This window comes from Paraburkholderia polaris (genome assembly GCF_012927345.1).
GTDB lineage: Bacteria > Pseudomonadota > Gammaproteobacteria > Burkholderiales > Burkholderiaceae > Paraburkholderia > Paraburkholderia polaris.
On record NZ_JABBGJ010000039.1, the window covers coordinates 57672 to 109304 of the forward strand.

Annotated in this window: 50 protein-coding genes, 1 tRNA gene and 1 pseudogene (1 of these 52 cut by a window edge); 28 read left to right on the forward strand and 24 right to left on the reverse strand. The window is 60.9% G+C overall.

Features of this window, described 5'->3' with window-relative positions; translation table 11 throughout:
- The 9 genes and pseudogenes from tssG to HHL24_RS31210 form a co-directional block, all read right to left on the reverse strand.
- On the reverse strand, nucleotides 1-78 hold the 5' portion of the coding sequence (gene tssG / locus HHL24_RS31170; RefSeq protein ID WP_169489169.1) for a type VI secretion system baseplate subunit TssG. It extends 1020 nt beyond the left edge of the window; only the first 78 of its 1098 coding nucleotides appear in the window; its start codon is at nucleotides 76-78; its stop codon lies off the left edge, out of view.
- Nucleotides 75-1984, reverse strand: a pseudogene (tssF, locus tag HHL24_RS31175) (type VI secretion system baseplate subunit TssF). Before tssF ends, tssG begins: the two are co-directional and overlap by 4 nt.
- Nucleotides 1984-2523 carry a type VI secretion system baseplate subunit TssE gene (gene tssE, locus HHL24_RS31180; RefSeq protein WP_329606771.1) on the reverse strand — a complete coding sequence of 180 codons (540 nt, stop codon included), beginning with the start codon at nucleotides 2521-2523 and terminating at the stop codon, nucleotides 1984-1986. Before tssE ends, tssF begins: the two are co-directional and overlap by 1 nt.
- A 96-nt stretch (nucleotides 2524-2619) precedes the next feature.
- Complete coding sequence (locus HHL24_RS31185) at nucleotides 2620-3102, reverse strand: Hcp family type VI secretion system effector (RefSeq protein WP_169489170.1); 483 nt, start codon at nucleotides 3100-3102, stop codon at nucleotides 2620-2622.
- Nucleotides 3103-3162: 60 nt separating this feature from the next.
- Complete coding sequence (gene tssC / locus HHL24_RS31190) at nucleotides 3163-4623, reverse strand: type VI secretion system contractile sheath large subunit (RefSeq protein WP_230417638.1); 1461 nt, start codon at nucleotides 4621-4623, stop codon at nucleotides 3163-3165.
- A 123-nt stretch (nucleotides 4624-4746) separates the two neighbouring features.
- Nucleotides 4747-5307: a type VI secretion system contractile sheath small subunit gene (gene tssB / locus HHL24_RS31195; protein WP_169489172.1), complete on the reverse strand. Its 561-nt coding sequence runs from the start codon at nucleotides 5305-5307 to the stop codon at nucleotides 4747-4749.
- 51 nt (nucleotides 5308-5358) lie between these two features.
- Nucleotides 5359-6408, reverse strand: coding sequence for a type VI secretion system protein TssA (gene tssA, locus HHL24_RS31200; RefSeq protein WP_169489173.1), 1050 nt, complete (start codon nucleotides 6406-6408; stop codon nucleotides 5359-5361).
- Nucleotides 6409-7333: 925 nt separating this feature from the next.
- A tRNA-Pro gene (locus tag HHL24_RS31205) sits at nucleotides 7334-7410 on the reverse strand.
- 39 nt (nucleotides 7411-7449) lie between these two features.
- Nucleotides 7450-8442: a polyprenyl synthetase family protein gene (locus tag HHL24_RS31210; protein WP_169489174.1), complete on the reverse strand. Its 993-nt coding sequence runs from the start codon at nucleotides 8440-8442 to the stop codon at nucleotides 7450-7452.
- 239 nt (nucleotides 8443-8681) lie between these two features.
- Here HHL24_RS31210 and rplU point away from each other — a divergent pair, with 239 nt between their 5' ends.
- The 4 genes from rplU (at nucleotide 8682) to proB (ending at nucleotide 11826) form a co-directional block, all read left to right on the forward strand.
- The gene (gene rplU / locus HHL24_RS31215; RefSeq protein WP_169489175.1) at nucleotides 8682-8993 is read left to right on the forward strand and encodes a 50S ribosomal protein L21; all 312 of its coding nucleotides are present in this window, start codon (nucleotides 8682-8684) and stop codon (nucleotides 8991-8993) included.
- Nucleotides 8994-9018: 25 nt separating this feature from the next.
- Nucleotides 9019-9282, forward strand: a complete 264-nt coding sequence (rpmA, locus tag HHL24_RS31220; protein ID WP_007180330.1) for a 50S ribosomal protein L27 — start codon at nucleotides 9019-9021, stop codon at nucleotides 9280-9282.
- 230 nt (nucleotides 9283-9512) lie between these two features.
- Nucleotides 9513-10634 (forward strand): Obg family GTPase CgtA, encoded by a 1122-nt coding sequence (gene cgtA / locus HHL24_RS31225; protein WP_169489176.1) that lies wholly within the window; start codon nucleotides 9513-9515, stop codon nucleotides 10632-10634.
- Between the two features lie 73 nt (nucleotides 10635-10707).
- Nucleotides 10708-11826, forward strand: a complete 1119-nt coding sequence (gene proB, locus HHL24_RS31230; protein WP_074282149.1) for a glutamate 5-kinase — start codon at nucleotides 10708-10710, stop codon at nucleotides 11824-11826.
- A gap of 113 nt (nucleotides 11827-11939) precedes the next feature.
- Here the strand turns inward: proB and HHL24_RS31235 are convergent, their stop codons facing one another.
- The gene (locus HHL24_RS31235) at nucleotides 11940-12491 is read right to left on the reverse strand and encodes a CNP1-like family protein (RefSeq protein WP_159000790.1); all 552 of its coding nucleotides are present in this window, start codon (nucleotides 12489-12491) and stop codon (nucleotides 11940-11942) included.
- Nucleotides 12492-12568: 77 nt separating this feature from the next.
- Nucleotides 12569-13312: an RNA pyrophosphohydrolase gene (locus tag HHL24_RS31240; protein ID WP_169489177.1), complete on the reverse strand. Its 744-nt coding sequence runs from the start codon at nucleotides 13310-13312 to the stop codon at nucleotides 12569-12571.
- A gap of 369 nt (nucleotides 13313-13681) precedes the next feature.
- Here HHL24_RS31240 and HHL24_RS31245 point away from each other — a divergent pair, with 369 nt between their 5' ends.
- Nucleotides 13682-15418: a proline--tRNA ligase gene (locus tag HHL24_RS31245; RefSeq protein ID WP_169489178.1), complete on the forward strand. Its 1737-nt coding sequence runs from the start codon at nucleotides 13682-13684 to the stop codon at nucleotides 15416-15418.
- A 12-nt stretch (nucleotides 15419-15430) separates the two neighbouring features.
- On the forward strand, nucleotides 15431-16030 hold the full coding sequence (locus HHL24_RS31250) for a MarC family protein (protein WP_120347511.1): 600 nt from the start codon (nucleotides 15431-15433) through the stop codon (nucleotides 16028-16030).
- Between the two features lie 135 nt (nucleotides 16031-16165).
- Here the strand turns inward: HHL24_RS31250 and HHL24_RS31255 are convergent, their stop codons facing one another.
- Together HHL24_RS31255 and ffh are read right to left on the reverse strand one after the other, a co-directional pair.
- Nucleotides 16166-16717, reverse strand: a complete 552-nt coding sequence (locus HHL24_RS31255; RefSeq protein ID WP_169489179.1) for a hypoxanthine-guanine phosphoribosyltransferase — start codon at nucleotides 16715-16717, stop codon at nucleotides 16166-16168.
- A gap of 166 nt (nucleotides 16718-16883) precedes the next feature.
- Nucleotides 16884-18251, reverse strand: a complete 1368-nt coding sequence (ffh, locus tag HHL24_RS31260) for a signal recognition particle protein (RefSeq protein WP_169489180.1) — start codon at nucleotides 18249-18251, stop codon at nucleotides 16884-16886.
- A gap of 81 nt (nucleotides 18252-18332) precedes the next feature.
- On the opposite strand from ffh, the gene HHL24_RS31265 reads away from it, so the two are divergent.
- The 7 genes from HHL24_RS31265 to HHL24_RS31295 all read left to right on the forward strand — a co-directional run bounded on the left by HHL24_RS31265 (nucleotide 18333) and on the right by HHL24_RS31295 (nucleotide 26775).
- Complete coding sequence (locus tag HHL24_RS31265) at nucleotides 18333-19259, forward strand: cytochrome C assembly family protein (protein WP_169489181.1); 927 nt, start codon at nucleotides 18333-18335, stop codon at nucleotides 19257-19259.
- 10 nt (nucleotides 19260-19269) lie between these two features.
- Nucleotides 19270-19593 (forward strand): PP0621 family protein, encoded by a 324-nt coding sequence (locus HHL24_RS31270; protein WP_169489182.1) that lies wholly within the window; start codon nucleotides 19270-19272, stop codon nucleotides 19591-19593.
- Nucleotides 19590-20186: a 1,6-anhydro-N-acetylmuramyl-L-alanine amidase AmpD gene (gene ampD, locus HHL24_RS31275; RefSeq protein ID WP_169489183.1), complete on the forward strand. Its 597-nt coding sequence runs from the start codon at nucleotides 19590-19592 to the stop codon at nucleotides 20184-20186. Before HHL24_RS31270 ends, ampD begins: the two co-directional genes overlap by 4 nt.
- Nucleotides 20187-20762: 576 nt before the next feature.
- A complete protein-coding gene (locus HHL24_RS31280) occupies nucleotides 20763-23768 on the forward strand; it encodes a ribonucleoside-diphosphate reductase subunit alpha (protein ID WP_169489184.1) in 3006 nt (1001 codons plus the stop codon).
- A gap of 711 nt (nucleotides 23769-24479) precedes the next feature.
- The gene (locus HHL24_RS31285; protein WP_074282160.1) at nucleotides 24480-25712 is read left to right on the forward strand and encodes a ribonucleotide-diphosphate reductase subunit beta; all 1233 of its coding nucleotides are present in this window, start codon (nucleotides 24480-24482) and stop codon (nucleotides 25710-25712) included.
- 85 nt (nucleotides 25713-25797) lie between these two features.
- Nucleotides 25798-26124 carry a hypothetical protein gene (locus tag HHL24_RS31290; protein ID WP_169489185.1) on the forward strand — a complete coding sequence of 109 codons (327 nt, stop codon included), beginning with the start codon at nucleotides 25798-25800 and terminating at the stop codon, nucleotides 26122-26124.
- Between the two features lie 30 nt (nucleotides 26125-26154).
- Nucleotides 26155-26775 (forward strand): histone H1-like repetitive region-containing protein, encoded by a 621-nt coding sequence (locus HHL24_RS31295; RefSeq protein ID WP_169489214.1) that lies wholly within the window; start codon nucleotides 26155-26157, stop codon nucleotides 26773-26775.
- Between the two features lie 273 nt (nucleotides 26776-27048).
- On the opposite strand, the gene HHL24_RS31300 is transcribed toward HHL24_RS31295, so the two are convergent.
- The 10 genes from HHL24_RS31300 to HHL24_RS31345 all read right to left on the reverse strand — a co-directional run bounded on the left by HHL24_RS31300 (nucleotide 27049) and on the right by HHL24_RS31345 (nucleotide 35410).
- Nucleotides 27049-27525, reverse strand: coding sequence for an outer membrane lipoprotein (locus tag HHL24_RS31300; RefSeq protein ID WP_169489186.1), 477 nt, complete (start codon nucleotides 27523-27525; stop codon nucleotides 27049-27051).
- A 24-nt stretch (nucleotides 27526-27549) separates the two neighbouring features.
- Complete coding sequence (locus HHL24_RS31305; RefSeq protein ID WP_169489187.1) at nucleotides 27550-28488, reverse strand: carbohydrate kinase family protein; 939 nt, start codon at nucleotides 28486-28488, stop codon at nucleotides 27550-27552.
- A 97-nt stretch (nucleotides 28489-28585) separates the two neighbouring features.
- On the reverse strand, nucleotides 28586-29086 hold the full coding sequence (tpx, locus tag HHL24_RS31310) for a thiol peroxidase (protein WP_169489188.1): 501 nt from the start codon (nucleotides 29084-29086) through the stop codon (nucleotides 28586-28588).
- A gap of 73 nt (nucleotides 29087-29159) precedes the next feature.
- Nucleotides 29160-30551, reverse strand: coding sequence for a zinc-ribbon and DUF3426 domain-containing protein (locus tag HHL24_RS31315; RefSeq protein ID WP_169489189.1), 1392 nt, complete (start codon nucleotides 30549-30551; stop codon nucleotides 29160-29162).
- A gap of 48 nt (nucleotides 30552-30599) precedes the next feature.
- Entirely contained in the window at nucleotides 30600-31502 is a 903-nt protein-coding gene (gene prmA / locus HHL24_RS31320; RefSeq protein WP_169489190.1) for a 50S ribosomal protein L11 methyltransferase, read from the reverse strand.
- Between the two features lie 3 nt (nucleotides 31503-31505).
- Complete coding sequence (gene accC / locus HHL24_RS31325) at nucleotides 31506-32873, reverse strand: acetyl-CoA carboxylase biotin carboxylase subunit (protein WP_169489191.1); 1368 nt, start codon at nucleotides 32871-32873, stop codon at nucleotides 31506-31508.
- A gap of 129 nt (nucleotides 32874-33002) precedes the next feature.
- On the reverse strand, nucleotides 33003-33470 hold the full coding sequence (gene accB / locus HHL24_RS31330) for an acetyl-CoA carboxylase biotin carboxyl carrier protein (RefSeq protein ID WP_169489192.1): 468 nt from the start codon (nucleotides 33468-33470) through the stop codon (nucleotides 33003-33005).
- Between the two features lie 76 nt (nucleotides 33471-33546).
- Nucleotides 33547-34002: a type II 3-dehydroquinate dehydratase gene (gene aroQ / locus HHL24_RS31335; protein WP_169489193.1), complete on the reverse strand. Its 456-nt coding sequence runs from the start codon at nucleotides 34000-34002 to the stop codon at nucleotides 33547-33549.
- A 194-nt stretch (nucleotides 34003-34196) separates the two neighbouring features.
- On the reverse strand, nucleotides 34197-34745 hold the full coding sequence (locus tag HHL24_RS31340; RefSeq protein WP_169489194.1) for a TlpA family protein disulfide reductase: 549 nt from the start codon (nucleotides 34743-34745) through the stop codon (nucleotides 34197-34199).
- Nucleotides 34746-34756: 11 nt separating this feature from the next.
- On the reverse strand, nucleotides 34757-35410 hold the full coding sequence (locus HHL24_RS31345) for a hypothetical protein (protein ID WP_063497370.1): 654 nt from the start codon (nucleotides 35408-35410) through the stop codon (nucleotides 34757-34759).
- Between the two features lie 214 nt (nucleotides 35411-35624).
- Between HHL24_RS31345 and mpl the strand changes: the two genes are divergently transcribed.
- The 13 genes from mpl to HHL24_RS31410 all read left to right on the forward strand — a co-directional run bounded on the left by mpl (nucleotide 35625) and on the right by HHL24_RS31410 (nucleotide 49797).
- The gene (gene mpl / locus HHL24_RS31350; protein WP_169489195.1) at nucleotides 35625-37019 is read left to right on the forward strand and encodes a UDP-N-acetylmuramate:L-alanyl-gamma-D-glutamyl-meso-diaminopimelate ligase; all 1395 of its coding nucleotides are present in this window, start codon (nucleotides 35625-35627) and stop codon (nucleotides 37017-37019) included.
- Nucleotides 37016-37618 carry a YqiA/YcfP family alpha/beta fold hydrolase gene (locus HHL24_RS31355; RefSeq protein ID WP_169489196.1) on the forward strand — a complete coding sequence of 201 codons (603 nt, stop codon included), beginning with the start codon at nucleotides 37016-37018 and terminating at the stop codon, nucleotides 37616-37618. The genes mpl and HHL24_RS31355 overlap by 4 nt, the downstream gene beginning before the upstream one ends.
- A 177-nt stretch (nucleotides 37619-37795) precedes the next feature.
- Nucleotides 37796-39910, forward strand: a complete 2115-nt coding sequence (locus HHL24_RS31360) for a ribonuclease catalytic domain-containing protein (RefSeq protein WP_169489197.1) — start codon at nucleotides 37796-37798, stop codon at nucleotides 39908-39910.
- On the forward strand, nucleotides 39907-40770 hold the full coding sequence (gene aroE, locus HHL24_RS31365; RefSeq protein WP_169489198.1) for a shikimate dehydrogenase: 864 nt from the start codon (nucleotides 39907-39909) through the stop codon (nucleotides 40768-40770). The genes HHL24_RS31360 and aroE overlap by 4 nt, the downstream gene beginning before the upstream one ends.
- Nucleotides 40771-40827: 57 nt before the next feature.
- Complete coding sequence (mtgA, locus tag HHL24_RS31370) at nucleotides 40828-41550, forward strand: monofunctional biosynthetic peptidoglycan transglycosylase (RefSeq protein ID WP_169489199.1); 723 nt, start codon at nucleotides 40828-40830, stop codon at nucleotides 41548-41550.
- 1025 nt (nucleotides 41551-42575) lie between these two features.
- Complete coding sequence (locus HHL24_RS31375) at nucleotides 42576-44612, forward strand: hypothetical protein (protein WP_169489200.1); 2037 nt, start codon at nucleotides 42576-42578, stop codon at nucleotides 44610-44612.
- 68 nt (nucleotides 44613-44680) lie between these two features.
- A complete protein-coding gene (locus HHL24_RS31380) occupies nucleotides 44681-44929 on the forward strand; it encodes a hypothetical protein (RefSeq protein ID WP_169489201.1) in 249 nt (82 codons plus the stop codon).
- Between the two features lie 46 nt (nucleotides 44930-44975).
- The gene (locus tag HHL24_RS31385) at nucleotides 44976-45182 is read left to right on the forward strand and encodes a hypothetical protein (RefSeq protein ID WP_169489202.1); all 207 of its coding nucleotides are present in this window, start codon (nucleotides 44976-44978) and stop codon (nucleotides 45180-45182) included.
- A 22-nt stretch (nucleotides 45183-45204) separates the two neighbouring features.
- A complete protein-coding gene (locus HHL24_RS31390) occupies nucleotides 45205-45816 on the forward strand; it encodes a Pvc16 family protein (RefSeq protein ID WP_169489203.1) in 612 nt (203 codons plus the stop codon).
- Between the two features lie 407 nt (nucleotides 45817-46223).
- Entirely contained in the window at nucleotides 46224-47201 is a 978-nt protein-coding gene (locus tag HHL24_RS31395; protein ID WP_169489204.1) for an IclR family transcriptional regulator, read from the forward strand.
- Nucleotides 47198-48271, forward strand: coding sequence for a 2-dehydro-3-deoxygalactonokinase (locus tag HHL24_RS31400; RefSeq protein WP_169489205.1), 1074 nt, complete (start codon nucleotides 47198-47200; stop codon nucleotides 48269-48271). The genes HHL24_RS31395 and HHL24_RS31400 overlap by 4 nt, the downstream gene beginning before the upstream one ends.
- 36 nt (nucleotides 48272-48307) lie before the next feature.
- Nucleotides 48308-48988 (forward strand): 2-dehydro-3-deoxy-6-phosphogalactonate aldolase, encoded by a 681-nt coding sequence (locus HHL24_RS31405; protein ID WP_169489206.1) that lies wholly within the window; start codon nucleotides 48308-48310, stop codon nucleotides 48986-48988.
- The gene (locus HHL24_RS31410) at nucleotides 48985-49797 is read left to right on the forward strand and encodes an SDR family oxidoreductase (RefSeq protein WP_169489207.1); all 813 of its coding nucleotides are present in this window, start codon (nucleotides 48985-48987) and stop codon (nucleotides 49795-49797) included. The genes HHL24_RS31405 and HHL24_RS31410 overlap by 4 nt, the downstream gene beginning before the upstream one ends.
- Here HHL24_RS31410 and HHL24_RS31415 read toward each other — a convergent pair.
- Complete coding sequence (locus tag HHL24_RS31415) at nucleotides 49788-49988, reverse strand: hypothetical protein (protein WP_169489208.1); 201 nt, start codon at nucleotides 49986-49988, stop codon at nucleotides 49788-49790. The two genes, HHL24_RS31410 and HHL24_RS31415, sit on opposite strands and share 10 nt — an antisense overlap.
- Before the next feature lie 90 nt (nucleotides 49989-50078).
- Between HHL24_RS31415 and HHL24_RS31420 the strand changes: the two genes are divergently transcribed.
- Entirely contained in the window at nucleotides 50079-51077 is a 999-nt protein-coding gene (locus tag HHL24_RS31420; RefSeq protein ID WP_169489209.1) for an arabinose ABC transporter substrate-binding protein, read from the forward strand.
- A gap of 269 nt (nucleotides 51078-51346) precedes the next feature.
- Nucleotides 51347-51633, forward strand: a 287-nt coding sequence (locus HHL24_RS31425) for an ATP-binding cassette domain-containing protein (RefSeq protein WP_169489210.1), incomplete at its 3' end; no start/stop codon positions are given.

The window sequence follows — 51633 nt, forward strand, 5'->3', positions numbered from 1 at the left end:
GGCAACGCATTGCCAGAAATGCGCGAGCATAGAACTGGCGTGCGGCACATGCGACGATGGGGCGATTGCGTTGCTCATGCTGTGGGGCGGCTTCCGACGCGAGGTGGCCAACGTTTCACTTGTCCACGTTGCAGCGTGGCTACCGCGAGTTCGCTAAAGCTATTCAATGACACGTGACGTGCAAAAAATTGCTCCAGCACCGCGCCGAATAGATACGTGCTCGCGCCCGCAAACGAGGTTTCGTCGAGCATCAGCGACACCGCCACACCGCGGCCGAACATCGGCGGTCCCGCCTGAGGCAACTGACGGCAGACCGGCTCAACTCGAACGCTGCGTACACCGTCAATTTGCGGCCGCACAGCTGCGTCGGCTGCGCCCGCATAGAGTTCGAGCAATTCGCGCAAGGCCTGCGCCCCCTGCACACTGTCAAGATCGGTCAGCGTGAGGTAGTCGAGCCCGAGATGCTTGACGAGTCGCCATGTGATTTCGTTTTCCGCAAGGGGCGGCTGCGGCGGCGTGGGCCGCCGCAGCGCCTGGATGGCGGCGACCGGGGCCGAGGTGCGCAGACTGAAATCGCTAGTGCTGCCGGTTGGCATCAGCAGTGCGAGATCGCGGTTGGTACACATGGCGTCGACGGACAGGTGCCGCAAGTCGTCGGAAAACGGCGCTTCGTGCTGATCCACCAACGATATGAATACTTCGCTGCCGGCATAGGCCGGCCTCGTACTGCTGCGCGCTGCGCGGCTTGCAGCATGGTCGCGTGGGGCGACGAGCCGCGCTTCGCGCCGTATCGAAAAATAGCGGCCGCGATCGGCGTGGTCGTGGGAGAGACCGCCGTAGAAAGGATGGAACTCACAGTGCCCGCCGTCAGACTGGCGATGGCCCCCGTCACTTTCTCGACGCCGTAAATTTCGTAGTCCAGCGGCCGTGTGCGGTCGACTACGACATGATGCTCATACCGCTGATTCGTGATGGCGATGCGGTCGGTCCGCTTCGGGAACAGGTTGATCGCCGGCGTGCAAAACAACGCGAGGCTGCGCAGATCGACCGACCGTTCGAGCTCGGGCGACGCTTGGTCGAGCAGAACGGTCAGCGAGAACGTGGTGCCGTCGATGTTTTGCAGCGCGCGTTGCAGTGAACCGATGCTGAAAAACAGAAAACGTTGTGGAAAGGCGAAATACTCGTGCAGCAGCCGGTACCCCTGGAACGAACGCGAACCGTACGGCAGCAACGCCTGGGCAGCATCCAACCCTTCCTGGCGGATGGCCTCGCCGTCGAGCAGCGAGCAGGCGCTACCAGTGTGACTTGTGTTGCCCGAAACCGAAGGTCCGTGGCAGATGACACCGAGATGATGACCTAGCACCTGCTCCAGCAGCGGCAGTGCCTGATTGTCCGGACCGCTGAGAAAAAACGTCAAGGAATCGAGCGGCAACTCGCGCAGATTGCCGACGCCGCTGGCTTCCAGTTGAATATGCAGCGCGCCGCGCACGCGGCTTGTCAGTTGGCCGTGCGGCAACGGCAGATCGGCGGGGACACCGCCCAGTTTGACTTCGGTGATACGCAGCGGCCACAACGTGACATCGTGCGCGGTGCTGAATTCACAGGCGGTCTGCTCGCCTGGCGCCAGATTGCCGCGCAGCGGCGTGCCGGCCGGCAGCGTATAGCCGGACAGCAGACTGCCTTCGCGCAAGTTCGGCTGCACGGCGACGATCGTCATTGACGGCAGCGGAGCGAGGTAGTTCGGATAGACCACGTCGAGCAGGCGCTGGGAGAAACGCGGAAACTCGGCGTCCATTTTTAACTGGATGCGCGCGGTCAGAAAGCTGAAACCTTCAAGGAGCCGCTCGACATACGGATCGCTCACCTCGATGCCGCGCATGCCCAGGTGTCCGGCGGCCTGCGGGAATTCGGCCGCAAATTCGGCGCCGAGCTCGCGCAGATACGCAAGTTCGCGGTTGTAGTAGTCGAGCAGGCGGGCGTCCATTACATGGCTTCCTGCGAACGGAGCACAACATGGCCGCTCTCGATGTCGATGTCCGAGCGAAACTGGAAGGCTTGAGGCGCTGTGGCCGGACACAACTGGCCGGTGATTTCCAGTGACAGGATGGCGTGCGACTGAGCGTGCACGTTGCACCGCACCTCCACGCTTTCAGCGAGAATGCGCGGCTCGAACTGCACGACCGCCTCACGGATTGCGCGCTCCATACCGTCCTGGTCAAGCGCCGAAGCGCGACCGCCTGCCCATGCGCGCATGCCGAAATTCAACACGGATCTGCGCACGTGCGGGTACGCGGCGAGATCGTCGGTCGCTTCAAGGCTCGCGCAGTTCAATAGCCAGCTCAGGTCGCGCAGCACGGCGTCGCGCAGATCAGCGCGCGACGGGGCGAACGCGACCCCGCCGTCGACCTGTGGCGGCCGTCGCTCCGTCAGCCGATCCAGCAGGCTGGGACGCGCCTCGACGTGCGCACGAGCGCGGATCGGTGCGCGATCTCGCGTTGAGATGGAAGGAAGGGTGGGACTCACAAAAGAGACTCTCGTTGGCTAACTGGCTAACTAAGTGGCGTGCGGACGGAAGCGTTTGCCGCCGCATCCGCACGGCGCACCGGTTGAGGGAAGAGGCTAGACCTCGCGGTTTTCCTTGATGTCCCAGGCAAGTACGCTTTCTCCGCCCTTCGTGCCCTGGTCCGTCTGTTCCCAATACTGTTTTTGCACCTTTGCCGCCTGGAACGAGTATGTGATTCGCACTGCCTCGGACCCTTTTTCCGCGCCTTGCTGTACGGCCGTCACCAACACTTCGGACAAGGTGATGCGCAGATACTCGATTTGCGAGCCGCCGGCTTTGCACACGGAGATCTCGACCTTGGGGAGGTGCTTGCCGTTGGCGCAGTATTTGAGAATGGCGGGCGCCGCCTTGTCCAGGAAGGTTTCGACCTGCAAGTCGTTGAAACTGACTTTGCCGATGCCGCCACCGCTTCCGGTCGCCATGCTGCCGGGCTGCGTTGCGCCCCAGCCATAGGACTGGATGTCGATCCATCCCTTGTGATTGGCGTCTTTGGACTCGCCGGTTACGTTGTCCACCCGCATGTACATATCAACTGACATTCCCTACCTCCTGGTTCCTACTGATTGAAACGACTTCAACGATCGAAGCGAAAGCACGGCTCAATCGCCATGCTTGAGCGCGGGTAACTGCGAAACGAGACGCAGGGATACCGTTAGCCCTTCTAATTGATAGTGCGGTCGCAAAAAGAATTTCGCGCTGTAATAGCCCGGGTTGCCGTCGATGTCTTCCACAACCACGGACGCCGCCGCAAGCGGCTTTCGCGCCTTGGTGTCCTGCGATGAATTGACCGGATCGCTGTCGACGTAATGCATGATCCAGTTGTTGAGCCACGATTCCATCTCGCTGCGCTCCTTGAATGACCCTACCTTGTCGCGCACGATGCACTTCAAATAGTGCGCAAAGCGGCAACACGCGAACAGGTAGGGCAAGCGTGCCGCGAGTCGCGCGTTGTCCGTGGCCGTGGCGTCGTGATACTCCGCCGGCCGCTGCAATGATTGGGCGCCGATGAACGCCGCAAGACTGGAATTCTTGTGATGGACGAAAGGCATGAAGCCATTGCGTGCGAGTTCCGCTTCGCGGCGGTCGCTGATCGCAATTTCAGTGGGACACTTCATGTCGACGCCACCGTCGTCGGTTGGAAACGAGTGGGTGGGCAGGTCCTCCACCGCGCCGCCGGATTCGACGCCGCGAATCGACGTACACCAACCATACAGCTTGAATGAACGGTTGATGTTGGTCGCCATTGCATAGGCCGAATTGATCCATGCGTAGCGCTCGTGGTTGGCACCGTCGGTGTCTTCTTCGAAGTTGAAGGCGTCGACCGGATTCGTGCGAACGCCATAGGGCAGGCGAGCCAGAAAGCGCGGCATCGTAAGGCCCAGATAGCGCGAGTCTTCCATCTCGCGAAGGTGGCGCCAGCCAACGTACTCGCTATTCAGAAAAATCTTGCTGAGGTCGCGCGGGTTCGATAGCTCCTGCCACGACTCCATTTGCATGACCGCGGGCGATGCGCCGGTAATGAATGGACAATGCGCGGCGGCCGCGATCTTTGCCATTTCGCCGAGCGTCTCGATGTCCTGTGGACTGTGATCGAAGTAGTAGTCTCCGACCAGGCAGCCGAGCGGTTCCCCGCCGAATTGGCCGTACTCTTCTTCGTAGATCTTCTTGAAAATCGGGCTTTGATCCCAGGCGACGCCCTTATAGCGCTTGAGCACGCGGCTCAACTCCGTTTTCGTCACCGGCAGGCAACGGATTTTCAGGAGTTCGTCCGTCTCGGTGTTGTTGACCAGATAGTGCAGCCCGCGCCACGACGACTCGATCTGCTGAAAATCCTCATGATGGATGATGGCGTTGATCTGCTCCGAGAGCTTGCGGTCAATCTCGGCGATCACGGCCTGGATTGTTTGGTAGGCGTCGTCCGACATGACCACCGCGTTCTCAAGCGCCTGCAGGGCGAGCGTTTTCATCGCGCCGTCGATCGCTTGCTGCGCCTGTTCGGTACGCGGATTGAGCTCCCTGATCAGAGAGGCGGAAAAGCGGTCAGCCGAGAGCACAGGCATGAGCTGTTGCGGCAAGGGGGATTCCGTATGATTCATTGCGGTCTTTTCAACGGTCTTGAGATGAAGGTGTGTCTCGCGCCATGCATGTCGGCATGCACGGCGCGAGGCACGTCGCTGTGCACGTTACGCGCGCTCGACACCGGCGGTTCCGGCGGCGTCCCCGGCATCCGGCGAACCGGAGGCGTCCACCAGCGCCTTGAGCAGTGAGGGGCTTTTCAGCGCCTGGGTAATCAGTTCCTCCGCGCCGCTCTTGCCGTCCATGTACGACAGCAGATTCGACAGTTGCGAACGCGCTTGCAGCAACTGGTTGAGCGCGGGGACCTGGGTCGCGATGGCGTCCGGTGAGAAATCCCCAAGGCTTTCAAAGCTGAGATCCACCGCTAGCAGCCCTTGCCCGGAGATGCTGTTCGGGACATGCATGGTGACCCGCGGCCGAATCGATTTCAGGCGGCCGTCAAAGTTGTCGATGTCGACTTCGAAGAATTTGCGCTGTTCGAGATCGGGCTGCGGCTGCGTCGATTTGCCTACGAGATCGGCGACCACTCCCATCACGAACGGTATTTCCACCTTCCGCTCGCTGCCGTAAGTCTCGACGTCGTACTCGATCTGAACCCGCGGCGCACGATTACGTGCGATGAATTTTTGCCCCGTTGCTTTTGCTCTTGACGCGTTTGAGTTGCCCATTTGAAGTCCTCCGCTGATTTGATTGATGTGCTAGCCACGAGGCGCGCCGGCTTAATCGCGCAGGTTGTCTGACGTGCTCTGCGCGTGGCCGGCCAGAACATCCACCTGAGGCAATGCAGCGGGCGCCATGTCACGGACGATGTCGTAGAAGTTCATCCGCATCAGGCGTTGGGCGCGGCGGATCAGTAGCGGCGCCGGATGACTCGGCTCCGCCTGCTCCAAATACAGGCACGCATCCTCCAGCGCGAGCATGACGGACTCGCGCGAGCCAATTGGCGCCCGCTCGCCAGGCCCGCGACAATCATTTGCGACGATGGACCGGGCTTGTTCCACGAGCGGCCTAGTGCCACCCGCAGCCTGCGGAGCGTGCTCGCGTGACGCAAGAATCGCCCGCTGCACCGTCTCTAACGGGGTCTCCACCGCGCTTGCGGACGGAACCCAGGAGATGTCGAGCCTGGTGGCGATCTGCTGGCGGATTCGGTCGATCGAATCGAGCAGTTGCGGAACAGCGGTCAGTTGGGTTTGCTCGGCGGCGAGCGCCGCACATAGCGCCGCTTTCTGAATACCGCCGGACGAGGGGTGGTTTTTCGCCGCGGCCGTGGGATTGCTTTCGAGAATCGCCGCAGCCTCGCGCAACGATAGACCACCGGATGCCAGGCGCAGCAAGATGGCGTCGCGAGCGGCGCGTCCAGCGCCCTTCGGGTCGGTCAACGCCGCGATGGCGTTGACACGGACCAGCGGATCGAACTCGCCGGCGATCCGCAACTGTGGATGGACGTCCTCCCATTGCTGCTCTAGCGTTTCAGCGGCGAGCGCCAGACCTTTTGCGTAACCGGGCAAACCGTCGATCTCCGTCCATGCCTGCGTCAACAGAGCGATGATCCGCAAATCGACGCTGCGTCCAAGCAGCTCGACGGCCAGTGTTTCGACGTGCCGCCAGTCGGGGGCCACGGCGGGAATCAGGGCGTCGCCGAATTGCTGCTCGCGGACGCCCGTCGCCGCTTGCTGCAATGCCGTGAATGCGACGTCATATTCCAGATCGACGCCGCAAGGCTGCTCCGGACTCATGGAGCCGATTTGATCGATTGAAAAAGCATTCATCAAATGGATGCGCCGGAGCGATGCGTTAATTGATATACCTCTCAATTCAATTGATATTGAATTCGAGGGTTGGGTTTGATTCTTAGTGAATTTGGATTTTTCTAAAATCGTCTTAATCCGCGTCGATTTATTTAAGAAAAATTCGGATTTTTCTCGGAGTGGGTCAGGTGCGCTCAGCGTGCTTGTGCTCTTGCTCGGCCTTATGCACGCCCTCTATCCTCGGGCGTTTCGCCGGCGGAGTGCGTTGGTGAATTATGTCTATCATAAGGATGCCTACGTATATGGCGGAATTGTTTCTTGGATGCGATCTTATTCCGGTTCTATCGTAATGGCAAGTCGGCTTTCCGGGATTTTAAACTCGATTGGGCTAAAATATATTGAGATTGAGAGGGGTGTGACTTGGTGTTGATGTAAAACGCTTTGAGATCAATGGGGATGCATTGCAATCTCAGAATAAAATTTATCTTTGTAAAAAATATTAAAGGAGCAATGCGATAGAGAATTGATTTAACTACGCATTGCTTGGGCCGGAGTTTGCGGGCATGGGGCCCGCACGAGCGCGCTCGGTTCCGTTCCAGTGAATCGATCGGGTGGTATTTGGCTTTTTGTGTGGGCTGCGCGTGTGCCTGGCGTGTGCCTGGAGTGTGCCTGGTTCGCGCTTGGTGGTGAGGTTGGGTGAACTGCTTGCTTGCCGCTGCGAGGATCGCGCAGTGCGTGGGGCCAACTAAGCCTGGTTGGGTTTTGCCGGCGAGTCGCCGGACGGCAGGGATCGTGAATTCCCGGGTGAGCGCAGAACGCCGCAGTATCGCTCGACGACTTGATGGATGGGTTCACGCACCCGACAGCGCAAAAAATCGCGACCCAAAACAAAAAACCGCCAAGCAAGCTGGGCGGTTTTTCGAGCCTTGAACTAACAAGGCAAATCTGGTCGGGGTGAGAGGATTCGAACCTCCGGCCTCTACGTCCCGAACGTAGCGCTCTACCAGGCTAAGCTACACCCCGATCTGGTACTGCTGGACTCTTACGGTGTTTCAGTCTCGTTCAAGACTGTCTTGCCGTCGAGTAAGAACATAATTCTAGCAGGCTATCTTTGAAAATGGAATCGGGAAATGAAGAAATTGCTGCAGCTGCAGCCAGAGCTTCCTGCTTCGCACACTCAAGCGTGTGATCCAGCGCGCCGGAACGCGTGATCGCTTCGAAAATCGTGTCGAAACGGTCCGTGCCGCCTTGCTCGATGGCTTCCCGCGCGAGGGCCGACTGCTCCGGCGTACCACGTTCGATCAGATAAATCAGCGGGAGCGTGGGTTTGCCTTCGCGCAGATCGTCGCCGGCGTTCTTGCCCATCGATTCGGCCGTGCCCGTGTAGTCGAGCCAGTCGTCCATGATCTGGAACGCGGTGCCGATGCGGCGGCCGAATTCCGCCGCCGCGGCTTCAATTTTTGCATCCGAACCGGCCAGCACCGCGCCGAGTTGGGCGGCGGCTTCGAACAGCTTGGCGGTTTTGTAGCGGATCACCTGCATGTAGCGCGTTTCGTCCACGTCGGCGTCATGCATATTCAACAACTGCAGCACTTCGCCCTCGGAGATGATGTTGGTCGCCTCCGACAGGATTTCCATCACACGCATCTTGCCCACGCCGACCATCATCTGGAACGAGCGCGAGTACAGGAAGTCGCCGACGAGGACGCTCGCGGCGTTGCCGAACAGCGCGTTGGCGGTCTGGCGGCCGCGCCGCAGGTCGGATTCGTCGACCACGTCGTCGTGCAGCAGCGTGGCCGTGTGGATGAATTCCACCACCGCGGCCAGCTCGTGCCGGTGCCCGGTGGTTTCGCCCAGCGCGCCCGCCACCAGCAGCAGCAGCGCGGGCCGCAGCCGTTTGCCCCCGGCGCTGATGATGTACTCGGATATCTGATTGATCAGCATCACGTCGGACGCCAGACGGTGCCGTATGACGCGATTGACCTGCTGCATGTCTTCGGCGATCGGAGCGAGCAGGCTGGCGGCGTTGGAGGAGGGGGTGGCAGTCGACGACATGATGGCTGAATAGGGTAGTGCCGCGAATTATAAGGCGAATCGCGACAGTTCCGGGACGCAGGCTGCGGCACGGCGAGACGAGGACAGCGGCAGGACCGCGTGCCGGGGCTGGACGGCAAGGCGCCGGGCGATGCGCGCGGCGACACTCAATGAGTTTTGACCGAGCAGCTAACTCTATGTATAATCACGGGTTTCCGCGCGCGGTGCGTGGGAAAAATGAACACAGAGTGAGGTTCTCAATGTACGCGGTCATAAAAACCGGTGGCAAGCAGTATAAAGTTGCCGTCGGCGAAAAACTTAAAGTAGAACAGATACCGGCAGACATTGACGCTGAAATCACGCTCGACCAGGTTCTCGCAGTGGGCGAAGGCGAATCGATTAAGTTCGGTACGCCGCTGGTCAGTGGGGCTTCCGTCAAGGCTACCGTCGTGTCGCAAGGTCGTCACGCAAAAGTGACCATCTTCAAGATGCGTCGCCGGAAGCACTACCAGAAGCATGGCGGCCACCGCCAGAACTATACCGAACTGCGCATCGACGCGATCACTGCGTAAGCGCAACGGTTAAGGAGCAAATCAAATGGCACACAAAAAGGCAGGCGGATCATCCCGCAACGGCCGCGACTCTGAATCGAAGCGCCTTGGCGTTAAGGTTTACGGCGGCCAGGCTATCAACGCTGGCGGCATCATCGTTCGCCAACGCGGCACGCGTATGCACCCGGGCGAAAACGTCGGTATCGGCAAGGATCACACCTTGTTCGCGCTGACGGACGGCCACGTCAATTTCTCGACGAAGGGCGCAGCGAAGAAGCACATGGTCAACGTCGTCCCGGCAGCAGTCTGAGTTTAATCAGGCACGGGCTTCAGGACCGGAAAAAGGCCCCGCGAAGTTCGCGGGGCCTTTTTTATTGCAGCGCTTTTTGTCCGAAGAGTGGGTGGATTGAATTGCCAGGTCGGCGTGGTTAGCCAATCGGCTGATTGCTCATCGCACGGCGGGCGCGGCAAAATAGCATCATCTGAAAGCATCAACCCAGCAGCACCCATCTAGCAGCACACCACGGGACGGAGTTACGCATGAAGTTCATTGACGAAGCGAGGATTGAAGTCATCGCCGGCGACGGAGGGGATGGCAGCGCGTCGATGCGCCGCGAGAAATTCGTTCCGTTCGGCGGCCCGGATGGCGGCGACGGCGGGCGGGGCGGCAGCGTGATCGCGGTTGCAGACCGCAACATCAACACGCTGATCGACTACCGCTACGCGAAAAAACATTTGGCGCGCAACGGCGAAAACGGCCGCGGCGCGGACTGCTACGGCAAGGGCGGCGACGACATCACGCTGCGCATGCCGGTCGGCACGACCATTTCCGATATGGAAACCGGCGAGCTGATCGCCGACTTGACCGAGCACAACCAGAGCGTGCAGATCGCGCAAGGCGGTGCGGGTGGTCTCGGTAACCTGCATTTCAAATCCAGCACGAACCGCGCGCCGCGTCAGAAAACCGACGGCAAGCCCGGCGAGCGCCGCATGGTGCGCCTCGAACTGAAGGTGCTGGCCGACGTCGGTCTGCTCGGCATGCCGAATGCCGGCAAGTCGACCTTTATCTCGTCGGTGTCGAACGCGCGGCCGAAGATCGCGGATTACCCGTTCACGACGCTCGCGCCGAATCTCGGCGTGGTGCGTGTCGGGCCGAGCCGCAGCTTCGTGATCGCCGACATTCCTGGTTTGATCGAAGGTGCGGCGGAAGGGGCGGGCCTTGGGCACCAGTTCCTGCGTCACCTGCAGCGTACCGGTCTGCTGCTGCATATCGTCGACCTCGCACCGTTCGACGAGGCGGTCGATCCGGTGGCGGAAGCCAAGGCGATTGTCAACGAATTGCGCAAGTACGACGAGTTGCTCTATGAGAAGCCGCGCTGGCTCGTGCTCAACAAGCTCGATATGGTGCCCGAAGATGAGCGCGAAGCACGGGTGTCGGCCTTCCTTGAAGGCTTCGGCTGGGACGGCCCGGTGTTCGAAATCTCGGCGCTGACCGGCCAAGGCTGCGAAAGTCTTTGCTACGCGATATATGACCACATCGCCGCGCATTCGGATGCGCAGCGGGCGGCCGAAGCCGAAGATCTTGCTGCTGACGTGCGTTTCCGCGAAAAGCCGGAAGCACCCGCTGCCGCGGCGGACGACTCCGGCGTCGACCCGCAGTAATAACAAGCTTGAGCGCCGGCGCCTGTAAGGGCCGCCTGCATGCATCACGCGTCATCTTGGGAGACCGCGCACAATGCGTTCCGTCATCGCAGATTCACGGCGATTGGTAGTGAAAGTCGGCTCGAGCCTCGTCACGAATGACGGGCGCGGCCTCGATCATGCTGCGATCGGCCGCTGGGCCGCTCAGATTGCCGCACTGCGCGCGCAAGGCAAGGAAGTGGTGCTGGTCAGTTCGGGCGCCATTGCCGAAGGGATGCAGCGGCTCGGCTGGACCAAGCGGCCACGCGAAATCGACGAATTGCAGGCGGCCGCGGCTGTCGGTCAAATGGGCCTCGCGCAAGTGTACGAAAGCCGCTTCGCCGAGCATTCGATCCAGACCGCGCAGATTCTGCTGACCCACGCCGATCTGGCCGACCGCGAACGCTATCTGAACGCCCGCTCTACTTTGCTGACGCTGCTGCGTCTGGGCGTCGTGCCGATCATCAACGAGAACGACACAGTCGTCACCGACGAAATCAAGTTCGGCGACAACGACACGCTGGGAGCTTTGGTCGCGAATCTGATCGAAGGCGATGCGCTCGTGATCCTCACCGATCAGCAAGGGCTCTTTACCGCCGACCCGCGCAAGGATCCGAACGCCACGCTCGTTCAGCAGGCCGATGCCGGTGCGCCGGAGCTCGAAGCGATGGCGGGCGGTGCCGGTTCGAGCCTGGGCCGTGGCGGCATGCTGACCAAGATTCTCGCCGCCAAACGCGCGGCGCACAGCGGCGCCAATACGGTGATCGCGAGCGGGCGTGAAGCAGACGTGTTGTCACGGCTGGCCTCGGGCGAGGCGATCGGCACGCAGCTGATCGCTCGCACTGCACGCATGGCGGCGCGCAAGCAATGGATGGCCGATCACCTGCAGGTGCGTGGTCATGTCGTGATCGACGATGGCGCAGTCGAAAAGCTGACCGACGGCGGCAAGAGCTTGCTGCCAATCGGCATCGTCGGTGTGCAGGGCGCGTTTGCGCGCGGCGAAGTGATCGCTTGCCTAAGCGCGGCAGGGCGTGAAGTCGCACGCGGCCTGACGAACTACAGCAGCGCGGAGACCAAGCTGATCCAGCGGCGTCCGAGCGGCGAGATTGAATCGGTGCTCGGCTACATGCTCGAGCCTGAGTTGATCCACCGCGACAACCTCGTGCTGGTCTGATCTCCGGGTAAAGTACGCGTCAAAGACAAAAAAGCCGTTCCAGCGTGAGCTGGAACGGCTTTTTCAAATTCGTGGCGGCTTCCAGATTCGAAGTGCGCTCGCGAAAAACTGGCTCAGTGAACCAGCGAGGTCTGTGTGCGCTTGTAGCGGATGTTCTCAACAATCTGCTTCGCGTTGCCGATGGGCATCTTGTTCGCGCAGAAATAATCCTGATACAGCGCTGCCTGATAGGCGTTCAGCGCGCCATTCTCGATGCGCCTGAAGTCGTTGGCGACGGTTTGGTCCCAACCGTCGTGATCGGCGTTCAGCCCTGCGTACTGGCGCCATTCATATGTGTCGCAGCGAATCCCTTCGTAATTCACGTTGCGGGCGCCGCTTGGACTCGTCACAACCACTGTGTAGCGCACCACACCGTCAGTGCCGACGCTCAGCGAGTTTCTGTCGACCGAGAACTGCAACGGCGTGTTGCCGGAGACGTCGAAAGGAAGAAGGTTCGAGTCCTGCGGCAGCGGTGGCAACGTGTCCACCTTGTTTTCCACCCAGTTGCTCGGCCGGTCCAGCAGGTAGGCAAACGCGCTGTCGTCTTTATTTGTGGGTTTGCTGGCGCAACCAGCCAGCAGGGCGCCGGTGGCGACGCACGCCACGACGAGAGCAAGTGCTTTCAATATGGTTTCCTCGAAACACGGGTGCGGCTCATTGAGCCGCACCCGCAGAGGCGGCGTGGACAAGCCGCTCAGAGTTGTTAATTGCGTACGCCAGGGCGGAACAGCGAGCCGGCGGTTTCGCGCTCCGATTCGTCTTCGTGTTCCGATCCGGAGCCAACCTGGGCTACCGACCCGGAGCCCGGACCGCAATCAGACACGATCGTCGTGTGAATCGACGTTTCGATGCTGAGTGTGGTCACCGAGGTGGTGACCGTCATCATCGTCGAATCCGGCGGACTTTCCATCGACGACGCTATCCGGGGATAACGCGGCCCATGGTGCCCGCCAGGTTTTTCCGCACGCGGCGCAGCCCGGCGCATGAAACGGGATAGCTCCGTCAGCGCCAACTGATATACATCCCGCTTGAACTCGATCACACAGTCGAGTGGCACCCAGTACTCGTTCCAGCGCCACGCATCGAACTCAGGGTGGTCGGTGGCGCGCAAGCATATGTCGCAATCGCGTCCAACCATCCGGAGCAAAAACCAGATTTGTTTCTGGCCGCGGTAGTGACCGCGTACTTCGCGCTTTATGAACTTGTCAGGCACCTCGTAACGCAACCAGTCGCGCGTGCGACCGATCACCTTGACGTGCTCAGGAAGCAGCCCGGTTTCTTCGTGTAACTCCCGATACATCGCTTGCACGGGGGTCTCTCCGTACTTGATGCCCCCTTGCGGAAACTGCCAGGAATGTTCACGGAGCCGTTTGCCCCAAAACACCTCGTTGTGCGCGTTCAAGAGGATGATGCCGACGTTCGGGCGAAAGCCTTCACGATCCAGCATACAACCACCTTCGAATCCTTTAAAATTGCTTTGATTATAAACAGATAACGGACCAGACGCACCGATTCGCACCAGATTGGAACGATTCGCCGCAAAAGGCCCGTGTTTGCGGTAGCCTGTCAGTCTTTCCGTGCCTTATCCCTTGCTGCAAAGGCTTTGCGCGGCGGCTTCAGCGCCGCGATCGGGCCGGTTTTGCCGGGGTTTTACCTGGGTATCAGGTCGTTTGCCGGGGCTGAGCCGGGTCTTGGCCAGACGTTGGCCGGGTGTTCGGCGAGTCCGTGCCGGCTTCGAGCCGGGTCTGTGTCGATTTCCCCACCGTTTTCACCTTTCGGGCGGTCCCTCCGGAGCCGCCGCTTTTGGAAAATCTGAATGAAAGCTTCCCGTTTCTTTATCGGCACGCTGAAAGAAGCGCCCGCCGACGCCGAGATCGTCAGCCACAAGCTCATGGTGCGCGCCGGCATGATTCGCCGCGTCGCCGGCGGCATCTATAACTACCTGCCGGTCGGCCTGCGTTCGATCCGCAAGGTGGAAGCCATCGTGCGCGAAGAAATGAACCGGGCGGGCGGGATCGAGTTGTTGATGCCGTCGGTGCAGCCGGCCGAGCTGTGGCAGGAGTCGGGCCGCTGGGAAAAGTACGGCCCCGAGCTGCTGCGCTTCAAGGATCGCAAACAATCCGATTTCGTGTTCGGGCCGACCCACGAAGAAGTGGTGACCGACATCGCGCGCGGCCAGATCAAGAGTTACCGCCAATTGCCGGTGAACTTCTATCAGATCCAGACGAAGTTCCGCGACGAGATCCGTCCGCGTTTCGGCTTGATGCGCGGTCGCGAGTTCATCATGAAAGACGCGTACTCGTTCGATAAGGACGCGGAAGGTCTGCGCGAGTCGTATCGCAAGATGTACGACGCGTATGTGCGTATCTTCACGCGCCTCGGTCTGGATTTCCGCGCCGTGGCGGCTGACAACGGTTCGATCGGCGGCAGCGGCTCGCATGAATTTCACGTGATCGCTGAGACCGGCGAAGACGCGATCGCCTATTGCCCGACCTCCGACTTTGCCGCGAACGTCGAAGCGGCTGAAGCATTGCCGCTGTACGCAGAGCGCGCGGCGCCGACCGAGGAACTGAAAAAGACCGCAACGCCGGGCAAAGCAAAGTGCGAGGCCGTGGCCGAGCTGCTGAACGTCCCGCTCGAGCGCACGATCAAGTCGATCGTCCTCGCCACGGAAAACGAAGGTGCCGAGCCGACTATCTGGTTGCTGATGCTGCGCGGGGACCACGATCTGAACGAGATCAAGGCGGGCAAGCTGCCAGGTCTGGCGGACTTCCGCATGGCGACTGAAGCCGAAATCGTTGAGACCTTCGGCACGCCGCCGGGTTACCTCGGCCCGATCAACACGAAGAAGCCGGTCAAGGTTGTCGCGGATCGCACGGTCGCGAACATGAGCGACTTCGTGGTCGGTTCGAACGAGGTGGATTACCACACCACCGGCGTGAACTGGGGCCGTGATCTGCCGGAACCGGTCGTCGCTGATATTCGCAACGTGAAGAAGGGCGACCCGTCGCCGGATGGCAAGGGCGTGCTCGACATCTGCCGCGGTATCGAAGTCGGCCACGTGTTCCAACTCGGCACGAAGTACTCGGAAGCGATGAACGCCACCTGCCTCGACGAAACCGGCAAGCCGCGCCCGATGGAAATGGGCTGCTACGGCATCGGCGTCACGCGTATTCTGGGCGCGGCGATCGAACAGAATTTCGACGACAAGGGCATCATCTGGCCGGAGTCGATCGCCCCGTTCGAAGTCGTGCTGTGCCCGATGGGCTATGACCGTAGCGACGCGGTGCGCGAGCAGGCCGATAAGCTGTACGCGGAACTGGTCGAAGCGGGTGTCGACGTGATCCTCGACGATCGCGGCGAACGTCCGGGCGTGATGTTCGCAGACTGGGAGCTGATCGGCGTGCCGCATCGTCTGGTGATCGGCGATCGTGGTCTCAAGGAAGGCAAGCTCGAGTATCAAGGCCGCCGCGACGCTGAAGCGACGCTGCTGCCGGTCGAAGACGCCGCCCAAACGGTGATCGGCAAAGTTCGCGCCGCGTTGGCGCGCTAAGCGGAGCGGACGGTGGAGTACACCTTCCTGTCCGCGACCGTCCTGCTGATTCTGATCACCGATCCGCTCGGCAATATTCCGCTCTTCATCAGCTGTCTGCGCGGGGTGGCGCCGAAGCGGCGCACGATCGTCATCCTCCGTGAGGTGGCGATCGCCTTCGCGATCCTGCTGGTGTTCATGGTGGTCGGCGACCGCTTCCTGCGCATGATGAGTCTGACTGACCAGTCGTTGCGCATCGGCGGTGGGATCGTGTTGTTCCTGATTGCGCTCAGGATGGTGTTTCCGCATCCGGACGGTCCGTTCGGCGGCGACACGCGCGGCGGCGAGCCGCTCATCGTGCCGCTCGCCATTCCGGCGCTGGCGGGCCCGTCTGCACTTGCGACGGTGATGCTGCTGACGTCGCAGGCGCCGGGCAAGATGTTCGAGTGGATCGGCGCGCTGACTGTCACGATGATCGTCTGTGCGATCGTGCTGATGCTGGCGGAGCGGATTCAGGCGTGGCTAGGCGAGCGCGCGATGATGGCCTTTGAACGCTTGATGGGACTGGTGCTGGTGGCGATCTCAGTGGAGATGATGCTCGGCGGTATCCGCTCTTTTGTGCATCAACTTTGACTGAAAATCAGCGCGGGGTTCTGCTCAGCCGGATAGAGCAGTGTTGCGCCCCATCCCTGACAAACAAAAAAGCGGCCCGCAGGCCGCTTTTTTTACATCGGGACGCGCCATGAAAGGCGCTGCTCCAACCAGCACTCAAGCCCCTTCGGTCAACGCCCGAATAGTCGGCAGATTGCGCCAGTAGCCCTTAGCGTCCATCCCGCAACCGAACACGTAGCGGTCCGGCACTTCGAAACCACAGTAGTCCGGGCGCAGCGGCTTCGCCTTCGGAATGATCTTCTCGCACAGCACCGCGCTCAGGAAGCGCTTCGCGCCCATTGCGAGGATGCGGTCGCGGATCGCGGCCATCGTCTCGCCTTCGTCGAGGATGTCGTCGAGCACCAGCACGACGCGATCCTTCACGGACTCAGCCGGCGCCACGCGCCACTGCATCTCATTGCCGCCCTTGGTGGTGTTGCGATAGCGGGTCAGGTGGATGTAGTCGAACTCGAGCGGGAAATCGAGGTGCGGCAGCAGCATGCCGGTGAACACCGCCGCACCGCCCATCACCGACAGCACGAGCGGGAAGTCCTCGCTCATTTCGTCGCGGATGGCGGTAGCCATGCCGCTGATCGACGCGTTGACGTCGTCGGCCGAAACGATTTCTTCGGAGTGGCTAAAAATGTGGAGAGCTTCTTCGCGGTTCATGACGTCTGACGGGCGGTAACTGTATACATAGTGTGGGTGAGAACGCCCCGAAGGACGTTCCCTTGGGACGGCGGCATGCGGTACAGCATAAACCCGCACGAAGCTGGAGTCAGCCGCGCATGCCGTTCCTTGCACGGAAGCACGCGCACCGCCGTCTTGCTAAAGCTTAGCGCATGCCGGGCATCATGCCCTTCATGCCGCGCATCATCTTCTGCAGATTGCCGCCCTTCAGCTTCTTCATCATCGTGCGCATCTGGTCGTATTGATTCAGCATGCGGTTGACTTCCTGCACCTGCACGCCGGCGCCGGCGGCAATGCGGCGCTTGCGGGTGGCCTTGATCAGCTCGGGCTTGGCGCGCTCCAAAGGAGTCATCGAATTGATGATGCCTTCCATGCGGCGCATCTGCGATTCGGCCATGCCCATGTTGGCGCCGGCAGCGGCCTGCTGGAACTGCGCGGGCAGCTTGTCCATCAGCGACGACAGGCCGCCCATGCTCTTCATCTGCGTAAGTTGTGCGCGGAAATCGTTGAGGTCGAAGTCGCCGCCTTTCTTGACCTTGTCGGCGAGCTTCTGCGCGGCCTGGACATCCACGCCGCGTTGCGCTTCTTCGACGAGGGCGAGAATGTCGCCCATGCCGAGAATCCGGTTCGCCATGCGATCCGGATAGAAAATTTCGAGGCCGTCGAGTTTTTCGGCGACACCGACGAACTTGATCGGCTTGCCCGTCACGTGACGCACGGAGAGCGCCGCGCCACCGCGCGAGTCGCCGTCGAGCTTGGTGAGGACCACGCCGGTGAGCGGCAATGCGTCGCTAAAGGCCTTCGCGGTGTTGACCGCGTCCTGACCGAGCATCGCGTCGACCACGAACAGCGTTTCCGCCGGCTTCAGCTCGCTGTGCAATGCAGCGATTTCCTGCATCATCGCTTCGTCGATACCCAGACGGCCGGCCGTGTCGACCAGCAGCACGTCGTGGTAGTGGCGCTTGGCCCAATCCACTGCGGCGCGCGCGATATCCACCGGCTTTTGATCGGGTTCCGACGGGAAGAAGTCCGCACCGACCTGTTCGGTCACCATCTTCAACTGCGCGATTGCAGCCGGGCGGTAAACGTCGCACGAGACGGTCAGGACCTTCTTCTTGTACTTTTCGCGCAGGAGCTTGGCGAGCTTGCCGACCGTGGTCGTCTTGCCGGCGCCTTGCAGACCCGCCATCAGGATGACGGCCGGCGGCGTGACGGCGAGATTAAGCTCGACCGCCTTGCCTTCATAGTCGCCGCCGATGATCGCGGTCAGCTCGCGCTGCACCACGCCGACCAGCGCCTGGCCCGGCGACAGGCTGCTGATCACCTCCTCGCCGAGCGCTTTTTCCTTCACCTTGGCGATGAACTCGCGCACGACGGGCAGCGCCACGTCCGCCTCGAGAAGCGCGAGGCGCACTTCGCGCAGCATTTCCTGGGTGTTCGCCTCGGTGAGCCGGGCTTCGCCGCGCAGCGTCTTGACGACGCGCGCCATCCGTTGAGTCAGATTGTCGAGCATGGGGAGCGATGAACAGTGCGGCCGGAGCAGGGCGCGATGCGGGAGACGTCGCGGAGCAGGGGCCTAGTGTAAACTTCGAATATGGATATTGTACTGTATGCCCTCACTGCACTCCTCTACGGCGGTCTCGCCGTGGCCGGCTGGCGCTCGCACCGGCACGCCGCCGTGCGCCCCATGCTCGAGAGCGTGCCACCGGTGCCCGTCGCCGCGGGCGTATCGGCCTCGTCGGCCGCCTCGGGCATGAGCACCTCGGGCCGCGCGCTGCTGTGTGTCGCGCTGCTCGCCCACGGCGTGCTGCTGCATACCACGATCTTTCCTCAAAACGCGATGGTGTTCGGTTTCGCGTTTGCGCTGTCGGCGATGTTCTGGCTCGGCGCCGGCATCTACTGGATCGAGAGTTTTTTCTTTCCGCTCGACGGCCTGCGCCTGCTGGTGTTGCCGCTCGCCTGCGTCGCTTCCATATTGCCGCTGGGGTTCGGCGGCGTGCGTGTGCTGCCGTATTCGGCCGCGCCAATGTTCAAGCTGCACTTCCTGATCGCCAATATCGCGTACGGTTTGTTTGCGATCGCGGCATTGCACGCGATTCTGATGCTGCTGGTCGAGCGCCGCCTGCACGCAATGCGCGGCGGTGTGTCGCAACGCAATGCGGCCGCGGCGGGCAACGGCTGGTTGTCGAGCTGGCTCGACACCTTGCCGCCGCTGCTGACTCTGGAAAAGCTGCTGTTCCGTCTGATCGGCGCCGGCTTCGTCCTGCTCACGCTGACGTTGCTCTCGGGCATTATGTTCAGCGAGCAACTGGTCGACCGCGCATTGCGGCTCGATCACAAAACCGTCTTCGCGATTCTTTCCTGGGTGATGTTCGGCGCGCTGCTGACCGCGCGCAAGGTTTCCGGCTGGCGCGGCCGTGCGGCATTGCGCTGGGTGCTGGCGTCGTTCGTCGCGCTGTTGCTGGCGTACGTCGGCAGCCGTTTTGTATTCGAGGTGCTGTTGCACCGTGCTGTAGTGTGAGTGTCCTGCTATGCGACAAATTTTTCTGCTGATCCTGTTGTTCATCGTCGGCCAATGGCTGGTCAAGGCGCTGCGTCGTCATGACGCGCAAGCGTCGCAACGCACGGGAGGCGCCGGTGCGAACGGCGCCGCCGGGGCAAAAGGCCAGAGCGGCGCGCGTGGGCCCGCCTCCGCGCAAGCGCAGCCGCAGCTTGCCGAGCCGATGATCCGCTGTGCCGAGTGTGGCGTGCACGCGCCGAAGAGCGACTCCGTGGTGGTGGCGGGGCAGCCGTTCTGCAGCGCCGCGCACGCGCAGCGTCACGGCGCGCATCCCACGGGCCGCGACGCTCGATGAGCGTCGCGTTCACCGTCGATGCCGACGGTTGGGTCAGCGCCGCACGCAAACTGCCATCGCCGAATTTCGAAGCGCGGCCCGAAGGGGCCGTGCCGACACTGATCGTCGTGCACAACATCAGCCTGCCGCCCGATGAGTTCGGCGGTACGGCGATCGCCGAACTGTTCCTGAACACGCTCGACTGCGACGCCCACCCGTACTACGACACGCATCTGCGCGGCGTGCGGGTGTCGGCGCACTTCGTGATCCATCGCGACGGCGCGCTCGAGCAATTCGTGTCCTGCAACGAGCGCGCGTGGCACGCCGGCCCGTCGAATTTTTTCGGCCGCGAGCGCTGCAATGATTTCTCGATCGGCATCGAGCTGGAGGGCAGTGACACGACTGCTTTCGAAGCGGCGCAATACCGCACGCTGGGTGCACTTGTGACGGCGCTCAAGGCTCGCTATCCGGTCGAGGGGCTTGCCGGTCACTCGGACATTGCCCCCGGCCGCAAGACCGATCCTGGGCCCCATTTCGAGTGGCAGCGTCTGCAGCGCGACACCGCGTTGGCGGATCAGTACTTCCCCTATCTCAAGTTTTCCAAAACGCTGTAACGACCCTTCGCGCAACATCGCGTGATGCGAGGAGAACAAGGCGCTGCCTTGTTCTCCGGGGAGTCGGCTTCGCGTCGCGCTATGCAAAAGTCAAGACTTCGAAAGCAAATAAATCGATTTGACCTGTCTTGAAACTACACTATACTTGGTGCCAGAAATTCGGTTTCGCACTACATCTTGTGTCTGGTGTGTATAACTCTGTGCATAACTGAGTGCATAACTGAGTGCATAACTGAGTGCATAACTGAGTGCATAACTGAGTGAATAAGTCAGCGGCGCCCCGCTCCCCGAGCATGGCGCCGCAAGCATTCCAGGCAGCGAAAAATATTCCTGCGGCGTGGTTGGTGAGAGAGCCGGCAACGTCCAGAAGCATTCAGGAAAAGGGCATAGCAAGTGATCGCGACACACATGATGAAGACCGTCGTCAATTCGAATCAGGCTTCATCGCTGTCGCATCCCGCCACCCGGCTCAGCCGGCCTTTTTCCTGCACCCCATCGCTTGCGCACGCGGCGGCGCAGCGTTCGTTTTAATCCGCGGCTTTCGCCGCAACATTTCCAAGACCAGGAGCTTTGCACATGCAAACCACCGACAACGTGACGACCCGGTACGAGGGCTCACCGACTGGCCAAAACTTCGGCCAGGCACAAGGCGCCCAGGCGCTCGCGCCGCAAGCGACCTACGCCGACTACAAGGTGATCCGTCGTAACGGCAGCGTGGTGTCGTTCGAACCGTCGAAAATCGCCATCGCTGTGACGAAGGCATTTCTGGCCGTCAACGGTGGTCAAGGCGCGGCGTCGGCTCGCGTGCGCGAACTGGTCGAGCAACTCACGCAGAACGTGGTGCGCGCGCTCCTGCGCAGCCGCCCGAACGGCGGCACGTTCCATATCGAAGACATCCAGGATCAGGTCGAACTCGCGTTGATGCGCGGCGGCGAGCATAACGTCGCACGTGCCTACGTGCTGTATCGCGAGAAGCGCACTCAGGCGCGCGGTCACGACGAGCAGATCGTCGCCAACACGCCGGGCCTGAACGTCACGGACAACGGCGTGACGCGTCCGCTCGACATGGCTGCGCTGCGCGGCATCATCGAACTGGCTTGCTCGAACCTGGGCGATGCCGTGAGCGCCGATCCGATCATCGCGGAAACGGTCAAGAATCTGTACGACGGCGTGCCGATGAGCCAGGTCTACGACTCGGCGATCCTGGCTGCCCGCACGATGATCGAAAAGGACCCGGCGTATAGCCAGGTCACCGCACGCATCCTGCTGCACACGATCCGCCGCGAGATCCTCGAAGAGGAAGTCACGCAAACGGAAATGGGCGAGCGTTACGCCGAATACTTTCCGAAGTTCATCAAGCGCGGCATCGGCGCCGGCCTGCTCGACGACAAGCTCCAGCAGTTCGACCTGCAGCGCCTGGGCGCCGCGCTCGACAACAGCCGCGACCTGCAGTTCGGCTACCTCGGTCTGCAAACGCTGTATGACCGCTACTTCCTGCATCACGACGGTGTGCGCATCGAAATGCCGCAGGCATTCTTTATGCGTGTCGCGATGGGCCTGTCGCTGAACGAGATCGACCGCGAAGCGCGCGCCATCGAGTTTTACAACGTGCTGTCGAGCTTCGACTTCATGTCGTCCACGCCGACGCTGTTCAACTCGGGCACGCATCGCTCGCAACTGTCGTCGTGCTACCTGACGACGGTGGAAGACGACCTCGATGGCATCTACGAAGCGCTGAAGGAAAACGCGCTGCTGTCGAAGTTCGCAGGCGGTCTGGGCAACGACTGGACGCGCGTGCGTGCACTCGGTTCGCACATCAAGGGTACCAATGGCAAGTCGCAAGGCGTCGTGCCGTTCCTGAAGGTCGTCAACGACACGGCTGTCGCCGTGAACCAGGGCGGCAAGCGCAAGGGCGCGGTCTGCGCGTACCTGGAAACGTGGCACCTGGACATCGAGGAATTCCTCGAGCTGCGCAAGAACACCGGCGACGACCGTCGCCGCACCCACGACATGAACACGGCGAACTGGATTCCCGACCTGTTCATGAAGCGCGTGCATGAAGGCGGCGACTGGACGCTGTTCTCGCCGTCCACTTGCCCGGACCTGCACGACAAGTTCGGCGCCGAGTTCGAAACGGCTTACACGGCTTACGAAGACAAGGTCGCGCGCGGCGAGATCAAGCTGTTCAAGAAGATCCCGGCGGCACAACTGTGGCGCAAGATGCTGGGCATGCTGTTTGAAACCGGCCACCCGTGGATCACGTTCAAGGATCCGTGCAATGTGCGCTCGCCGCAACAGCACGTCGGCGTCGTCCACTCGTCGAATCTGTGCACAGAAATCACGCTGAACACCAGCGACGCCGAAATCGCCGTCTGCAATCTGGGTTCCGTGAACCTCGTCGCCCACCTGAAGGAACAGGCCGACGGCACGCTGGCGCTCGACCACGACAAGTTGAAGCGCACCATCAGCGTGGCGATGCGCATGCTCGACAACGTGATCGACATCAACTACTACGCGGTTGCCAAGGCACGTAACTCGAACCTGAAGCACCGTCCGGTGGGTCTGGGTATCATGGGCTTCCAGGACTGCCTGCACCTGCTGCGCACGCCGTATGCGTCGCAAGAGGCTGTTGCGTTCGCCGATACGTCGATGGAAGCGGTCTGCTACTACGCTTACTACGCGTCGACGGAACTGGCGCAAGAGCGCGGCCGTTACTCCAGCTACCGCGGCTCGCTGTGGGATCGCGGCATCCTCCCGCAAGACTCGGTGAAGCTGCTGGCCGAAGCGCGCGGCGGTTACGTCGAAGTCGATTCGAGCGAATCGATGGACTGGACCGAACTGCGGTCGCGCATCGCCACCTACGGCATGCGCAACTCGAACTGCGTCGCCATCGCTCCGACGGCGACGATCTCGAACATCATCGGCGTGTCGGCTTGTATCGAACCGACGTTCCAGAATCTGTATGTGAAGTCGAATCTGTCGGGCGAATTCACGGTGGTCAACGACTACCTGGTGCGCGACCTGAAGGAACGCGGTCTGTGGGACGAAGTGATGGTCGCCGACCTGAAGTACTTCGACGGCACGCTCTCGCGCATCGACCGCATCCCGGCCGACCTGCGTGCGATCTACGCGACCGCGTTCGAACTCGATCCGGTGTGGCTGGTCGAGGCGGCCTCGCGTCGTCAGAAGTGGATCGACCAGGCGCAGTCGCTGAACATTTACATGGGCGGCGCGTCGGGTAAGAAGCTCGACGAGATCTACAAGCTCGCATGGGTGCGCGGTCTGAAGACGACCTACTACCTCCGCACGATGGCGGCGACGCACGTCGAGAAGTCGACGGTGGCGCACGGCGCGTTGAACGCGGTGAGCTCGGGTGGTAGCGAAGGATCGGGCGGCGCTGCAGGTGGCGCGGCCGGCGGCTTCGGTGCGAACAACGGCGCGGCTGGTGGTGCCGCGGGTGGCTTTCAGGCTGCAGCGGCCACGCCAGCAGTCGCGGCTGAAGCAGCGCCGGAAGCGGATGGTCCGGTGTGCATGATGCGTCCGGGCGATGCTGGTTTCGACGAGTGCGAGGCTTGCCAGTAAAAGCCTGGCGATTGCCGGGTGAGCATGGAGCAGGCGGCAGGATCGCTGCTTGCTGGGTAGGTTGTAGGTAAAGACCCGCATGCAGCGATCAGCAAGCCTGATGGAAGTGATACAGAAGTGAAGTAGATGAGCGGCGCGGCGAAACGAAATCGATGTTGCGCCGCTCATCGAACAGCAGCGAAGTACGGCAAGCAACTGAAGTCGTGAAGCGGTAGGCAAGCGGTAAGCAAGTAGTGGATGAAGCAGTCAGCAGTCGGCAGCACAGACGAAGCGCTCGACATGAAGCGCTCAGCAAACGCTCCGGTCAAAGGTCGATCGACACAGCCGGTCAGATGCATCGCTCGACATTGCATGAACTTCACCTCGCTAGCACTGACGAACAGGCAAACGCGAGGCAAACGCGAGGCAACCACGAGGCAACGGCCGCGTCGGCGGGACAGCAGGAAGCAATCGCAAAACGCTGCAAGCACGCTCCGCAATACAGATAGATAGAGCAGCGAAACGTCGCTTCGACACGTTGCTCTTCGAGCTCGCGAAGCACCTCGATGACACACCTTCAACACGCTTCATATGAGGCGACACACACAGTCTGTTGAACAAAGTGTTGTATGAACGTAGCAACGCGAATCGAAAACAGGATTTTTCATCAGCGAACTCTTTTATCGCTCGTGAAAAGATGGTACAAACCGTTCTAAATTGATGGTGACATTTATGCTCAACTGGGATGACGAGATCACTGCCGTAACTCCCTCGAGCGCTACGCAGCAGAATGTGTTGCGCAACGCTGCGGGATCGGCTGTCGGTTCGCAAGTCGGAACGCGTTCCGCTCCTCATGCTCCCTCGGACCGAAACGTCTTCGCGTCGCAAGACGTTTTCGAAAAAGGCATTGCCGCTGCTCACGCTGCCGGAACGGCTGCGGTTTCCGAAGCGCGGGTCAATGTCGCCGACAAGCGCATCATCAATGGCCAGACCGACGTCAATCAGTTGGTGCCGTTCAAATACAAGTGGGCTTGGGAAAAGTATCTGGCTGGTTGCGCCAACCACTGGATGCCGCAAGAAGTGAACATGTCGCGCGACATCGCCCTCTGGAAAGACCCGAACGGTCTGACCGAAGACGAGCGCCGCATCGTCAAGCGCAACCTGGGCTTCTTCGTGACGGCTGACTCGCTGGCCGCCAACAACATCGTGCTGGGCACCTACCGCCACATCACGGCGCCCGAATGCCGCCAGTTCCTGCTGCGCCAGGCGTTCGAAGAGGCGATCCACACGCACGCTTACCAGTACATCGTCGAATCGCTGGGCCTCGACGAAGGCGAAATCTTCAACGCGTATCACGAGGTTGCCTCGATCCGCGCGAAAGACGAATTCCTGATTCCGTACATCAACGTGCTGACCGATCCGGGCTTCAAGACCGGCACGCTCGAGACCGACCAGACCCTGCTGCGTTCGCTGATCGTGTTCGCCTGTGTGATGGAAGGCCTGTTCTTCTACGTCGGCTTTACGCAAATCCTGGCGCTGGGTCGCCAGAACAAGATGACCGGCGCGGCGGAACAGTACCAATACATCCTGCGCGACGAGTCGATGCACTGCAACTTCGGCATCGACCTGATCAACCAGATCAAACTCGAAAACCCGCAACTCTGGACGGCTGAGTTCCGCGCGGAAATCCGCGAGATCTTCCAGCAAGCGGTCGAACTTGAATATCGTTACGCAGAAGATACGATGCCGCGCGGGGTGCTCGGCCTCAATGCGTCGATGTTCAAGAGCTATCTACGCTTCATCTGCAACCGCCGTTGCCAGCAGATCGGTCTCGATCCGCTGTACCCGAACGAGGAAAACCCGTTCCCGTGGATGAGCGAGATGATCGACCTGAAGAAGGAACGCAACTTCTTCGAGACGCGAGTGATCGAATATCAAACTGGCGGCGCGCTGACCTGGGAGTGATCCGGGTTCGTGTCGTAGATGCATTCATTTTGGGGATGCCGGCAGGCTTCGGCCGCGGCAATTTAGTTAGGAGCAGAACCGCCTGATGCAAATTGTGCCCAGTGCGCCGCGTGCCTTCGCGGCCCACAAACACGACTGGCACTTTGCGAACCCTTCAGTGGGATGGGCAAACTTCCCCCCGGAAAAAGCCGCTGGCGTTAGCGCCGGCGGCCCGATCAAGCAATTGCCGGTGCTGAGATCCAGCGCCGACCAGATCTGGCGCGCGGTGCCCAAGGGCACGGCGCGCCTTACCGCATTCATTAGCGTAAGCGCGCAGCACCTGCGTACGCCGATGAATAGCCCGCTTCGTAGCGCGCGCCCTGAGAAGCGTCCGCGGGAAGCGGGTTTTGACGAAGGGTGTAGTTTGAACTGACTCTCATCTGAAAACCTGAAGGAGAAAATGATGGCAACTATCAAGAAAGCCGCAGCTAAGAAACCCGCAGCAAAGAAGGCTGCTCCGGCTAAGAAGGCCGCACCGGCGAAGAAAGTCGCTGCAAAGAAAGTCGCAGTGAAGAAGGTTGCAGCGAAGAAGGCAGCACCGGCTAAGAAGGTTGCAGCGAAGAAAGCTGCTCCGGCCAAGAAGGTTGCAGCCAAGAAAGTCGCAGTGAAGAAGGTTGCAGCAAAGAAGGCAGCGCCGGCCAAGAAGGCTGCAGTGAAGAAGGTTGCAGCCAAGAAGGTTGTAGCGAAGAAGGCAGCGCCGGCGAAGAAGGCCGCAGCAAAGAAGGCAGCACCGGCTAAGAAGGCTGCCGCCAAGAAGGCTGCGCCTGCGAAAAAGGCTGCTGCCAAGAAAGCTGCGCCTGCGAAAAAGGCTGCTGCTAAAAAGGCTGCGCCTGCCAAGAAGGCTGCCGCGAAGAAGGCCGCTGCTCCTGCCAAGAAGGCTGCCCCTGCGAAGAAGGCTGTCGCCAAGAAGGCGGCTCCTGCACCCGCTGCGACTTCTGTCACGAGCGCAGCACCGGCGGCGACGGTGAAGACCGCGCTGAACCCGGCAGCGGCATGGCCGTTCCCGACGGGCAGCCGTCCGTAACTGGCTGATAAGCGGTAGAAGTACTTCGACACGTCGTACCATGTGTCGATGATCGAGTAGCGCTTGAAGTAACACGACCGAGCGCTACTCGGTCAGGGTCCCGTTGCCGGGTTTCTGGCGACGGGATTTTTTTTGATCTGGTCTTGATCTGGCGAAGGCGTCCGCTACAAGAAACGCTTCAAAACCTGCAGGCGAAAAAAACGCATGCACAGGGAAGGGCATGCGTTTGAGGTCGTCGCGGCGGCGCGTGAAGCGCGACCGCGAGAGGGGAACTTAGTGCGTGACGCGCGTGACGCCGCCGCTGGAGAGCAGACGGACGCGCTCGCCGGCGCGGAAGACTTCGCCGGTGGCGCTTTGCGTGATCGCGCGCATATCGCCGTTATCGAGTCGCACGGTGATCTCAAGACCGTCGTGCACCGCGACGCCGTTCTCGACGGCATTGCCTGCCACCGCGCCAGCCAGGCCGCCGATGATGCCCGTCACGATCGAGCCGCGGCCGCCACCGATCGCACTGCCGGCCACCGCACCCAACGCACCGCCGCCGATCGCGCCCAGGCCGCTCGGCTGGCCATTGTTCGAACTGATCTTCACGGCCCGAACGCTGTCGACCGTGCCCATGCGAACCGTTTCTTCGCGCTGTGCCTGCGACGCCGTGTAGACGTCGGCAGAGCTGCTGTTGTACGCACACCCCGACATGGTCAGTGAACCCGCGATCAAGGCGGCCACGACCACGCGACTCGTTGTTCTCATTTCCTAACTCCAATAGCTGCGGTATTACGGCAGGTCGTATCCGAACGCCTGCTTGAACCGTTCGTTGATCTCCGCCCGGCTGGGCGCGTAGTTTTGCGGGCCCTGGTGTTCGATCTTGAGCGCGCCCATCAGGCTCGCCAGACGCCCGGTGGTCGCCCAGCCAAGCTTGTTCTCGATGCCGTACAACAAGCCGCCGCGGAACGCGTCGCCGCAGCCTGTAGGATCGAGCACCTGCTGTGCCTTGACCGCCGGAATCTCTTCGATGCCGCCGGCGTGATGGATCTGCGCGCCTTGTTCGCCGAGCGTGACGATCAGTGCTTCGACCTTGCCGGCGATCTCTTCGATCGACCAACCCGTTTTGTTGCTCACCAGTTTGGCTTCGTAATCGTTGACAGCCAGGTAAGTAGCAAGTTCAATCATGCGCCGCAGCGACTCACCGTCGAACAGCGGCAAACCTTGGCCCGGGTCGAAGATAAACGGCACGCCGGCCGCTGCCAGATGCTCGGAATGCTGGATCATGCCGTCGTAGCCGTCAGGCCCGACGATGCCGAGCGTGATGTCCTTCGCTTGATCGGCACGATTCAGATGCGACTGCATCATCGCGCCCGGGTGGAACGCGGTGATCTGATTGTTTTCCAGATCGGTGGTGATCATCGCCTGCGCCGAGTAGGTGCCCGGCACGACGAGCACGTTTTCCGTCGACAGCCCGAGCTGCGCAAACCGATCCATGTAGAGTTGCGCGTCGGTCTCGCCGAGCGTCCCCATGATGCGCGCATCGCCGCCCAGGAGATGCAGCGAGTAGGCGATGTTGCCCGCGCAGCCGCCGAACTCGCGGCGCATCGTCGGCACGAGAAAGCTCACGTTCAGGATGTGGACCTGCTCCGGCAGGATGTGCTCCCGGAAGCGGCCTTCGAAGGTCATGATGTTGTCGTAGGCGAGCGAGCCGCAAATCAGCGTAGCCAAGGCGAGCGTTCCTATAAAGATCGATAAAGAAATTGGGCGCGACGATGTGACAGCGCCGCGCATGAAGCGCGGCGCCGGAGTGTCTCGCCCGAAGGTTTTACTTCAGTGCGGCGAGTGCTGCGTCGTAGTTCGGTTCGTTCTTGATTTCGCCGACCAGTTCAGCGTGCACGACCTTGTCGTTCTCGTCGACGACCACCACGGCGCGTGCCGTCAGACCCGTCAGCGGGCCGCTCGTCACGTCGACGCCGTAGGCTTGCGCGAACTCATGGCCGCGGAACGTGGACGCCGTCACGACGTTCTCGATGCCTTCGGTTGTGCAGAAGCGCGATGCGGCGAACGGCAGGTCGCCCGACACGACGATCACAGCCGTGTTGCTCAGCTTGGCTGCGGCTTCGTTGAACTTGCGGGTCGACGTGGCGCAGGTCGGTGTGTCGAGGCTCGGGACGATGTTCAGCACCTTGCGCTTGCCGGCGAAGTCAGCCAGCGACACCGGCTTCAGATCCTTGCCCACCAGCGAGAAGGCGGGGGCATTCTGGCCCACGGTCGGGAATGTGCCGGCTACGTCGATCGGGTTGCCACCCAGCGTGACTTGACTCATGTTGTTGTGCTCCGAAAATTCGTCAGTAATGACGGTGAACACGCCCGGTCAGTGCCGGGCGCGCGAGGATGCGTTACGGATAAAAAATCTGTACGCGGAAATTGGAAGCGACCGCATTGCCCGTGTCGAGGTGGACGATCATGGTCTGGGTCGTGTGCGCCGCCAGGCCGGCTGCGATCGTTGTGCCGGGTGGGACGTAGTCTTGCGGCCACAGCACGCGGCGCACGGCGACATTGTTCTGGTCGTCGAGCAGCGTGAGCTCGATGGCCGGGTAGGCCAGCGCAACATTGAAGCGGTTGCGCAGCGGCATCTTCAGTTCGAGCTTGTGCGGGCCGTCGATCTGCCGCAGATCGGACGGTTCGACCTGCAAACCGTCGATGTCGTGCGGCGGCGTGAGCTGGCAGCCGAGTTGCGCGCAGGCCTTTGCATAGAGCGTCTGCGAACGTGGGAAGTAGACCTGCACGATTTCGCGCTGCCACCAGGCGAGTTGCGCGAGCAGGGCGATCACCAGCAGTGCGGCGATCACCGAGCCGAAGATGATCCAGCCGAGGCGGCGCGGTTCGGCCGGCCGCGTTTCACGCACCACCGGGAAGGGATCGACGCCGTCATTCACCGGCTGGACCGCGAAGGGTTCACCGCTCGATCCAAAGCTGGCCGTGCTAGGGCCACCCGGGCCGCCCGTGCCTGAGCCACTGCCTGCGCCGAAGCCATCCGCGCCGGCCGCACCCAAGCCTGCCGCACGGAAATCGGCCGCACCTGAGCTGGCCGCACCGAAGCCGGCCGCACCTGAGCCGGCCGCACCTGAGCCGGCCGCACCGAAATGCGGCTCATTGTCAGGAATGCCATGCAAGGTGGCCGGCTCGTTCAGAACCGGCTCATCGGCATCAGCAAGATATTCAGAGGGGCGTTCGGTCTTGTGCCAGACCCGCGGCGCGACCTCCGCAGGCGGATTGTCCTGGTGAGCGAACGGCTCACGCGGGAGTTCTGGGGGCGCGTCGGCCTCGTAGGCGAAGGGTTCGAGTGGCGCGTCCGCGAGAATGGGTTCGTGGTCGGGAGGAATCGGCGTGGTGAAGGCGCTCGCCGGCAGTTCCGGCTCGCTAGCATGGCGCGGCGTGACCGCGACGCCCGCACCGGTGGAGACCGGCGTAAGCGGCAGATTGCCGACGTTGTGAAGCAAACGGGCGTCGATCGCGGCGTCGGGCGCCGGTGCCCACGGGTCCCATGCTTCGGCGCTGAAATCAGGGCCCCTGGGGCGTACGCCAGACAACGCCTCGATCGCCGCCGCTGCGGCAACCGGCTTGGCGGTGGAGAAGTCACCGTCCTCGTTCAGTTCGAACAGGCTGCTCGACGCGTCGAATACCTCATGGCAATGCCCACAGCGCACGAGGCCGCGGCGCAGCGCGAGCTGCGCCGGTTGCAGGCGGAAGACGGTTTCGCAGAAGGGGCAACGCGTCGCCAGGAGCATATTGAGCCGGTAAGCCGAAAGGCTGTTGGTTGGACAATACGCCTTATTCTAATGGCTTTCGCGGCGCGTTCCCGTTAGACATACCCAACCTTCGTGTTCGCGCCATACGCCGATGTCGATCCATCGCGCGTAGACCTGCGCCACTTCGTCCGCTTGCCGCGCCAGAATGCCTGACAGCGCGATCCGGCCGCCCGGCTTGACCTTCGACGACAGCATCGACGCCATCAGCTTGAGCGGGTTGGACAGGATATTGGCGACCACGATATCGAACTCGCCGGTGGGGCATTCGTCAGGCAAACCGTACGTGACTTCCGCCCGGTTGCGCTCGCTGTTGTGGCGCGCCGATTCGACCGCTTGCGCGTCGATATCGATGCCGTACACCGGATTGGCGCCGCACTTCTTCGCGAGGATCGCGAGGATGCCCGAGCCGCAGCCGTAGTCGAGCACGGATTGCTCGGCCTTCACCGATTGCTCCAGCCATTCCATGCACAGACGTGTCGTGGGATGGCTGCCGGTTCCGAATGCGAGACCTGGGTCGAGTTCCAGCACGAGTGCGTCAGGGTCCGGTGCATCGTGCCACGAGGGCACAACCCAGATGCGCTCGCCGATTGGAATCGGATCGAATTGCGATTGCGTGAGACGCACCCAATCCTGCTCTTCGACTTCACGCACGCTAAACGACGGTGCGCTTTCCAGTCCCACCTCATTGGCCGCGGCAGTGAGCAGCACCGCCGGCTCATGTTCCGGCGCGAGCAGGGCGATCACCCGCGAACGCTGCCACGCCGTGCGATCCGGCGTGAGACCGGGCTCGCCGAACAGTGGCTGCTCGTCGGGCGTGTCGGCGTCCGCATCTTCAACCGATACGGACAGCGCACCCAACTCGAGCAGCGCGTCGGAGAACTCCTCCGCGTGCTCGCGTGCCAGCTCGGCGATCAGTTCCCGGTAGCTCATGACTTACGCTTCTTCCGGCGCGGCCTGCTGCTTCGCGGCCAACCGGTTTTCGAGGTAATGAATGCTGGTGCCGCCTTCGACGAACTTCGCGTCCAGCATCAGCTCGCGGTGCAGCGGGATGTTGGTCTGAATGCCTTCGACCACCATTTCCGACAGTGCGATGCGCATCCGCTTGATCGCCTGCTCGCGCGTCGCGCCGTAAGCGATCAGCTTGCCGATCATCGAATCATAGTTCGGCGGTACGAAATAGCCATTGTAGGCGTGCGAATCGACGCGGATGCCGGGGCCGCCCGGCATGTGCCACGACGTCAAACGTCCCGGCGACGGCGTGAACTTGAACGGATCTTCCGCGTTGATCCGGCATTCGATCGCATGACCCTTGAAGACGATGTCGCGCTGGCGGAAGGCGAGCTTTTCGCCGGCCGCGATGCGGATCTGTTCCTGGACGATGTCGACGCCAGTGATCAGCTCGGTCACCGGATGCTCGACCTGTACGCGCGTGTTCATTTCGATGAAATAAAACTCGCCGTTTTCGTACAGGAACTCGAACGTACCCGCGCCAAGATAGCCCATCTTCTTGCAGGCGTCCGCGCAGCGATCGCCGATGCGGTCGATCAGGCGGCGCGCGATGCCCGGCGCCGGCGCTTCTTCGATCACTTTCTGGTGACGGCGCTGCATCGAGCAATCGCGCTCGCCCAGCCAGACCGCGTTCTTGAACGAGTCGGCCAGGATCTGAATTTCGATGTGCCGCGGGTTCTCCAGGAATTTCTCCATGTAAACCTGCGGGTTGCCGAATGCACGACCGGCTTCTTCGCGTGTCATGTTGACCGCGTTGACCAGTGCCGCTTCCGTGTGGACCACGCGCATGCCGCGGCCACCGCCGCCGCCGGCGGCCTTGATGATCACCGGATAGCCGACCTGGCGGGCAATCTTCACGATCTCTTTCGGATCGTCCGGCAACGCGCCTTCAGAACCCGGCACGCAAGGCACGCCGGTTTTGATCATGGTTTGCTTGGCAGTCACCTTGTCGCCCATCATCCGGATGGTTTCCGGGCGCGGGCCGATGAAGGTGAAGCCGGACTGCTCGACGCGCTCGGCGAAGTCAGCGTTTTCCGACAGGAAGCCGTAGCCGGGGTGGATCGCTTCGGCGTCCGTCACTTCTGCCGCGCTGATTAGCGCCGGCATGTTCAGGTAGCTCAGATTCGAAGGCGCCGGGCCGATACAGACCGCCTCGTCGGCGAGCTTCACGTACTTGGCTTCCTTGTCGGCTTCCGAATAGACGACGACCGTCTTGACACCGAGTTCGCGGCAGGCGCGCTGGATACGAAGCGCGATCTCGCCACGATTGGCAATGAGGATTTTTTCAAACATAGCGGGTTTTCGACTCATCAATAGGCGCCCGGTTGATTACAACACAGGCTGCCTCAGAGGATCGGTCGCGCGCCTCGGGAGGGCAAGCGCGCGGGCGGCAGGCGCAAAAAAAGCGCAAAGCGTGCCGCGTTAGCCGACCACGAACAACGGTTGGCCGTACTCGACCGCCTGACCGTTTTCGACGAGGATTTCCTTCACCACGCCGGACTTGTCCGACTCGATTTCGTTGAGCAGCTTCATCGCTTCGATGATGCAGATCGTCTGGCCTTCCTTGACCGTGTCGCCCACCTGGACGAACGGTTCGGCGCCCGGGGACGGCGCGCGGTAGAAGGTGCCGACCATCGGCGAGGTCACCACGTGGCCTTGCGGCGCGACGGCGGCCGGCGTTGCCGGGGCGCCTGCGGCAGCGGGCGCTTCGCCGCCTACCATCGGTGCCGGCTGCGCATATTGCGGCGCATACGAAGCGGACGGTTGCACGTAAACCGGCGGCGCATTCTTGACGATGCGGACCTTGCCTTCGCCTTCGGTCACTTCGAGTTCGGAAATACCCGACTCCGAGACGAGGTCGATCAGAGTTTTCAGTTTACGTAGATCCATCAGGAAGCCCCTTTCAATGCGTAAAGTGCCGGCGCGTGCAATCGCAGTACCCGGCTTAAATTGGACGTGTTTGGAATCAGCCGCGCGACGAGCCGGCGGACAGCCGGTCGAGCGCGAATTCGAGCGCGTACATGTACCCCTTCCAGCCGAGGCCGCAAATCACGCCCTCAGCCTGGTCGGAGAAATACGAGTGATGCCGGAACGGTTCGCGGCGATGTACGTTCGACAGATGAATCTCGACGAACGGGATGCCGACCCCCGCCAGTGCGTCCCGAATGGCCACGCTGGTGTGCGTGTACGCGGCGGGATTGATCAGTATGAAATCGGTTTTTTCAGTCCGGGCGGATTGGACGCGATCGACCAGGGCGCCTTCATGATTGCTCTGGAACGACGCGAGTTCGACCCCTGCGTCCGCTGCGCGGTCCGCGAGTGCCTGGTCGATCTGCGGTAGGGTCACGCGACCGTAGACCTCGGGTTCCCGGGTGCCGAGAAGGTTGAGGTTGGGTCCGTGCAGTACCAGCAGTCGCGTCATGGTCGCTTCTTTTTCCGTGGAATTGGGCGCACTTTAGCGCTGATTAGAGAAACTTGTCTAGTTTCCTGCGCGTTAGGATTGATCCCGGCGACATTTCGCCGCCTCTCCGGGTGCCCATCTTCTCTCAAATTTAAGCAAATTGCGCGCAATTTCGCGCCTTTTGCCTCTATCTGATCGTCAAAAGAATGTGAAATTTAGAGCGCGTCGAGCGTCTCTTTGAGCGCTTGCGGGTCGATTTGCCCTAATTTTGTCGAGCGAATGTTGCCTTTTGCGTCGATTACGACGGTAAAGGGCAGGGCGCCGGCAGTATTGCCGAACGCGCGCGCGAGGTCGGCGCCGCCGAACCCAGTCACGTAGACCGGGTAGGCGACTTTCACCTTCTGCAGGAACGCCTGAACGTTTTTATCCGAATCGACGCCAAGTCCTACGAACTGGATCCCTTTTTTTGCATATTCGCGCTGAAGTTGTGAAAGAGCGGGCATTTCTTCAACGCACGGCCCGCACCACGACGCCCAGAAGTTGACGACGATTGGGTGACCTTTAAGCAAACTTAGCGATTGCGGCTTGCCCTCGACGTTCGTGACGGGCGCGGTCCAAAGTTGTTCGACCGCGCTTTGTGTGGAACCGGGTTGCGCCGCATGGGCGACCTCGGGGTCGCCGCTCAGAAAATGACTGGCCAGCACCCCGCCGCCCGCAGCGGCAATTGCGACAAGCGCGCCTGCCAGAATCGTTCTCGTATTCATTCCAGGTCTGTCTAATTAGTTGAAGGGGTGACGTCGCTGCTGTCGAGCAATGCCTGAACCGCCTGCTGATTTGCCCGGGCAGTGCGGCCGCGCGCGTCGGCCCGTACCGCGCCGCGCAAGTCGTCTGTTTCGTACAGGGCGACGTGGATACCGGCCGGTTCCGCATCGCGCCCTTCGTTCGTGGGGCGCCAGAGGAAGCTCAGCGTCTCGACGTAGCCGCGGCCGGCAAAATGCCGCGTCTCCGAAACGTCGTACTGGATGTTGGCGTTCAGAAAGTAGATCGCGACTTCTTTCGGGTTGTCGCAGAACACCTGAAGGTGAATATCCGAGTGTTCGCCGGCTGTGCCGCCGAGCACCGCACCGGTCAGATACGGGTTGAACGGCGCGAGCCGCTCCATCCAGTCGATCGCAATGCGACGCAGCCGCCGCAACAGCGCCGGCTGGCTGTCACCCTGGAAAAGCGATTGATATTCACGAATTTCTTCTTCGATCTGGTCGTTATCCGGCAGCCATTCGCCGGCAACACGGCTCTCGCCGACTACCTGCCGCGCCGCTTTACGCTTGGCCGTTGCGTAGTCCAGACCGTCTTCAGCGATCATCCGGGCAGCTGCGATGGCGATTTCCTCGCGCACGCGCTGCGGATCGAAATGTGATTTGCGAACCATCTCTCAATCATACTAGAGATTGATGACAGCCCTTTCGGGGCGGTACGCGCCGGGCGCTTTACGTGGGCGGGGCGGGCGGCCACCAGGGCGCCCCCGTTCATAGGGCGATTCAGAGGCGTCGGTTACAATAGCGTCCTTTGCAGGCGGTCGTTTCGGCCGCTCTTCTGCGCTCCCATCTCTCGCAAAAAATACGCCCGCGCGGCACGACAGGCTTATGCACATCCACATCCTCGGTATCTGCGGCACGTTCATGGGCGGACTCGCGGTCCTCGCGCGCGGCGCGGGTCACACCGTGACGGGCTGCGACGCCGGCGTCTATCCGCCGATGAGCACGCAGCTCGAGGCGCAAGGCATTCGTCTGATTGAAGGTTATGACGCTGAGCAGTTGAACGGTCTCAACGCCGACCTGTTCGTGATCGGCAATGTGGTCTCGCGCGGCAACCCGCTGATGGAAGCCATCCTCGATCGCGGCCTGCCTTACGTCTCCGGTCCGCAGTGGCTCGGCGAGCATGTGCTGAACGGAAAGTGGGTGCTGGCGGTGGCCGGCACGCACGGCAAGACCACCACCAGTTCGATGCTGACGTGGCTGCTCGAAGACGCGGGTCTCAATCCGGGCTTCCTGATCGGCGGCGTGCCGCTGAATTTCGGCGTGTCGGCGCGGCTGACCGATTCCAGCTTCTTCGTGATCGAAGCCGACGAGTACGACACCGCCTTCTTCGACAAGCGTTCCAAGTTCGTTCACTACCGGCCCAAAACCGCGGTCCTGAACAACCTGGAGTTCGATCACGCCGATATTTTCCCGGATCTGGCGGCGATCGAGACACAGTTCCACCATCTGATCCGCACGGTGCCGGGCATTGGCCGCATCGTCACGAACGGTCGCGAAGACGCGCTGGAGCGCGTGCTGACGCGCGGTTGCTGGAGCGAAGTCGAGCGCTTCGGCGTGCAAGGCGGCTGGGAAACCTTGCCGGCGGAAGACGGCGTGCCGGTCGACGAGCGTTTCGCCGTCTATCACAACAGTGAGCGCGTCGGAGTGGTCGATTGGCAAGTGCAGGGCGAGCACAACCGCATGAACGCGCTTGCCGCGATCGCCGCCGCGCGCCATGTCGGCGTGCCGCCGGCGCAAGCCGCGAAGTCGCTGGCGAGTTTCCGGAATGTGAAGCGCCGCATGGAAGTGCGCGGCAGCGTCGACGGCGTGACCGTCTACGACGATTTCGCCCATCACCCCACGGCGATCGAGACCACGGTGGCCGGGCTGCGTGCGCGCGTCGGCCACGACAACACGCGAATCCTGGCCGTGCTGGAGCCGCGCTCGAACACCATGAAGCTCGGCGTGATGAAAGCGCAACTGCCGGCAAGTCTGGCCGACGCCGACCTGGTGTTCGGCTACGGCGCGCCCGCTGGCCGCGACGCGCTCGGCTGGAATCTCGGCGAAGCGCTCGCGCCGCTCGGCGGCAAAGCGCAGGCTTTCGACAATCTCGACGCGCTGGTCAAAGCGGTGGTTCACGCAGCGCGCCCCGGCGACCAGATTCTGGTGATGAGCAACGGCGGCTTCGGCGGCGTGCATCAGAAGCTGCTCGACGCACTTTCCGTGAGAGGCACTTCGTGATCCTTTATCTGCACGGTTTCCGCTCGTCGCCTAATTCGTTCAAGGCGCGCGTGCTGGCGGCGCGCCTCGTCGAACTCGGCCGCAGCGACGAATGGTGCTGCCCGATGCTGCCGGTCTCGCCGTTCGAGACCGTGGCGCTTGCCGAATCGCTGGTGGCGGCCGCGCAACCGGAAAATGTCACGGTGATCGGCAGTTCGCTGGGCGGTTACTTCGCCACGCATCTCGCCGAGAAGCACGGCTGGCCTGCGGTGCTGCTGAACCCCGCGGTGGTTCCGCAGCGCGATCTGAGTGCCTACCTCGGCGAGCTGCCGTTGTGGCACGGCGGCGGCAGCATCACGGTCGAGCCGCATCATCTGGACGAGCTGCGCGCGCTTAGCGTCGCGGCGATCACGCGGCCCGAGCGCTATTATTTGATAGCCGCCACTGGCGACGAAGTGCTCGATTACCGCGAAATGCTTGCGCACTATCCGGGCGCGCGCACTACGCTGATCGAAGGGAGTGACCACGCGATCAGCGAATTCGAGCAATACGTCGACGATGTGCTGGCCTTTTGCGATGCCGAGGACGTCGAGCCGCCGGCGCCGCGCGAAGCGGCCTGACAGTGTCGACGATCCAGCAGCGAGGCCGTTGCGGATCACCAGATTCATGCCGCCGGCGTGCGCGTATCGCGCCGCGGATCCACTACCACGAACACGTTGCCGTGCCGCGCACGCAGTGACCGATAGCTGAACCCAATCGGGCGCGCCGGCAGATGCAAGTCAGAACGAGAGTATTGAGTGAACGTTTTCTTCGAGGAATCGGGCAGTTTCAAGGCGGGCAGCGTGCTGTCGCGCCAGGGCGATGCTTTTCAGGTCGAGTTGCCGGGCGGCCGGCGCGCCAAGGTGCGCGCGAAAGACGTGCTGATCGAATTCGAAAAGCCGACCGCCGGCGAGTTGATGCAGCAGGCGGAGGCCGCCGCGCAGGACATCGATCTCGACTTCCTGTGGGAATGCGCGCCGGATGACGAATTCCCGTTTGCCACGCTGGGCGCCGAGTACTTCGGCGAAGCGTTCGGCTCCATCGAGCGCGCGGCGCTGGTGTTGCGCATGCACGGCGCGCCGGTGTACTTCCGCCGCAAGGGCCGCGGCATGTATCAGCGCGCGCCGCAGGAGCAGCTCAAGATGGCGCTTGCCGGGCTGGAGCGCAAACGTCAGCAGGCGCTGGTGCAGGCCGGCTATGAAGAGGAACTGAAGGCAGGCCGTCTGCCGGAAGGCTTCAGCGGCAGCAAGGCGCTGGCTTTGCTAACCAAGCCGGACAAGAACACGATTGAATACAAGGCGCTCGAAGGCGCGGCAGCGGCGCGCGGCATTTCGCAGGCGCGGCTGATGCTCGAATGCGGCGGTATTGCGTCGGCCCGCGCGTTGCACGAGGCGAAATTCCTCTCCGAGTTTTTCCCGCACGGCACCGGCTTTCCGCCGGTCACGGTCGGCGCGTTGCCGGAGGATCTGCCGGAAGCCAATGTGCAGGCGTTCTCGATCGACGACATCACCACCACTGAAATCGACGATGCGTTCTCCGTCGAGCATCTGGCCGACGGCCGCGTGCGGATCGGCGTGCACATCGCCGCGCCGGCGCTCGGCATCGCGCGTGGCGACGATGTCGATGCGATCGCGCGCACGCGTTTGTCCACCGTGTATATGCCGGGCGACAAGATCACGATGCTGCCCGATAGCGTCGTCGAAGCGTTCACGCTGGCTGAAGGCGGCTTGCGGCCGGCGTTGTCGCTGTATGTGATCATCAATCGCGAGACGCAGGAAATCGTGGCGAGCGAAACGCGCGCCGAGCGCGTATTCGTGAAGAACAATCTGCGCCACAACACGCTGGACGAGCTGGTCACCGAAGAGGCGCTTGCCGCCGGCACCGGCGATTATCCGCACAAGGAAGACATCGCCGTGCTGTGGCCGTTCGCGCAGGCGCTGTTCGAAAAGCGTCAGACTGCGCGCGCCGGTTACGGCCTGCGGCGCGAAGTGCAGCGCAACACTGATTTCAATTTCTATGTCGAAGGCGAGCACATTACGATCACGCCGCGTCGACGTGGGTCGCCGCTCGACACGATCGTCGCGGAGCTCGCGATTCTCGCCAACTCGTCGTGGGGTGCGTTCCTGCACGATCACGGCGTGCCGGGCATCTATCGCACGCAACGCGCGTTCGGCGCGCCGACCGGCCCGAAGCGCACCCGCATGCAAACCAACGCAGCGCCGCACGAAGGCCTCGGCGTCACGCAATACGCGTGGAGCACGTCGCCGCTGCGCCGCTACGTCGACCTGGTGAACCAGTGGCAGTTGCTCGCCTGCGTGCAGCATGGCGTCACCGCAAAACTGGCCGCGCCGTTCAAGCCGAAGGACGCCGATCTGTTCGCCGTCGTGCAAGGTTTCGACGACACCTACACCGCGTATGCCGATCACCAGCGCCGCATGGAGTATTTCTGGTGCCTGCGGTGGTTGAAGCAGGAGAATCGGAAGCAGGTGGTGGCGTCGGTGGTGAAGGGCGATCTCGTGCGCCTCGAAGAGATTCCGTTGCTGCTGCACGTGCCGGGCCTCGGCGTGCACGCACGCGGTACGCGCTTGCAGATGGAAGTGATGTCGCTCGACGAGCTGACCGTCGAAGCGTCCGTGCGTCTGTTGCATGTGCTCGACGCGCCGACCGTGACGAGCGGCAGCGAGGCTGAAGAAGCCGACGAGGGCGAAGAGGAAATCATCGACGTGGCGGAGGAAAGCGCCGAAGGCGAAGCCGAGGCGCAAGCCGAAGCCGATCTCGACGGCGGGGCGGTTGGACAGAGCGACGCCGAAAATGGCGCGGGTGCCAGCGATGCGTCAGCCGATCAGCAGCACGTGGCGGAGCCAGGACGATGAGCGCTAACGAATCACGCGACCGCTACGCGGTGATCGGAAACCCAGTCGGTCATAGCAAATCGCCGTTCATTCATGGCCGCTTTGCCGCGCAGACCGACGAGCCGATCGAGTACGGTCACTTGCTGGCACCAGTCGATTCATTCGTTCCGCACGTGCGCGCTTTTATCGAAGCGGGCGGACGCGGCATGAACGTCACCGTGCCGTTCAAACTCGACGCACACGCATTCGCTAACACGCTGTCGCCGCGCGCGGCGGCAGCGGGCGCGGTGAACACGCTGCGGTTCGACGCGAACGGTGTCTACGGCGACAACACGGACGGCTTCGGCCTCGTGCGTGACATCGAGGTGAATCTCGGTGTGCCCTTGAAGGGCGCGCGAATTTTGCTGCTCGGCGCCGGCGGTGCCGCGCGAGGCGTCGTGCTGCCGATGCTGGACCGCGGGCCGCATACGCTGACGATCGTCAACCGCACCGCGGCGAAGGCCGAAGCGTTGGTCGAGCAGTTCGCCCATGCTGCACGCGACGCCGCTTGCCGTCTGAGCGGCGGCAGCGCGCGAGCGATCGAAGCGGGCGCATACGACGTGATCGTCAACGCAACGGCCGGCAGTCTGGACGCTGCGTTGCCCGAGTGCGACGACCGCGCGTTCGGTAGCGGCACGCTCGCTTACGACATGATGTACGGCGCGCATCCGACGGTGTTCATGGAACACGCGCAGAAGCTCGGTGCGCGTGGTGCCGATGGGCTTGGCATGCTGGTCGAGCAGGCGGCTGAATCGTTTTACGTCTGGCGTGGCGTGCGGCCTGATGGCGCTCCGGTGCTGGCTGAATTGCGAGCGCTGTTGACGGCGCCGTCGCACGCTTAGATTGCCGTTTGACTCTCCAGCACACGCCGAATTACCAACTCGAGGACTCCAGGCACGATGACAGCAACGCGGCGCGCGAGCAGGCCAGGTCCGGTGCGATGGATGTTTTATCTGGGCGCAGTGGTGGCGATCGCGTGGCTTGCGACGCAGGCGTTTTACTTCGCGCAAATCGCGGTGTGGAATTACGTAAATCCTCAGTCGACAGCTTTCATGCGCTCGGATGCGTGGCGGTTGTCGGAGGATCGGCCTGATCTTTCGGTGCAGCATACGTGGGTGCCGTATGAGCAGATTTCGCACAATCTGAAGCGCGCGATTATCGCCTCCGAAGACGCGAATTTCGTGAATAACAATGGCTACGAGACGGACGCGATTTTGCAGGCGTGGGAGCGCAATAAGGCCAAGGGCAAGATTGTGCGCGGCGGGTCGACGATTACTCAGCAGTTGGCGCGGAATCTGTTTTTGTCGCGGGAGAAGAGTTATATCCGCAAGGGGCAGGAGCTGATCATTACGTGGATGCTCGAGACCCTGATGGATAAGCAGCGGATCTTTGAGATTTATCTCAACTCCGTTGAGTGGGGGAATGGAGTTTATGGCGCTGAGGCGGCCGCGCATTATTACTACAAGACTTCTGCCGCGAAGTTGACTGCTGGGCAGTCGGCCCGTCTGGCGGTGATGCTGCCGCAGCCTAAGTATTTTGATGAGCACCGAGGCTCAGGGTATCTGGCTCAACGTTCGCGCGTAATTGCGCGGCGGATGGGAGCTGCTGAGTTGCCGGATTAAGGATTTGACCTTTGGTGGTGGCACGGGCCTACCGTCCCACACCCGGGAGCCTTGACCGGGTTGGACCACCTTCCGTTGCGGCCGGACTTCGGCGCGCAACAGCCATTGCACGATAGCCCGTACCTGCCGCCCTTCGCTGGAAGTGCCGCCCGACGACGTGCGCACCGGTCATCCTGAGCGCCTTATGCCTTGGGCGCGCCAACGCCGGCCGCGTCTAGCGCGCTCGCGTCAGGCTGGAGCGGGCGCGTATCGTTTCGGTTCATGGATGCGATTGGCTCGTGAATACCTGCTTGGACGGGCGTCTCCGCCCATTGCCGTCTGACATTCTCGTCAGTCGGATACATCAGTTGATGCCGAATAAATCCTGTTGCGACATAGACGTCTTCGGACCTGTCTGCTGAATCGACTTTCGTTAAATGAAAGTGAGTAACAGATAAAACCGTGATTGAGCGCGAAGTGTGCTGCATTTGAGTGCGTTTCAATTTGCCGCATAGCTTTCGCTCCGCACGCGCCGTGAGTCGGATTGCCGCGCACTGGCAAATTTAGGAGCTTCAGACTCCGCGACCGCGTAGACTGCAAATGCAGTACCGTTACGGATGCGTGAGTAAGGACGAAAGTGTTATTTTCATATTTCCATGAATTGAAAAAATTGTGATCGTCGTTTCACTTCATTGGAAAAATTACCGTCCTTCGCTCGGTATTCTTCTGGTAACGCATTATAAATGATTAGCGCTGGAAGCGACTCCATTGTCGCGATTAAGAGTTCTCGCTATCGCCAATACGCGAATTTTTATTCAGGATGAGTTGGCTCTGGTGCATGTTGTTTTCTAAAAAAGTTCAAGGGAATCAAGCGAAAATATTATTGATTTGCGTTCGATAAGCGCGAAAGCGTATATGGCCCACCTCCATCATTGACAGGCATCGCGGCGGATGCTTGAGGGAGGTTGCGCGCTTGTGAAATGCTTTATCGCGGAAATTGGCGATAGGTGCGACTTTTTTAAAAATCACCATGTAAGGGGTTGCAAATGAAAGTATATTCCTTTGCTTTCGGCGCGTGCTTGCTCGCGCTAACTGGTATTTGCATCGCGAAACCACAAGACTCAGCGTTGTGCAATGGCGAACAGATGCCCGTCATTCCAAATGGCGTGCTCACATGTGCCCCTTACATCGGTATAGCTCCGGATACCGGTGGGGATGTTTCCGCGGCAATTAACTCCGCGTTCAAGAGTTACCCCAATGGACTCTATTTTCCCGCCGGCGAGTATGTAATAAATAACGATGTCTTTCCGGGGGTGGGAAATAATATTATAGGATCGGAAGGTGGAATTACTCACTTCAAAAGCACGAATGTCGACAGTACCCCAAAAATAGGTCAGTCAGCGTATGAGGCGGCTGCGCGAGATTTCGTGATTAAAAATATCATAATGGATAATCTGATAATTTATTTTTATGGTATTCAGCAGAATATTGGAATTATAAATAATGCAATCATAAACACGGTGGTGACCGCGCCGCAATTGGGTGTCTCACATTATAAATTCTTGATTTCGGGAAATCTGTTGATGCGAGATGAAAAACATCCGGGTCAGGGGTTGAGTACCTATTACAATAACGGTGCGCTTGTGCAGAATAATCTGGTTGGGGAAGTGTCCGATGATAAATTAATTCCTGTCATGAATTATTTGAAACCGGAGGTCTATTTGCTGATCAATAAGATAAAATCGCTTGCCAAAAATAATAAAATAGTCTTGAGCTCAGATCAAGGAAACTATGTTGACGCCTGGTACGCTACAAGTGGTTTGTCAAATTCCAGCTTCATAGGCAATATAATAATTGGAAATACGAAAGAGTGTTTTGTGCAGGCCGCAGATGGGAGCTGCTCACTAGGGCGAGACCACGTTACGTATATAAAAGAGTACACAAATGTCGACGTGCTGAATAATTACTATTCTGGCTGGGCTAATGACTCATCTGGACAAATAAAATTTAGAAACGCCTCGTATCTTTATTTTGCGGGAAACTATATCGATAAAGGTGTTGAGTTTGATGCGAGGCCGTATGACAATTCAGCCGTGACGAAGATGGATCACACTTTTGTTTTTAATAATGTATTTGCTGATGGGCCTGTAAGTTACTGGCAGAATTTTGCGGATACTGACGATAAATATATCGACGCGAATAACTTTGTGGTATTTAATAACAAATTTAATGCCGACGACAAAACATTGACTTATATTGGCTCCACGCCGAATAGCACGCACGGTGAGTTTCTTGAATCAGAAAATATTTTTCCTGACGGATCGCCCGTTAAGACCGCTGAGTTTACGAACGTAGATTTGGCCACGGCTCAAGGGCGCTTACCGGCCGACAAGAAGGGCCTTATAAATATAAAGGTTATCCCGTTGTGGGCGAACATTGGGCCAATCGGTGGCCCGAATCTTACCGATAACCAGCTCGTCAGATTTGACCTGCGTTGGGACGATAGTGGGGCGACGGACTTCGTAGTTTATGATCCAAACGGGAACAGCAATTTTTATCAATCATATGATTGGGCATCCGGCCTAACCTGGCAAATTAATGAGAAAGTTGAAAATATTTGTGCGGGCGTGGTTGGCCAATCTATATCCACGTCTACTCATTGCCCGTATATGGCACCGATCGCCTCCAGCTATCTGAACAACGTTTACACTACCAATGGGAGGAAAGCGACATTTAAAATCAGCGTAATTGACAAATATAAGGACATGGGGCCGATACAAGGAAGTGATCTTGCTGCCAATCAATCCGTTGTGTTTGAAATAAAATTTGAGGATGGAAGCAACCAGACAACTACCTATGTGCCAGATAGTTCCGATTGGTGGCCTGCCTATCGCTGGAAACATGGGTTGGCGACGCAGATCAACAGCGTTTTGAATGGTGTGTGCGCGGGGCAGCTTAAGGTCGAAAAAAGATCTGGTTGCAGGATATTCAGTATCCATTGGACTATGCGGCGGATCAGACCGGAGTGCCGACGGATGGAAAAATATTCACCATCCCAGCCTCGGTCCCGTTTCCAGCTTTAGTCCAGGAGAATGATGTCCTCGTCATTGCGGCGATCCAGGAGCCAGGTGTCGGGAATTCAACGTGGTCATTGAAAGTGATTGTGAAGAGTATTGGCGATATTGCCGGAACAGTCACTGTCGCACGGGCGGAAGGTGAGACTAATAATTATCCTGCCGCCGCGGATGTTGGTAATTACTATTGGTACGATCAGAACAGCGTTGATCGCTTCTCTTTTATTGTCAGCGTGGTGCTGAATAAGGCGATTTTGCCGCAGGATGGCGATTCCTACACAACCGAATTGTGGATAAAGCAATGCGTGCAAGCTGAGCTTACGTGATCCGAATGACGGCATCAATCAACACGATCTTCGCAAGGCGCTGCGCATGCGTTCCCAGCAGAATTTTGGGAAACTGGCACAACGAATGGAGCCGAAACGTCACATTGACGATCTGATTGTGTCTGCTGAGTTACGTCAGCAGCTCGAGGAAATCATGGTGGCGGCCGGAGATTCCTCTCATATCGTCAGTGCGACACATGTTGAGCTTGCCCTGAAGCGCGAGTTGGCCAAGATCGGCCGACTGATGGTGTAATTAATTTTTGGAGAGCAAATTCATGGCCACCCCATATCCGTCCGATACTGCCATTATTAATGTTAATAATGCGCTAAACGAGGCGCTGATGTCCTATGTGTCGCCAGCGGTCGCCATAACCTTTGACTTGCCCGATCTGGATAATTTGCCTGCTGATCCAACGCTGAGCGTGTTTCTCTACGAAATTCACGAAGACTTGCAATTGAGAACCGCACAAGCGCGAGTGGCTGTGCGCAACCCGGATAACAATACCGTCGCTATTCTTCCTGGACGGGTCAATGTCAACTGCAACTATCTCATTACCTATTGGGATTCCCCTCAAACCACTGGTGCAGTGGGGAGCCCGGGGAATGCTCCGGACAATCAGGCGATCAAGATTATGAACCAGGTGGTCAATGCAGTCATTAATAATCGAACGCTGCCAGATGTTCCAGGTGCTTACACCCGCATGATTCCGCCAAAGGATGAATTGAACAGCTTGGGTAATTTCTGGCAATCGCTTGACAATAAGCCTCGCCTGTCTTTGTATCTCTCAGTGACCGTCCCAATTGTTCTTACTGATAAGAACGACCGCGCCACCGGTGTTATCGAATCTGATGTGAATATGGAGCAGATTATGCCGAACGGCGTATGAACACGCATGAAAGTGATTTACTGCCTGCCCGTCAAGCTGCTCCATTGCTCATGTAGCGTATCGATCAGCGCCCTTGGCAGGCAATCTGGAATCGTTGCCCGCACGTCCACCAAGTGACGATCAAACGGCAGCGTCAATCCCAATATGTGAATCCGACACTCACATATTGGAGCTTTCCCAAAAACCCTCCTACAATCCAAACCAACCCGCACCGCTAGCCAGAAAACGGCTGCGGTCAGCGACAGCAAAAAAACCGGAGACAAGCCAAACCATGCCTAACAGCCAAAGGCAGCCGCCGCCTGCCTGCGCAACCGGCAACACGCCCTGCGCCGCGAGCAAGAGCAAAACAGGCCACCTCTCCGGCCCCGCGCTGTAAGCGCAAAAAACCACCCCCAAAGCAGATCGCCATGAACAAAGCGATGCCCACTCACGCCGCCAGCGCGTCTAACGACGATCTGGAGCCGCAAGCCGGTCACGCGACCCGCGCCGCGTCGCAACCGGCGGCCAACGCAGCCAAAGCACACCGCGCCGGCGCGCAGCCGGCCGTGCTCGACGAAATCGCCTTGCCCAGCACATTGCTCGACATCACGCCGCAGCAAGCCGGCACGCAAACGCTGCTGCGCGGCCTGGCGATTCTGGAAGCCGCCGCGGCCGGCGTGCGCGATCTGCGCACCTTCGGCGCCGCGCTCGGCACGACCCGCAGCACCACGCACCGGCTAGTGAGCAGCCTCGTGCAGGCGCGCTATCTGCGGCAAGTGCAAGGCGGCTATCTGCTCGGCCCGAAGCTGATCGAACTCGGCACTATCGCGCTCGAACAGATGCCGCTCACCGCGGTCGCGCGTCAGCATCTCGAATCGCTCGCTGAACAGACGCTCGACACGATCCACCTCGGCGTGCGCGACGGCGACGACGTCCTGTACATCGACAAGATTCCCGGCACGCGTGGCCTCGAAATGCGCTCGCGCGTCGGTCATCGGATGCCGTTGGCGTCGACGGGGATCGGCAAGGCCATGATGCTCGACCTCACGCCGGACATGTGGCAGTCGCTGTTCGAAGCATCGCGGCGCGCGCTCGCCGGCGTCAGCTTCAAGCCGGATAACCGCCCCGATCAACAGACGTTCATGCAGCGCATGACCAACTACGCCGCTGGCGGCTACACCTTCGACCTCGAGGAAAACGAAGCGTCGATCCGTTGCGTCGCGGCGCCGGTGCGCGATGCGTCGGGCTCTGTCGTGGCTGCGCTGTCGGTGGCGAGCACGATTCCTTATATGTCGCTGGAGCGCATGGACGAACTGATTCCGGTCGTGCAGCGCGAAGCGCGCGCGATTTCGGAAGAACTCGGCTGGCGCGCCCCGCAACCGGCAACCCGCAGGATCAAGCGATGAAGCAAGCGGGTTCTCACACGCCAGTGGCCAATTCGGTGAACGACGCCGTCGCAGCCGCCGACGCCAACCTCCAGCACGCAGCGCTTATCGCGCTCGACTGGGGGACGACGTCGCTGCGCGCGTATCTGTACGACGCGGCCGGCGAAGTGCTGGCGACGCGGGCATCGACGGCCGGCATCATGAATTTGCCACGTAGCGCCGAGCAAGGCGGCTTCGACGCCGCGTTCGACGACGCGTGCGGCGCCTGGCTCGAACAGGCACCTGCCGTGCCGGTGATCGCGGCCGGCATGGTCGGCAGCGCGCAAGGCTGGGTCGAAGCACCGTATGTCGACGCGCCGGCGAATGCCAATGCGCTGGTGGCCGGCATCGTGCGAGTAAAAGCCGCGTGCGGCGCGACGCTGCACATCGTGCCGGGCGTCCTGCAGCGCGGCGACCTGCCGAATGTGATGCGCGGTGAAGAAACCCAGATCTTCGGTGCACTCGGTCAGGAAGCGGGTCAAAAGACGGACGCCGTGGACAGCGGCAAGCGCGCGCTGATCGGCTTGCCTGGCACGCACGCGAAATGGGTCGTCGTGCAGGCCGGTCGCATCGAACGTTTTCATACCTTCATGACCGGTGAGGTGTTCGCGGCATTGCGCGAGCACACCATCCTCGGCCGTACGATGGTTACGCCGGATCGTCCGGACGCCGATGCATTCCTGCGCGGGGTGAAGATCGCTCGTGACAAAGGTCAGGCGGGCATGCTGGCCACCGTATTTAGCACACGCACGCTCGGGCTCACCGGACAACTTTCGCGCGAACAGCAGCCGGACTATCTGTCGGGCTTGCTGATCGGGCACGAACTGGCCGGTTTCGAAGCCGTGCTCATGCAACAGCAAAACTCGCTCGCCGGGCAGCACTTGCGCCTGATCGGCAATGAAGCGCTGTGCGAGCGCTATCGCGTGGCACTTGCGCAATTCGGCTGCACTCACGCGGAGTTGGTGAAGCACGCCACCGAGCGCGGCTTGTGGCGCGTCGCCACCCAGGCGGGGCTCGTCAATCCCACGCCCCAAGCGGCGCACGCCGGCTAACCGGCCGCGCCGCCGCTCACGAAACAAGGAACCGACATGCAACCTCACATCAATCTGCCCGCCCCGTATATGCCGCACGCGGGTCTGATCGCGGCATTCGAGGTGTGTCCGCTAATCGCGATCATGCGTGGCGTGACGCCCGCGGACGCCGCCGAGCACGGTCAGGCGCTGTACGAAGCCGGCTTTCGCATCGTCGAAGTGCCGCTGAATTCGCCGCAGCCGTTCGACAGCATCGCGGCGATCCGCAAGGTGTTGCCGGCCGATGCGATCGTCGGTGCGGGCACGGTGCTGCATCCGAGTTTTGTCAACGACGTGAAGTCCGCGGGCGGCGAGCTGATCGTGATGCCGCATAGCGACCCGGATGTCGTCATTGCCGCGAAGGCACAAGGCATGGCCTGCGCGCCGGGCGTGGCGACACCGAACGAAGCATTCATCGCATTGAAAAACGGCGCGGATGTGCTGAAGATGTTCCCTGCCGAACAACTCGGCTGCCAGGTCGTAAAGGCCTGGCGCGCGGTGATCGCGGCGCAAGTGCCGCTGGTGCCAGTCGGTGGGATCACGCCGGACAACATAGGTCCGTTCCTGAGCGCCGGCGCGAATGGCTTCGGCCTCGGCTCGGCGCTGTACAAGCCGGGTCAGAGCGCGGCGGTCACCGCCTCGCATGCGAAGGCGTTCATCAACGGGTTGCGCATCGCCCGGGCAGGCGCGAAGAAATGAAGCGGCTCGCCGACAAAGTCGCCTTGATCACCGGCGCCGGGCGCGGCATCGGTGCGGCGATCGCGTTCGCGTTTGCGCGGGAAGGTGCGGCGGTCGTGCTGGCGGAGTTGGATATCGAAACGGCCGAGCGGACCGCGCGCGAAATCCGTGCGGCGATCGGTGCAAGTGACACATGTGGAGCGAACGGAGCCAGCGAAGCAAAAGTGCTCGCGGTGCAGACCGATGTGACGCAATCGACGTCGGTTCAGCACGCGGTGAGCGAGGCGGAACACGCGTTCGGCGCGCTCGACGTGCTGGTCAACAACGCCGGCATCAACGTGTTCTGCGACCCGCTGACAATGACCGATGACGACTGGCGCCGTTGCTTCGCGGTCGATCTCGACGGCGTATGGAATGGATGCCGCGCGGTGTTGCCGGGCATGGTCGAACGCGGCGCGGGCAGCATCGTGAATATCGCGTCGACGCATGCGTTCAAGATCATTCCCGGATGTTTCCCGTACCCGGTGGCGAAGCACGGCGTGATCGGTTTGACGCGTGCGCTCGGCATCGAATACGCGCCGCGCAACGTGCGGGTCAATGCGATCGCGCCCGGCTACATCGAAACGCAATTGACGCACGACTGGTGGAACGAACAAGCCGATCCAGCGGCCGCGAAACAGGCGACGCTCGATCTGCAACCGATGAAGCGCATCGGCCGCCCGGAAGAGGTGGCCATGACGGCGGTGTTTCTCGCCTCGGATGAAGCGCCGTTCATCAACGCCAGCTGCATCACCGTAGATGGCGGCCGCTCGGCGGTGTATCACGACTGAATGCAGCAAGCGGCTCGCGACAGGAAGCAGAACCAGCAGTAAGGAACAGCAGCAAGGAACAGCAGCAAGGAACAGCAGCAAGGAACAGCAGCAAGAACAGCAGCAAGAACAGCAGCAAGGAACAGCAACAGGAAGTAGCCGCAAGAACGGGCAACAAGAACAAACAACACAACAGCAAACAAAGGTTTCACCGGACGACGCGCTGGCCGCGTGTGTCACACCCGGTACAAGAAGACGCGGCCGATACCTTCTCGTTATCAATTAGTCAGGAGACACGCATCATGAAACGAAGAATTTTCCTCACGCTGGCAGCAGCGGCGGCGGGTGTGCTCTTCAACGCCCCGGTGGCGCAAGCCGCGGATCCGGTCAAGATCGGCTTCCTCGTGAAGCAGCCGGAAGAACCGTGGTTCCAGGACGAATGGAAGTTCGCGGAAATCGCCGCCAAGGAGAAGGGCTTCACGCTGGTGAAGATCGGCGCGCCGTCGGGCGAGAAGGTAATGAGCGCAATCGACAACCTGTCGGCTCAGAAAGCGCAAGGCTTTGTGATCTGCACGCCTGACGTCAAGCTCGGACCGGGCATCGTCGCCAAGGCGAAGGCCGACGGCCTGAAAATGATGACGGTCGACGACCGCCTCGTCGATGGCTCGGGCAAGCCGATCGCATCGGTGCCGCATATGGGCATCTCGGCGTACAACATCGGTAAGCAGGTGGGCGACGGGCTGGCCGCGGAAATCAAGAAGCGCGGCTGGGATATGAAGGACGTCGGTGCGATCGACGTGACATACGAACAACTGCCGACCGCGCATGACCGCACCAGCGGCGCGACCGACGCGCTGATCGCCGCCGGCTTCCCGAAGGCGAACATCATCGCCGCGCCGCAAGCGAAGACGGACACGGAAAACGCGTTCAACGCCGCCAACATCGCGCTCACGAAGAACCCGCAGTTCAAGCACTGGGTGGCTTACGCGCTGAACGACGAAGGCGTGCTCGGCGCGGTGCGCGCAGCGGAAGGCCGCGGCTTCAAGGCGGACAACATGATCGGTATCGGCATCGGCGGTTCGGACTCGGCGTTGAACGAGTTTAAGAAGCCGACCCCGACCGGCTTCTACGGCACGGTCATCATCAGCCCGAAGCGTCACGGCGAAGAAACCTCGACGCTGATGTACGACTGGATCACGCAAGGCAAGGAACCGCCGCTACTCACGCTGACGACCGGCATGCTGGCGACGCGTGACAACGTCGCCGATGTGCGCCAGAAGATGGGCCTCGCGGCAAATTAAGTGGCTGTAGCGTAGGCAAATGAAGTGAACTGCCGGCGCGTCGTTTCTCCAGGGATTGGGCGCGCCGGCACCAGCAATACAAGATGATTAGTTGAGACAGACCACGCTTGGTGTCCATGAGGCACTTAAAACGCGCGGTTCAAAAACAGCAAGTATCTTGCATGGGACGGGAGTAAGCGCTAAAGCGCCAGCTCTGGTCGACCGCAACAAGATTGCATGGGACGGGAGTAAGCGCTAAAGCGCTAACTCCCGTCGACACAGGAGGCGAAGTGTCAGCGACGCTACGTTTTGACAATATCGGCAAAGTCTTTCCAGGCGTGCGTGCGCTCGACGGTGTGTCCTTCGACGTCAACGTCGGCCAGGTACACGGCCTGATGGGCGAAAACGGCGCAGGGAAGTCGACCCTGCTGAAGATTCTCGGCGGTGAATATCAACCCGACTCCGGTCGCGTGATGATCGACGGCAATGAGGTGCGCTTTACGAGCGCGGCATCGTCGATCGCGGCGGGGATCGCGGTGATTCACCAGGAACTGCAATATGTGCCCGATCTGACGGT

Coding starts and splice junctions, on each gene's coding strand:
- HHL24_RS31240 (WP_169489177.1), bottom strand. CDS start 13,312: ATGCTGGATCGTGAAGGCTTTCGCCCGAACGTCGGCATCATCCTCTTG.
- HHL24_RS31395 (WP_169489204.1), top strand. CDS start 46,224: ATGAACAAAGCGATGCCCACTCACGCCGCCAGCGCGTCTAACGACGAT.
- HHL24_RS31345 (WP_063497370.1), bottom strand. CDS start 35,410: ATGGTTCGCAAATCACATTTCGATCCGCAGCGCGTGCGCGAGGAAATC.
- accC (WP_169489191.1), bottom strand. CDS start 32,873: ATGTTTGAAAAAATCCTCATTGCCAATCGTGGCGAGATCGCGCTTCGT.
- HHL24_RS31295 (WP_169489214.1), top strand. CDS start 26,155: ATGGCAACTATCAAGAAAGCCGCAGCTAAGAAACCCGCAGCAAAGAAG.
- HHL24_RS31210 (WP_169489174.1), bottom strand. CDS start 8,442: ATGTCGTCGACTGCCACCCCCTCCTCCAACGCCGCCAGCCTGCTCGCT.
- HHL24_RS31285 (WP_074282160.1), top strand. CDS start 24,480: ATGCTCAACTGGGATGACGAGATCACTGCCGTAACTCCCTCGAGCGCT.
- HHL24_RS31400 (WP_169489205.1), top strand. CDS start 47,198: ATGAAGCAAGCGGGTTCTCACACGCCAGTGGCCAATTCGGTGAACGAC.
- HHL24_RS31290 (WP_169489185.1), top strand. CDS start 25,798: ATGCAAATTGTGCCCAGTGCGCCGCGTGCCTTCGCGGCCCACAAACAC.
- tssB (WP_169489172.1), bottom strand. CDS start 5,307: ATGGGCAACTCAAACGCGTCAAGAGCAAAAGCAACGGGGCAAAAATTC.
- mtgA (WP_169489199.1), top strand. CDS start 40,828: ATGACAGCAACGCGGCGCGCGAGCAGGCCAGGTCCGGTGCGATGGATG.
- HHL24_RS31390 (WP_169489203.1), top strand. CDS start 45,205: ATGGCCACCCCATATCCGTCCGATACTGCCATTATTAATGTTAATAAT.
- tssC (WP_230417638.1), bottom strand. CDS start 4,623: ATGCCTGTGCTCTCGGCTGACCGCTTTTCCGCCTCTCTGATCAGGGAG.
- rpmA (WP_007180330.1), top strand. CDS start 9,019: ATGGCACACAAAAAGGCAGGCGGATCATCCCGCAACGGCCGCGACTCT.
- prmA (WP_169489190.1), bottom strand. CDS start 31,502: ATGAGCTACCGGGAACTGATCGCCGAGCTGGCACGCGAGCACGCGGAG.
- accB (WP_169489192.1), bottom strand. CDS start 33,470: ATGGATCTACGTAAACTGAAAACTCTGATCGACCTCGTCTCGGAGTCG.
- HHL24_RS31300 (WP_169489186.1), bottom strand. CDS start 27,525: ATGAGAACAACGAGTCGCGTGGTCGTGGCCGCCTTGATCGCGGGTTCA.
- mpl (WP_169489195.1), top strand. CDS start 35,625: ATGCACATCCACATCCTCGGTATCTGCGGCACGTTCATGGGCGGACTC.
- HHL24_RS31265 (WP_169489181.1), top strand. CDS start 18,333: ATGGATATTGTACTGTATGCCCTCACTGCACTCCTCTACGGCGGTCTC.
- HHL24_RS31375 (WP_169489200.1), top strand. CDS start 42,576: ATGAAAGTATATTCCTTTGCTTTCGGCGCGTGCTTGCTCGCGCTAACT.
- ffh (WP_169489180.1), bottom strand. CDS start 18,251: ATGCTCGACAATCTGACTCAACGGATGGCGCGCGTCGTCAAGACGCTG.
- HHL24_RS31255 (WP_169489179.1), bottom strand. CDS start 16,717: ATGAACCGCGAAGAAGCTCTCCACATTTTTAGCCACTCCGAAGAAATC.
- HHL24_RS31410 (WP_169489207.1), top strand. CDS start 48,985: ATGAAGCGGCTCGCCGACAAAGTCGCCTTGATCACCGGCGCCGGGCGC.
- ampD (WP_169489183.1), top strand. CDS start 19,590: ATGAGCGTCGCGTTCACCGTCGATGCCGACGGTTGGGTCAGCGCCGCA.
- aroQ (WP_169489193.1), bottom strand. CDS start 34,002: ATGACGCGACTGCTGGTACTGCACGGACCCAACCTCAACCTTCTCGGC.
- HHL24_RS31185 (WP_169489170.1), bottom strand. CDS start 3,102: ATGTCAGTTGATATGTACATGCGGGTGGACAACGTAACCGGCGAGTCC.
- HHL24_RS31385 (WP_169489202.1), top strand. CDS start 44,976: ATGCGTTCCCAGCAGAATTTTGGGAAACTGGCACAACGAATGGAGCCG.
- cgtA (WP_169489176.1), top strand. CDS start 9,513: ATGAAGTTCATTGACGAAGCGAGGATTGAAGTCATCGCCGGCGACGGA.
- HHL24_RS31315 (WP_169489189.1), bottom strand. CDS start 30,551: ATGCTCCTGGCGACGCGTTGCCCCTTCTGCGAAACCGTCTTCCGCCTG.
- proB (WP_074282149.1), top strand. CDS start 10,708: ATGCGTTCCGTCATCGCAGATTCACGGCGATTGGTAGTGAAAGTCGGC.
- HHL24_RS31405 (WP_169489206.1), top strand. CDS start 48,308: ATGCAACCTCACATCAATCTGCCCGCCCCGTATATGCCGCACGCGGGT.
- HHL24_RS31280 (WP_169489184.1), top strand. CDS start 20,763: ATGCAAACCACCGACAACGTGACGACCCGGTACGAGGGCTCACCGACT.
- tssA (WP_169489173.1), bottom strand. CDS start 6,408: ATGAATGCTTTTTCAATCGATCAAATCGGCTCCATGAGTCCGGAGCAG.
- aroE (WP_169489198.1), top strand. CDS start 39,907: ATGAGCGCTAACGAATCACGCGACCGCTACGCGGTGATCGGAAACCCA.
- rplU (WP_169489175.1), top strand. CDS start 8,682: ATGTACGCGGTCATAAAAACCGGTGGCAAGCAGTATAAAGTTGCCGTC.
- HHL24_RS31245 (WP_169489178.1), top strand. CDS start 13,682: ATGAAAGCTTCCCGTTTCTTTATCGGCACGCTGAAAGAAGCGCCCGCC.
- tpx (WP_169489188.1), bottom strand. CDS start 29,086: ATGAGTCAAGTCACGCTGGGTGGCAACCCGATCGACGTAGCCGGCACA.
- HHL24_RS31270 (WP_169489182.1), top strand. CDS start 19,270: ATGCGACAAATTTTTCTGCTGATCCTGTTGTTCATCGTCGGCCAATGG.
- HHL24_RS31420 (WP_169489209.1), top strand. CDS start 50,079: ATGAAACGAAGAATTTTCCTCACGCTGGCAGCAGCGGCGGCGGGTGTG.
- HHL24_RS31340 (WP_169489194.1), bottom strand. CDS start 34,745: ATGAATACGAGAACGATTCTGGCAGGCGCGCTTGTCGCAATTGCCGCT.